General features: G+C 55.3%; 53 protein-coding genes and 1 tRNA gene (2 of these 54 only partly in view). 31 read left to right on the top strand and 23 right to left on the bottom strand.

The window, feature by feature from the left end; all coding sequences use genetic code 11:
* Both GZH47_RS15690 and GZH47_RS34385 read left to right on the top strand, forming a co-directional pair.
* A protein-coding gene (locus GZH47_RS15690; RefSeq protein ID WP_162640913.1) for a hypothetical protein crosses the window boundary here: on the top strand, positions 1-316 show its 3' portion. 707 nt of this gene lie to the left of the window's left edge; only the last 316 of its 1,023 coding nucleotides appear in the window; its start codon lies beyond the left edge, outside the window; it ends in the stop codon at positions 314-316.
* Positions 317-373: 57 nt separating this feature from the next.
* Positions 374-1,852, top strand: a complete 1,479-nt coding sequence (locus GZH47_RS34385; RefSeq protein WP_162640912.1) for a methyl-accepting chemotaxis protein — start codon at positions 374-376, stop codon at positions 1,850-1,852.
* Between the two features lie 363 nt (positions 1,853-2,215).
* Here the strand turns inward: GZH47_RS34385 and GZH47_RS15680 are convergent.
* Positions 2,216-2,292 (bottom strand) — tRNA-Arg (locus tag GZH47_RS15680).
* Positions 2,293-2,618: 326 nt separating this feature from the next.
* On the opposite strand from GZH47_RS15680, the gene GZH47_RS15675 reads away from it, so the two are divergent.
* Positions 2,619-2,834, top strand: a complete 216-nt coding sequence (locus GZH47_RS15675; RefSeq protein ID WP_162640911.1) for an aspartyl-phosphate phosphatase Spo0E family protein — start codon at positions 2,619-2,621, stop codon at positions 2,832-2,834.
* Here GZH47_RS15675 and tadA read toward each other — a convergent pair.
* Positions 2,797-3,276, bottom strand: a complete 480-nt coding sequence (gene tadA / locus GZH47_RS15670; RefSeq protein WP_404823797.1) for a tRNA adenosine(34) deaminase TadA — start codon at positions 3,274-3,276, stop codon at positions 2,797-2,799. The genes GZH47_RS15675 and tadA overlap by 38 nt on opposite strands.
* Before the next feature lie 363 nt (positions 3,277-3,639).
* Between tadA and GZH47_RS15665 the strand changes: the two genes are divergently transcribed.
* The 5 genes from GZH47_RS15665 (at position 3,640) to GZH47_RS15645 (ending at position 10,196) form a co-directional block, all read left to right on the top strand.
* Positions 3,640-5,889: a sensor histidine kinase gene (locus GZH47_RS15665; protein WP_225446503.1), complete on the top strand. Its 2,250-nt coding sequence runs from the start codon at positions 3,640-3,642 to the stop codon at positions 5,887-5,889.
* Positions 5,890-5,940: 51 nt separating this feature from the next.
* Positions 5,941-6,648, top strand: a complete 708-nt coding sequence (locus GZH47_RS15660; protein ID WP_162640910.1) for an NAD(P)H-binding protein — start codon at positions 5,941-5,943, stop codon at positions 6,646-6,648.
* A gap of 27 nt (positions 6,649-6,675) precedes the next feature.
* Complete coding sequence (gene rluF, locus GZH47_RS15655; RefSeq protein ID WP_162640909.1) at positions 6,676-7,401, top strand: 23S rRNA pseudouridine(2604) synthase RluF; 726 nt, start codon at positions 6,676-6,678, stop codon at positions 7,399-7,401.
* 443 nt (positions 7,402-7,844) lie between these two features.
* Positions 7,845-9,446 carry a Mur ligase family protein gene (locus tag GZH47_RS15650; RefSeq protein ID WP_225446502.1) on the top strand — a complete coding sequence of 534 codons (1,602 nt, stop codon included), beginning with the start codon at positions 7,845-7,847 and terminating at the stop codon, positions 9,444-9,446.
* A gap of 48 nt (positions 9,447-9,494) precedes the next feature.
* Entirely contained in the window at positions 9,495-10,196 is a 702-nt protein-coding gene (locus tag GZH47_RS15645; RefSeq protein ID WP_162640908.1) for a cysteate racemase, read from the top strand.
* Between the two features lie 122 nt (positions 10,197-10,318).
* Here the strand turns inward: GZH47_RS15645 and motB are convergent, their stop codons facing one another.
* Together motB and motA are read right to left on the bottom strand one after the other, a co-directional pair.
* Positions 10,319-11,164 (bottom strand): flagellar motor protein MotB, encoded by an 846-nt coding sequence (gene motB, locus GZH47_RS15640; protein WP_162640907.1) that lies wholly within the window; start codon positions 11,162-11,164, stop codon positions 10,319-10,321.
* On the bottom strand, positions 11,148-11,948 hold the full coding sequence (motA, locus tag GZH47_RS15635) for a flagellar motor stator protein MotA (RefSeq protein WP_162640906.1): 801 nt from the start codon (positions 11,946-11,948) through the stop codon (positions 11,148-11,150). The genes motB and motA overlap by 17 nt, the downstream gene beginning before the upstream one ends.
* Before the next feature lie 440 nt (positions 11,949-12,388).
* Here motA and GZH47_RS15630 point away from each other — a divergent pair, with 440 nt between their 5' ends.
* Together GZH47_RS15630 and GZH47_RS15625 are read left to right on the top strand one after the other, a co-directional pair.
* Complete coding sequence (locus GZH47_RS15630) at positions 12,389-12,682, top strand: hypothetical protein (RefSeq protein ID WP_162640905.1); 294 nt, start codon at positions 12,389-12,391, stop codon at positions 12,680-12,682.
* 20 nt (positions 12,683-12,702) lie between these two features.
* Positions 12,703-13,017 (top strand): 4a-hydroxytetrahydrobiopterin dehydratase, encoded by a 315-nt coding sequence (locus GZH47_RS15625; RefSeq protein ID WP_192043612.1) that lies wholly within the window; start codon positions 12,703-12,705, stop codon positions 13,015-13,017.
* Between the two features lie 208 nt (positions 13,018-13,225).
* Here GZH47_RS15625 and GZH47_RS15620 read toward each other — a convergent pair whose 3' ends face one another.
* Together GZH47_RS15620 and GZH47_RS15615 are read right to left on the bottom strand one after the other, a co-directional pair.
* Complete coding sequence (locus tag GZH47_RS15620; protein ID WP_162640904.1) at positions 13,226-13,429, bottom strand: DUF378 domain-containing protein; 204 nt, start codon at positions 13,427-13,429, stop codon at positions 13,226-13,228.
* Between the two features lie 110 nt (positions 13,430-13,539).
* The gene (locus GZH47_RS15615; RefSeq protein WP_162640903.1) at positions 13,540-14,049 is read right to left on the bottom strand and encodes a GNAT family N-acetyltransferase; all 510 of its coding nucleotides are present in this window, start codon (positions 14,047-14,049) and stop codon (positions 13,540-13,542) included.
* 229 nt (positions 14,050-14,278) lie between these two features.
* Between GZH47_RS15615 and GZH47_RS15610 the strand changes: the two genes are divergently transcribed.
* The 8 genes from GZH47_RS15610 (at position 14,279) to GZH47_RS15575 (ending at position 27,465) form a co-directional block, all read left to right on the top strand.
* Positions 14,279-15,580, top strand: coding sequence for an MFS transporter (locus GZH47_RS15610; RefSeq protein WP_162640902.1), 1,302 nt, complete (start codon positions 14,279-14,281; stop codon positions 15,578-15,580).
* Between the two features lie 172 nt (positions 15,581-15,752).
* Entirely contained in the window at positions 15,753-16,589 is an 837-nt protein-coding gene (locus GZH47_RS15605; protein ID WP_162640901.1) for a sulfurtransferase, read from the top strand.
* A gap of 345 nt (positions 16,590-16,934) precedes the next feature.
* Complete coding sequence (locus GZH47_RS15600; RefSeq protein WP_162640900.1) at positions 16,935-21,734, top strand: S-layer homology domain-containing protein; 4,800 nt, start codon at positions 16,935-16,937, stop codon at positions 21,732-21,734.
* Positions 21,735-21,995: 261 nt separating this feature from the next.
* A complete protein-coding gene (locus tag GZH47_RS15595) occupies positions 21,996-23,474 on the top strand; it encodes a DHA2 family efflux MFS transporter permease subunit (protein ID WP_225446501.1) in 1,479 nt (492 codons plus the stop codon).
* A 390-nt stretch (positions 23,475-23,864) separates the two neighbouring features.
* Positions 23,865-24,620, top strand: coding sequence for a YdcF family protein (locus GZH47_RS15590; protein WP_162640899.1), 756 nt, complete (start codon positions 23,865-23,867; stop codon positions 24,618-24,620).
* 83 nt (positions 24,621-24,703) lie between these two features.
* Positions 24,704-24,991 (top strand): hypothetical protein, encoded by a 288-nt coding sequence (locus tag GZH47_RS15585; protein WP_162640898.1) that lies wholly within the window; start codon positions 24,704-24,706, stop codon positions 24,989-24,991.
* Between the two features lie 292 nt (positions 24,992-25,283).
* Entirely contained in the window at positions 25,284-26,564 is a 1,281-nt protein-coding gene (locus GZH47_RS15580) for a TcaA NTF2-like domain-containing protein (protein ID WP_162640897.1), read from the top strand.
* A 94-nt stretch (positions 26,565-26,658) separates the two neighbouring features.
* Positions 26,659-27,465, top strand: a complete 807-nt coding sequence (locus tag GZH47_RS15575; protein WP_162640896.1) for a TIM barrel protein — start codon at positions 26,659-26,661, stop codon at positions 27,463-27,465.
* Positions 27,466-27,559: 94 nt separating this feature from the next.
* Here the strand turns inward: GZH47_RS15575 and GZH47_RS15570 are convergent, their stop codons facing one another.
* From GZH47_RS15570 to GZH47_RS15550, 5 genes are all read right to left on the bottom strand, one after another.
* The gene (locus GZH47_RS15570; protein ID WP_162640895.1) at positions 27,560-27,763 is read right to left on the bottom strand and encodes a hypothetical protein; all 204 of its coding nucleotides are present in this window, start codon (positions 27,761-27,763) and stop codon (positions 27,560-27,562) included.
* 80 nt (positions 27,764-27,843) lie between these two features.
* The gene (locus tag GZH47_RS15565; RefSeq protein WP_162640894.1) at positions 27,844-27,948 is read right to left on the bottom strand and encodes a hypothetical protein; all 105 of its coding nucleotides are present in this window, start codon (positions 27,946-27,948) and stop codon (positions 27,844-27,846) included.
* Positions 27,903-28,322: a stalk domain-containing protein gene (locus tag GZH47_RS15560; protein WP_162640893.1), complete on the bottom strand. Its 420-nt coding sequence runs from the start codon at positions 28,320-28,322 to the stop codon at positions 27,903-27,905. The genes GZH47_RS15565 and GZH47_RS15560 overlap by 46 nt, the downstream gene beginning before the upstream one ends.
* A gap of 219 nt (positions 28,323-28,541) precedes the next feature.
* Positions 28,542-29,891: an NADP-specific glutamate dehydrogenase gene (gene gdhA / locus GZH47_RS15555; RefSeq protein WP_192043641.1), complete on the bottom strand. Its 1,350-nt coding sequence runs from the start codon at positions 29,889-29,891 to the stop codon at positions 28,542-28,544.
* A 222-nt stretch (positions 29,892-30,113) separates the two neighbouring features.
* Positions 30,114-31,100 (bottom strand): diaminopimelate dehydrogenase, encoded by a 987-nt coding sequence (locus GZH47_RS15550; RefSeq protein ID WP_162640891.1) that lies wholly within the window; start codon positions 31,098-31,100, stop codon positions 30,114-30,116.
* Between the two features lie 214 nt (positions 31,101-31,314).
* Between GZH47_RS15550 and GZH47_RS15545 the strand changes: the two genes are divergently transcribed.
* On the top strand, positions 31,315-32,085 hold the full coding sequence (locus GZH47_RS15545; protein WP_162640890.1) for a YheC/YheD family protein: 771 nt from the start codon (positions 31,315-31,317) through the stop codon (positions 32,083-32,085).
* A 310-nt stretch (positions 32,086-32,395) separates the two neighbouring features.
* Here the strand turns inward: GZH47_RS15545 and GZH47_RS15540 are convergent, their stop codons facing one another.
* The 4 genes from GZH47_RS15540 to GZH47_RS15525 form a co-directional block, all read right to left on the bottom strand.
* Positions 32,396-33,634, bottom strand: coding sequence for an MFS transporter (locus tag GZH47_RS15540; RefSeq protein WP_162640889.1), 1,239 nt, complete (start codon positions 33,632-33,634; stop codon positions 32,396-32,398).
* The gene (locus GZH47_RS15535; protein WP_162640888.1) at positions 33,622-34,398 is read right to left on the bottom strand and encodes an alkaline phosphatase family protein; all 777 of its coding nucleotides are present in this window, start codon (positions 34,396-34,398) and stop codon (positions 33,622-33,624) included. Before GZH47_RS15535 ends, GZH47_RS15540 begins: the two co-directional genes overlap by 13 nt.
* 13 nt (positions 34,399-34,411) lie before the next feature.
* A complete protein-coding gene (locus tag GZH47_RS15530; RefSeq protein ID WP_162640887.1) occupies positions 34,412-35,176 on the bottom strand; it encodes a DeoR/GlpR family DNA-binding transcription regulator in 765 nt (254 codons plus the stop codon).
* A gap of 208 nt (positions 35,177-35,384) precedes the next feature.
* Entirely contained in the window at positions 35,385-36,566 is a 1,182-nt protein-coding gene (locus GZH47_RS15525) for a GGDEF domain-containing protein (RefSeq protein WP_162640886.1), read from the bottom strand.
* Between the two features lie 224 nt (positions 36,567-36,790).
* On the opposite strand from GZH47_RS15525, the gene GZH47_RS15520 reads away from it, so the two are divergent.
* Positions 36,791-37,060, top strand: a complete 270-nt coding sequence (locus tag GZH47_RS15520; protein ID WP_162640885.1) for a hypothetical protein — start codon at positions 36,791-36,793, stop codon at positions 37,058-37,060.
* Between the two features lie 103 nt (positions 37,061-37,163).
* Here the strand turns inward: GZH47_RS15520 and GZH47_RS15515 are convergent, their stop codons facing one another.
* The 3 genes from GZH47_RS15515 to GZH47_RS15505 all read right to left on the bottom strand — a co-directional run bounded on the left by GZH47_RS15515 (position 37,164) and on the right by GZH47_RS15505 (position 39,561).
* Entirely contained in the window at positions 37,164-37,457 is a 294-nt protein-coding gene (locus tag GZH47_RS15515; RefSeq protein ID WP_162640884.1) for a transporter, read from the bottom strand.
* Positions 37,458-37,496: 39 nt separating this feature from the next.
* Positions 37,497-37,916, bottom strand: coding sequence for a hypothetical protein (locus GZH47_RS15510; RefSeq protein ID WP_162640883.1), 420 nt, complete (start codon positions 37,914-37,916; stop codon positions 37,497-37,499).
* A 256-nt stretch (positions 37,917-38,172) separates the two neighbouring features.
* Positions 38,173-39,561, bottom strand: coding sequence for a glycosyl hydrolase (locus GZH47_RS15505; protein WP_162640882.1), 1,389 nt, complete (start codon positions 39,559-39,561; stop codon positions 38,173-38,175).
* A gap of 178 nt (positions 39,562-39,739) precedes the next feature.
* On the opposite strand from GZH47_RS15505, the gene GZH47_RS15500 reads away from it, so the two are divergent.
* A complete protein-coding gene (locus GZH47_RS15500; RefSeq protein ID WP_162640881.1) occupies positions 39,740-41,311 on the top strand; it encodes an ABC-F family ATP-binding cassette domain-containing protein in 1,572 nt (523 codons plus the stop codon).
* Positions 41,312-41,455: 144 nt separating this feature from the next.
* Here GZH47_RS15500 and GZH47_RS15495 read toward each other — a convergent pair whose 3' ends face one another.
* A complete protein-coding gene (locus tag GZH47_RS15495; RefSeq protein WP_162640880.1) occupies positions 41,456-43,003 on the bottom strand; it encodes a malate:quinone oxidoreductase in 1,548 nt (515 codons plus the stop codon).
* A gap of 403 nt (positions 43,004-43,406) precedes the next feature.
* On the opposite strand from GZH47_RS15495, the gene GZH47_RS15490 reads away from it, so the two are divergent.
* On the top strand, positions 43,407-44,369 hold the full coding sequence (locus GZH47_RS15490) for a D-2-hydroxyacid dehydrogenase (RefSeq protein WP_162640879.1): 963 nt from the start codon (positions 43,407-43,409) through the stop codon (positions 44,367-44,369).
* A gap of 233 nt (positions 44,370-44,602) precedes the next feature.
* Positions 44,603-45,604, top strand: coding sequence for an iron-hydroxamate ABC transporter substrate-binding protein (locus tag GZH47_RS15485; protein WP_162640878.1), 1,002 nt, complete (start codon positions 44,603-44,605; stop codon positions 45,602-45,604).
* A gap of 133 nt (positions 45,605-45,737) precedes the next feature.
* On the opposite strand, the gene GZH47_RS15480 is transcribed toward GZH47_RS15485, so the two are convergent.
* A complete protein-coding gene (locus GZH47_RS15480; protein ID WP_162640877.1) occupies positions 45,738-46,406 on the bottom strand; it encodes a phytanoyl-CoA dioxygenase family protein in 669 nt (222 codons plus the stop codon).
* A 176-nt stretch (positions 46,407-46,582) separates the two neighbouring features.
* On the opposite strand from GZH47_RS15480, the gene GZH47_RS15475 reads away from it, so the two are divergent.
* The 3 genes from GZH47_RS15475 to GZH47_RS15465 all read left to right on the top strand — a co-directional run bounded on the left by GZH47_RS15475 (position 46,583) and on the right by GZH47_RS15465 (position 49,885).
* Positions 46,583-47,485 (top strand): aldo/keto reductase, encoded by a 903-nt coding sequence (locus tag GZH47_RS15475; protein WP_162640876.1) that lies wholly within the window; start codon positions 46,583-46,585, stop codon positions 47,483-47,485.
* Positions 47,486-48,068: 583 nt separating this feature from the next.
* Positions 48,069-48,875, top strand: coding sequence for an alpha/beta fold hydrolase (locus GZH47_RS15470; protein ID WP_162640875.1), 807 nt, complete (start codon positions 48,069-48,071; stop codon positions 48,873-48,875).
* A gap of 23 nt (positions 48,876-48,898) precedes the next feature.
* Positions 48,899-49,885 (top strand): diguanylate cyclase, encoded by a 987-nt coding sequence (locus tag GZH47_RS15465; RefSeq protein WP_162640874.1) that lies wholly within the window; start codon positions 48,899-48,901, stop codon positions 49,883-49,885.
* Between the two features lie 49 nt (positions 49,886-49,934).
* Here GZH47_RS15465 and GZH47_RS15460 read toward each other — a convergent pair whose 3' ends face one another.
* A complete protein-coding gene (locus GZH47_RS15460) occupies positions 49,935-50,927 on the bottom strand; it encodes a DUF3895 domain-containing protein (protein ID WP_162640873.1) in 993 nt (330 codons plus the stop codon).
* A gap of 183 nt (positions 50,928-51,110) precedes the next feature.
* On the opposite strand from GZH47_RS15460, the gene GZH47_RS15455 reads away from it, so the two are divergent.
* On the top strand, positions 51,111-51,812 hold the full coding sequence (locus GZH47_RS15455; protein ID WP_162640872.1) for a tyrosine-protein phosphatase: 702 nt from the start codon (positions 51,111-51,113) through the stop codon (positions 51,810-51,812).
* Between the two features lie 106 nt (positions 51,813-51,918).
* On the opposite strand, the gene GZH47_RS15450 is transcribed toward GZH47_RS15455, so the two are convergent.
* Positions 51,919-53,262 (bottom strand): cytochrome P450, encoded by a 1,344-nt coding sequence (locus GZH47_RS15450; protein ID WP_162640871.1) that lies wholly within the window; start codon positions 53,260-53,262, stop codon positions 51,919-51,921.
* Positions 53,263-53,448: 186 nt separating this feature from the next.
* On the opposite strand from GZH47_RS15450, the gene GZH47_RS15445 reads away from it, so the two are divergent.
* Entirely contained in the window at positions 53,449-54,285 is an 837-nt protein-coding gene (locus GZH47_RS15445) for an RMD1 family protein (RefSeq protein ID WP_162640870.1), read from the top strand.
* 181 nt (positions 54,286-54,466) lie between these two features.
* On the opposite strand, the gene GZH47_RS15440 is transcribed toward GZH47_RS15445, so the two are convergent.
* Positions 54,467-54,790 (bottom strand): 2Fe-2S iron-sulfur cluster-binding protein, encoded by a 324-nt coding sequence (locus tag GZH47_RS15440; RefSeq protein WP_162640869.1) that lies wholly within the window; start codon positions 54,788-54,790, stop codon positions 54,467-54,469.
* Positions 54,791-55,012: 222 nt separating this feature from the next.
* Between GZH47_RS15440 and GZH47_RS15435 the strand changes: the two genes are divergently transcribed.
* The 3 genes in view from GZH47_RS15435 to GZH47_RS15425 are tightly spaced (at most 23 nt apart) and all read left to right on the top strand, a layout consistent with a single transcriptional unit that may run on beyond the window.
* Positions 55,013-55,372 carry a BlaI/MecI/CopY family transcriptional regulator gene (locus GZH47_RS15435; protein ID WP_162640868.1) on the top strand — a complete coding sequence of 120 codons (360 nt, stop codon included), beginning with the start codon at positions 55,013-55,015 and terminating at the stop codon, positions 55,370-55,372.
* Complete coding sequence (locus GZH47_RS15430) at positions 55,369-57,009, top strand: M56 family metallopeptidase (protein ID WP_162640867.1); 1,641 nt, start codon at positions 55,369-55,371, stop codon at positions 57,007-57,009. The genes GZH47_RS15435 and GZH47_RS15430 overlap by 4 nt, the downstream gene beginning before the upstream one ends.
* Positions 57,010-57,032: 23 nt before the next feature.
* On the top strand, positions 57,033-57,671 hold the 5' portion of the coding sequence (locus GZH47_RS15425) for a hypothetical protein (protein WP_162640866.1). 18 nt of this gene lie beyond the right edge of the window; the window shows 639 of its 657 coding nt (coding positions 1-639); its start codon is at positions 57,033-57,035; its stop codon lies off the right edge, out of view.

Raw genomic sequence — 57,671 nt, 5'->3', positions numbered from 1 at the left:
CTTGCTGCTGCAGAACGAGGCCGTCCTGAAATCGTTCGGACTGACGCAAGAACGGCTGGAGGACGCCAAGAAACAGTTGACGGCGGACAAGATGAAGGAGCAGTACACGATTCGGAAGGCTGAGATTACCGGCGGTATCACAGACGGCTATTTGACGTTCGAATCAGGAGATCTGCAGGTGGATGCGACAGAACCTTCAAAAGGAATGAAAATGAACATTCACTTCCAGCTTTCCCAAGACGATATTAATAAAGAGGTTAAATTTGAGGCTGAGCTGCCGAAGGATGCCGTGCCCGTTGATGAATTGGCGCCTTAAGTTAAAGCTCGTTAAGCGGATTTAATTCTACTTAATTGATGAGGTAGGGATCGGGGAATGACTCAGACGGAATTGCAGCAGGCGGATCTTAACCATCGCAATCGAATTGCTTTTATCGCACTTACGGCTTCATCCTTTATTTCGGTAGCAAGCGTAATCGTGCTGGATCTGGTCAAGGGCTCGGGGAAGTGGGTCATGCTTGCTTTCGCGGTAGTCTTGATCGCGACGCTGGCCTTTATGTATTTTCGAAAAGTCGGGGCGACGTGGTTTCCGTATGTCTCGATTTGCGGTAGTGCGGCAACGACGATTTATTTGATGCTTTCGCAGGAGACGATAACGAACTTCTTCTCGGTCTATTATTTGCTGGCGATTTCCGTCATTTATATGCGCTGGAAACCGGTTATTCTGGGGCTTGTCCTCGGTCTGTTCACGAACTTATACGTGTATATTGCGCAGGGCGACAAGATTAAGCTGGACGGCCTGTCGGCGGATGTCGGCATGGCGGTGTTCATTTATTTCGGCCTCGTGGCGGCTCTTATGATCGCGCTGGTCAGTGCGGGTAATTATTTCGCCAGGCAGACGGAGACGATGCGCGCGCAGTCCGAAGCCTTAACGAAACAGCAATCGGAGCAGAAGGAGCAGCTTCTCGCCCATGCCGAGCTGCTTGCGGTCAATTTGCGGCAGATTACGGACGCCAGCGAAGCCAATCAAGCTTCGTTCCGGGAAATGGCGGTCGCGTTCCAAGAAATCGCGGCGGGCGCGAATACGCAGGCAATATCGACTTCGGATATTTCGCGGCTTGTTCAAGAAACGCATGAGCGGCTTCAGCATATGAATGATTCGCTCGAATTGCTCGAGACGCAGTCCGAGAACGCGAACGGTTCAGCGAGCAGCGGCGGAGAGAAAATGGATGAGCTGTATACGACGATCAAGCATTTCCAAGAATCGATCGGTGAAATGTCCGGCCAGATGGCTTCACTCGACGGCGTCATTCGCGAAGTAACGGCATTTACGGAATCGATCACGCGGATCGCTAGCGAGACGAACCTGCTTGCGCTGAATGCCAGCATCGAAGCTGCAAGAGCGGGCGAGAGCGGGCGCGGCTTTGCGGTCGTAGCCGGCGAGGTACGGAAGCTTGCCGAGCTGTCGGCTGGAACGGCGGATGCGATTTCGGAGCAGTTGGAGGAGATGAAGGCGCAAGCGGACCGGTCGCGCAGCTTGATGCATGGCATCGGCGCTCAGATGGATTCCAGCAACCGTATCACGACGGATACGCGCCAATCGTTCGCCGCCGTCCGCGCGACGGTCGAGCAGCTTGCGGCCTCGCTGAGCCAATATCGTCAATCCGTAAGCGTCATTCGCGACGCCAGCCTTTCAATCGAGAGCGCAACGGAGAATGTCGCTTCCGTCAGCCAGGAATCCTCGGCTACGCTGGAGCAGCTGTCTGCCACGATCGCCTCGTTGTCCGAACAGAATGAAATAACGTTGAAGAAAATCAAGGAAACGAGCGGCTCGCTGCAGACGATCGTGGGATAAGTCATCCGCAGTAAGAAGAAGTAGGAACAACTGCGAGTGCAGCACGAAAACGGAAAGTCGATTGACGCGAAAAGCGCCCCTGTGCAGGCCTGTGCAGGGGCGCTTTTTTACGTGTGCGTGGATTGTGGATATATTGTGTAAAAGCATTTGAACCTTCTTGAAAGCCATCCACATGTGGATAACGAACGGTTCTCCTGACGTGCGCTCGATGTAGCCTTGCAGGCGGGACGTGCTGCCTCCGGCGGCGGCTTGGTTCTTAAGGAAGGTGAAATGAAAACGGCCGGACATTATAATAATGTCCGACCGTTATTGCTTGTAGACTATATCTGTTGCTTTCCGAGGAATTCGTTAGGTTAAAGAAAATGGCGCGCCCGATACGATTCGAACGTACGACCTGCAGTTTAGGAAACTGTCGCTCTATCCTGCTGAGCTACGGGCGCGCGGTAAGGATAATAATAGCATGAAGCGCGCGGACGGCGCAACATTCAAGCAGGGATATAATGGAGAGCGGGATAAGCACAAGCGCGAGCCTAGGTTTTCCTAGGACCTATCGGATATTACAAGCTATTCGACTTCAACTAGATCAAAAGTACGAGGGAAATAGTCTTCTATATCTAGAGGATGTTGAACGCTGTCGATATATTCCTCGATTTACTTACAAACCTGTCGACAAGATTTTACAAAAATAACAACCATATGCGTATATAATAAAGATGTTACTAATTGTAACTTATGATGATGCGATAGGAGCTGTCCCGAAGGCGTCATGAACGACAAAATCACGTTACTCCACGAATTACAGGTGCTTCGCAAGAAGTTGTTTGAAATGGCCGAGGCACGCGGAAGTTTAACTGACCCTGAGGTATTGGCCATCAGCGAAGAGGCCGATCAATTGATCGTGATGCTGCAGCATATTCAGAAAGAAGAACTACTTCGATACGATGCTAGCCGCGCCCTCGCAAACGACGGAAAAACTGGGTAAGCAAATCCGCACATTCCTGCATCATTAGGCCGCCGACAAGTTCGGTCTCATGGTTAAACCGCGGCTCTTGAAGCAAATTCATTAATGTACCGGCACAGCCTGCCTTAGGGTCCGTTGTGCCGTACACCACTTTTCGAATGCGGCTCTGAACGAGCGCCCCCGCGCACATTGGACAAGGTTCAAGCGTTACATATAAGGTACAGTCAAGCAGGCGCCATGCTTCAAGGTGCCTGCTTGCTTCGCGAATTGCGATCATTTCCGCGTGGGCGGTAGGGTCTAGGTTCGTTTCGCGCAAGTTATAGCCCCTTCCAATTATTTCTCCATTCTTAACAATAACGGCACCGATTGGAACCTCTCCGATGGCTTCGGCTTTCTTGGCTTCATCGATGGCAGCCTGCATCCAAATGTAATCTTCTTCCCGGAAATAATCCGTTTCAATCAAGTGTTATTCCTCCAGTCATGCACAGTTATAGAGCAGCAGCTATTCGACTCCTATCGGCTGTCGATAAAGCACGAATTGTGCCACGAACAAATATTCGTTGTTAACAGGTTGTGTACAGTTTTGTGGATAAGTTAACGTTATGCACAGGTTTACTAACAAATTATTAAATAATGCTGTGAACACCGTGAAAAACTGTGGATAACTGTATAAGTTAACTGTAACGAGGTTATAAACAGTAGGATAGCGTTAATAGTCCTTTAAAAATACCCCATAAAATGGAATGTTTATGGCTTCCAATTGGTTACTGTTATGATATGATCCAACTAGGATGTCCACAAGCCTGAATAAAGGGTGTGTCGCATATTGTCGGTCAAGATTAAACTGTCCCTTATGATATCGTTGATCGTATTCGTCCTGCTCGTGCTCAATGTCATTTTGAACCAATATTCTACAAGGGTCAATCTGCGGTCGGATGTCGAACGAGATATGGCGTCCATCACCCGTCAAATTGCCTCGGATGTCCTGCAAAATACGAGCGAGAACGACTTTGTGCAATCCGTCCTGCTCGATAAATTGAAAATGACTTCCTACTCTGCATCCGAGCAGCTTCCGCCGCATGTCAAGGATATCACAACCAGTCAGCTTGAGCTTGTCGCATCCCGAATCGGCGTATCCATGTTGTCGGTCATGCAGAAAACCGACGAGGGTTATCTCATCGTTAACTCTACTGATCCTAACGAAGTCGGCAATGTCAGTTCGACATGGCCGGAGCGGGCGTTACTTTCGAACGATAAGAACGATAAGAACGATCAGTTCTGGTCCGGCCCTAGCAGGCAATCGGTTACGGGATCTTCCGTTCGGCTGGGTCAGGAATCGTTCTATACGAACGAAGAGCTCGACTATGTCATCAGCTGCTACTTGGAGAGCGACCGTCTAAGCGATTACGAGAAAATGGCGCACACGACGGCTTTTCTGGACGATATGAAAGCCGGCAATCCGACGATCCTGGAAGTTACGGGCATCAATCCAACGTTGTTCAAGGGCAAGTTCAATGGCCCGATTCCGACTTACATAAGCAACAAAGAGCTCGCGGAAACGCCCGTTCCATTCGGCACGTATGATTACGCCAGTCCGAGGGACGTGAGAGACGTACAGGAAGCGATCAAAGGGAAGCGGGTTTTCCGATATACCACGATTCATGACCGGGCCGTTATCAAGAGTTTTATTCTCGTGCGCGATCCGAAGCCGTACGTAATCGGTCTCGTGCTCGACAAGAAACCGCTTATGCAGCTGATGGAAGAACAGCGCACCAATCAGCTTTACATCTCTGCCGTGTTATTATTCATCGTTATTATTTGCAGTTATTGGCTCTCGAACATCTTGCTGCGTCCCGTTCGTTCGATTCTATGGAAAGTCAACGAGGTGTCCGTCGGCCGGTTCGACAGCGCGATCGAAGTCAAACGCAAGGACGAACTCGGACAGCTGGCACAGCGCGTGAATGCGATGTCGAAGAACTTGAATATATACATGACGAAGCTGAAAATGGCGTTCGAAGAAAACCGCTCCATGAAAGAGTATTTGGAGTCATTCATCAATCATACGACGGATGCGATCCACGTGGTGGATCTGGACGGCCGCATCACGCAAGTGAATCGGGCGTTCGAGCAGTTGTTCGGCTACACGACGGAGGAAGCCGTCGGCCAGGTGCTGCCGCTTGCTCCGGACCATCTGAAGGATGAAGAGCAGCAGACGATGGAGCTGCCGAAATCCGGCAAACCGTTGTCCGCGAGGGAGACGACGCGCGTCACGAAGACCGGCGAGTGGATTTCGGTCAGCGTCACGACTTCGCCGATCCGCGACCGGCTGGGCAGCGTTCATGCAATAGCGAGCATTACGCGGGATATGACGAGCCGCAACAAAATGGAGGAGCTGCTGCGCCGCTCCGAGAAGCTGACGACCGTCGGGCAGTTGGCGGCGGGCGTCGCCCACGAAATTCGCAATCCGCTGACGACGCTTCGCGGCTTCCTGCAGCTTCAGCTGCAGACGGAGAAGCTGAATACGCGGCATGTCGATTTGATGCTTTCGGAACTCGACCGGATTAATCTGATCGTCGGCGAGTTTCTGATCCTGGCCAAGCCGCAGGCGACGCGGTTCGAGGTCAGGGACATCCGCTTTACGCTGGGCGACGTGATTTCGCTGCTCGACAGCCAGGCGCATCTATGCAACATCGTATTTGTAACCGAATTTGGCCAGGAGGACTGCCAGATTTCATGCGAGGAGAACCAGCTGAAGCAGGTGTTCATCAATGTGCTCAAGAATGCGATGGAGGCCATGCCGCAAGGCGGTCAGATAGCAATTACGGTTCACCGCCAAGAGCGGCAGCTGTGCGTTTCGATTACGGATGAGGGAATCGGCATTCCGGAGGAGAAAATCGCCAAGCTGGGCGACCCGTTCTATACGGACAAGGATGCCGGAACGGGCCTTGGCATTATGGTAAGCCAACGTATTATTCAAAGCCATCAGGGCATCTTTGAAATTAAGAGTAAAGTAGGCGTGGGGACGACGGTGCTTATTACGCTCCCGTTATACAAAGCGGATATTTCCAAGACGTAGCGAGCAGGGATTTGCAGTTTCATGTACAATACATACAGAAGAGGTGAGGGCATGCCGCGAACGGAAGGCTACAGCGCCCTTCTGGCAGGAGCTACAGGTCTCGTCGGTTTCCAGCTGCTGCGGCAGCTGCTGAAGGACGACCATTGCAGGTCGCTGACGGTTCTCGCTCGCAGACCGCTGCCACATCTGCCGGAGCTTGCCGCATTTCGTGATAAATTGCATGTCATCACGGCGGACTTTGACCGGATGGGGGAAGCGCTTGCCGATGTCCAGGCGGACGTCGTGTTCTGCGCGCTGGGTACCACGATCAAGAAGGCGAAGTCGCAGGACGCATTCCGCCAAGTGGATTTGGGATACCCGGTGGCGCTGGGGGAATGGGCGAAGGCGAATGAGGCTAAGAAACTTATTATCGTCTCCGCGATGGGCGCTAACGAGAAGTCCGTTGTTTTCTATAATCGGGTCAAAGGCGAAGCGGAAGCGCTGTTAAGCGCGATCGGAGTGCCTGAGCTGCATATCGTACGGCCGTCGCTGCTGCTTGGGAAGCGGGAGGAATTCCGTCCAGGTGAGCGAGTAGCCGTGCTGCTCAGTCCGGCGCTCAAATTGCTGATGCGCGGGCCGCTCCTGAGCTATCGACCGGTTCATGCCGAAGATGTGGCTGCCTTCATGCGCAGCTTGGCGTCTGCACCGGCGGAGCAGCTTGCGCCAATCGTAAACGTCTATGAAAATCATGCAATAACGGCCAATCAGCCGAAAGTATAGGCACCAAGTGCGGGGTGAATAAGTCAGTTGAGGATTAACAAGTTTATTAGCGAAACAGGCTACTGCTCCAGGCGGGAGGCCGATAAGCTCGTGGAAAGCGGCAAAGTGACCATTAATGGCGCCGTAGCCGAGCTTGGCAGCCAAGCGGAGCTCGGGGATGACGTACGCGTCGACGGCAGGGCGATCGGGGAGCAGAAGCACCATGTGTATATCGCGCTTAACAAACCCGTCGGCATCACGAGCACGACGGAAGCGCAGGTCGCAGGCAATATCGTCGATTTCATCGCGCACGAGGAACGGATCTTTCCGATCGGAAGACTGGATAAGGATTCGGAAGGCCTCATTTTGCTTACGAATGACGGAGATATCGTGAACAAAATCCTGCGTGCCGAAGGTAAGCATGAGAAGGAATATATCGTTACGGTCGATCGGCCTGTCACGCCGCGGTTTCTGAAGGCAATGAGCGAAGGCGTTCGCATTCTCGGCTCGATGACGCTACCCTGCAAGGTTCAGAAGGAATCCGACCGCGTCTTCCGGATTACGCTGACCGAAGGGAAGAACCGTCAAATCCGCCGCATGTGCCAGACATTCGGCTATAACGTCCGCAAGCTTCGTCGGGTGCGCATTATGAATATTCACCTGGGCCAGCTGGCAACCGGCAAATGGCGGGATCTGACGAAGGGCGAGCTGAGCGAATTGTTCGACCTTCTCGACTATCATCAGGCCGTGGGACATGAATCCCCCGGAAAATAACGACAAAACCAACATCGGTTCGACGTTTTACGTCGGCGATGTTGGTTTTTTTGGCCTTTGAGCGATGTGAAGCTGCAGTGCGTAACAAGCGATTTACTAGAGCCGGGCAAGCCCGCGGTTCAGGCCATGCCGGCCGTTCCATCTTGCCATCCTATAAAACATGAAGTAAAATTATAAAGGATTGTCCCCGCTTTGCATAGAGGTTTTTGAAAGAATTATCGCATTCCTGAAAGCGTATGCGGCGAAGCCGGCAGAGAAGCCGTTGCTGACCCGGTGTTAGGATTATATGTTGAAATTGTTGATGAATACTTGGACGAGCCGAGAGAGTTGCCTGATGTCGCGAGACGGAGAAGGGCGGTTATCCCAAGCTCATGAATAAAGAATACTAGCTTACAGCGGGACAAGTCGTTAAGTCCTATTTCAAGAAGAAAGCCTCCCGCGACTTGGAGCCGGAACGCGCAGGCAAGGCGGCGATGGGCAGATCCACGAGACGCAAGGAAGAAGGCGCACGACGCACGGCCTTCGAAGAAAGGACCATGGCCATGACAAGACTGCAGGATTTACTGCAAAACATAACCGTAACCGAAGCCTTCCAAGCAGCAGAGATGGAGATCAGCGGTATCTCCTATCATTCGCAGAAAGTGTCGCAGGGCGAGCTGTTCATCTGCATTACAGGCTACAGCACCGACGGCCATAAATATCTAGGCGATGCGGTCAGACGAGGTGCGGCAGCGGCAATCGTGGAACGCATCCAGCCTGAGATCGATGTGCCGCAATATGTGGTACCGAATAGCCGGATCGCGATGGCCCGGCTGGCGAGCGCCTTCTACGGCCACCCGTCGGACAAGATGACGATGATTGGCATCACGGCCACGAACGGCAAGACAAGCACGACGTACATGACGAACGCGATTCTGGAGCAGCATGGCTTCAAGACGGGCATGATGGGTACGGTTGTCATCAAAATCGACGACGAGCGCATTCCCTCCGAGCTGACGACGCCGGAATCGCTTGATCTGCAAGCGTATCTGAAGCAGATGGTCGATCGGGGCGTCTCCCATGTCAGCATGGAGGTCTCTTCGGCAGCGCAGGAAACGCATCGTGTCGAGACGGTGGATTATGACATCGTTTGTTTCAACAACCTTAGCCGCGAGCATATCGATTCGCATGGCACGTTCGAGAATTATTTTGCGGCCAAATCGAGATTGATCCGGGAAGCAGGCACGAACAGCTTCGCCGTACTGAATTTGGATGACGAGCATGCGGCTTCTCTCGTGACGCAGACGAGCGCGCAGGTCGTGACGTTCGGCATGAAGAGCCGCGAAGGAGTCTTGTCCTGCAAGGATCTCGACCTATCCACCGGCAGGGCGAAGTTTACGGTCGAAATCATGAAGCCGTTTCAAACGTTGGGCGGCGAGCGCCTCATGCCAGGCGAATTCCGCGTTGAGCTTCGTATTCCGGGTCTTCATTCCGTCTATAATTCCATGGCGGCGATCGCGATCGCGCTGTTGTGCGGGGTTTCCGTCGCGACGGTCCAAGAGACGCTGCGCACTTTCGGGGGCGTAGAGCGCCGGTTCGAATTTATCCACGAAAATGCGTTTACGATTATCGACGATCATTTTGCCAATCCGGGGAATATCGACGTGACGTTAGAAACGCTGCGCTACATGGATTACGAGAATTTCCATCTGGTATACGCGATCCGCGGCGCACGCGGTCCAATCATCAATCGCGAGAATGCCGAATCGATCGTGAAGTGGATGAACAGGCTCGAGAGGCATGAGCTGATCGCAACGCGGAGCCAGTCGCACGTGAATCGCCATAACACGGTTTCGGACGAGGAAGTCGATGTATTCTTAGCGGTCATGAACGAAGCCGGCATCGAAGTGAAGCTGTACGAAGAACTGCCGGACGCGATTGGCGAAGCACTGACGCAGGCGGGGCGCGGCGATCTCATTCTGCTCGCGGGCTGCCAAGGGATGGATCCCGGCGCGGAAATCGCGCTAGGGCTGCTGGAGCGTCTTGGTTCAAACGAAGGCCGATAGGGTAGATGTCACAGATGAACGATTATTTCATATAAAGTAGGTTGAATCATGGAACGTAAACGGTTAGGTGTTCTGGGCGGAATGGGACCGAAAGCCACGACTGTCTTCATCGATCAGATTATCGAAAATACGCCGGCCGACAGGGATCAGGACCATATCGATATGGTCATTCTGAACCATGCCTCTTTGCCGGATCGGACCCATGTCATTCTGGAGAACAGCGGCGAGCTGTTTTTGCAGGAAATCGAGAAGGATATCCGGCTGCTGGAATACGCGGAGGTCGCGAATATCGTTATGCCGTGCAACACGGGGCATTACTACATCAACGAGATGCAGGCGATGACGACGATTCCGATCATCGACATGGTCGAAGAGACGATGCGGGAGATTGCGGATAACTTCGGCGGCGGCGTCAAGGTCGGTATTCTGGCGACGAACGGCACGCTTCGCAGCGGCATCTACAGCGAGTCGGCCCGGAGGTACGGCATGATTCCGCAGGAGCCGGACATGGACGTGCAGCAGCAGGTCATGAGTATCATCTACGGAGATATTAAACGCGGCATTGCAAGCGACCCCGCGAAGCTGGAAGGCATCATTCAAGGAATGGTCGAGAAGGACGGCTGCAGCTGCGTTATCATTGCCTGCACGGAGCTGTCGATCATTAAGCTGAGCGAAGAGACGAAGAAGGTTAGCATCGATGCGATGGACGTGCTTGTCCAGAAGTCGATCGAGCTATCTTTGGTCCGCTGAGCCGCATGAGGAGCCGCGTTGGATGTTGAACATCCAACCAACGGCTAGGTTAACTAGGAACGAAACAAAGAAAACCCGTCAGGAGCATCCTGACGGGTTTTCTTTGTACTTGCGTTGCACTATCACTTCGGCGCGGTAGCCGTCGAAGTAGAAGCGGCCGAAGGCGTCGTGGACACTTCGATGACTTTGGAGGCATCGGTGAATTTCCGGATAATCGACACCTCGACGCGGCGGTTCTTTGAGCGTCCCGCTGGGGTATCGTTGCCGGCGATCGGCCGGTATTCGCCATAGCCGATGTTGCTGAAGTTCTTGGGATTCAGCTTCTTGTTCTCAAGCACGATGTTCATGAAGCGAATCGCCCGCATGGAGCTCAGCTCCCAGTTGGATTCGAATTCGTCATTATTGATCGGTACGTTATCCGTATGACCGGAAACGATAACCTCGTAATCGTTGTACTTCGTCAGCATGTTCGAGATTTCGATAGCCAGTTTGCGCGAGTCCGGTTTCACCTTGGCGCTTCCCGGCGCGAAAAGCGAACTGTCGCTGATCGTAATCGTCAGCTGCGACTGGTTGAGCTTGGTGTCCAGTTGCGTCGTCAAGCCGTTCGCTTGAATATACTTGTCGACCTGTTTCTTCAGCTGCTCGAGGTCTTCCTGTTCCTTCTTCATGAGCGCTGCCTTGTCTTCCTTGGACATGTCCTTGGTATCTTCATGGCGCCTGGTATTCTGGCTGTCTTCCATCATCATGCCGTCGGATATCACGGAGGACTTATCCAATGGGCCAATGCCGCTGTTGAACGCGACATTGAAGGCTTTGCTCATATCTTGAAACTTCTTCGAATCGGTGGAGCTCATGGCGTAGAGGACGATGAACAGAGCGAGAAGCAGCGTCAGCAAGTCGGCATAAGGAATGAGCCATGTTTCGTCAGCATGTTCCTCGTGATGCTCTTTTTTATGCTTTTTGCTCAACCGCTTCCGCTCCCCTCTGACTCAGTTGATAACGTTCGGTCGGCGTCAGGAATACGGACAGCTTCTGGTTGATGGCGATCGTCGATACGCCGGATTGAATGGACAAGAGGCCTTCCACCATCATCAGGCGGAGTTCGGTTTCGTTCTTGGACAAGCGCTTCAGCTTATTGGAGATCGGGTGCCACAATACGTACCCGGTGAATATACCTAGAAGAGTAGCAACGAAAGCCGCGGCGATGGCATGCGCGAGCTTGCCCATGTCGCTCATATCCGCCAGTGCCGCGATCAGACCGATAACGGCCCCGAGTACCCCGAGCGTCGGCGCGTACATGCCGGCCTGCGAGAAAATCAGCGCGCCGGCGCGGTGGCGTTCCTCCGTCGCGGCGATGTCTTCGAGAAGGACGTCGCGAACAAGATCTTGGTCATTGCCGTCAATGATCATGCGCATGCCGTTGCGAAGGAATGTATCTTCGATTTCATCGACTTTCGATTCCAAGGCAAGCAATCCCTCGCGGCGAGTAATCGTTGCCCACTCCATGAACAACGCGATGACTCTCTCGCGCGGGAGCAGTTTCTGTTGAACGAAAATCATTTTGATCAGCTTCGGAAATTTCTTGAGCTCGTCCAGCGGGAATCCGATGAATAACGAGGCCGCTGTTCCGACGATAATGATGGTAAATGCTGCCGGATTGAGCAAGTTCTCGATTGGCGCTCCCTTAAGCGTCATACCGAGCAGGACGGCAACGAGCCCGAGCGCAATACCAATAATTGTAGATTTTTCCATGACACACCTCGTCTAGTATAAGAGTAAAGACTATAATGAACCGGCAGTCGCCGTTCGAGCCCTGGGGCGATTGTGTACGCAAACCAATCACGAGCGATGAATGCTGCATACCCAATCTCACGATTGTGTACGCAAACCAATCACGAGCGATGAATGCTGCATGCCCAATCTCGCGATTGTGCACGCAAACCAATCATGAGCGATGAATGCTGCATGCCCAATCTCGCGATTGTGCACGCAAACCAATCACGAGCGATGAATGCTGCATGCCCAATCTCGCGATTGTGCACGCAAACCAATCATCGTGTATCTCTTTATTATTATCGTCAAAAACGATCCGTAGATTAGAGCAAAATGGATGTTTTAGGAGTTTTCATCCCAATTCGTGTAGAATAGGGAGTATGCGGCAGGTATAAGAAGCGGAAGGGCAGGCGTTGGCAATGGGCGTAAAGCATGCGAGAGAGTATGAGGAAATATTGGTGGAATTGAAGGACGCGATGTACGATATCGGTGACGGTTATTTGTTCTTCGAGATGGAAACATCGGAGTGGGAAGAGCTGGAGAGCGCGCAGCAGCTGGAACTGATGGAAGCACTCGCGGACGATGTGTTCTATGCGCTGGGCGAGGATCCGGTGCTGCATGTTGGCAAAGGCGTCGTTACTTACCGGCCGAAGCATCATATCATAGAAGTATCCGTGGATGAGAAGGAGAGCCGGATCATCCGACTAATTTAGAGCAGAGGCGGCGGGCGGCCATGGCAAAGCTGGAGAAGTTGGCGACCGAGGCGGCGGATGCCGCGATTGCGTCATTGGCGGGCTGGACGCGGCAGGATGAGAAATGGATCGCAGGCAGCTATAGGTTTGTCAGTTTTCCTGCTGCGATCGCCTTCGTGTCGCAAATTGCCGAGGTCGCGGAAGCTATGAATCATCACCCGTTTATCGGCATCGATTACAAGAAAGTGACGCTGCGGCTCACGACTTGGCATGCAGGAGGCTTGACGGAGCTGGATATCCGGTCGGCCGAGCGGTATAACGAAGTATATCAGGCGTCGATTGCCGGGCAACGGTAATCGGCGTTTTTTTGTTGTTTTCGGGGGAGGAATGCCGGGGGCGGAGGGGAAAAGGTATTCCGTTACTGGATGCGGCCGAGTCGAACAGCGAACGGCAGCGAAGCTTGGAATAAGAAAAGCCCGCGCGCTGCGACTGACGCAGGAGCGGGCTTAAACTATAGATGCCGCGGGGGGCGGACTGTTTCGCAGTCACTGGCGGCGTATGATTTTATTCGTCTGAGGCGACCTTCGAGAAGAAGGACAGGCTGTACAGCGCGGCCACACCGACAATGATATACACGATTTTGGCTCCTACGGAATCCGACCCATCAAAAATCTCCGAAACGACATCATACTCAAAAATCCCCACAATTAGCCAGTTAATCCCGCCGAGAATGAGCACTATTAAGCTGATGATGTTCAAAACTTTCATTGGATCCGCCTCCTTAATGTCTTGACGCGTGACACTATTACGGATATGCGTCGGCGTGGCGGTTTAGCACGGGTGGAATTGAAGAAATGGTAAACGGCTGCCTCCTGCCGCTATCCCGACTCGTCCGGAAGGTAGCACATGCAATAAACGTCGACTATGCCGGCTTGGGTCTGTTTCGCATACGTATCGGTAATGACGAAACCTGCCCGCTGGTAGGTACGGATCGCGCGTACGTTCCACGTGTGCACTTCCAGATCGATCTCGTCGTCGGGGGCTCTGCGCATCGCTTCCGCGAGGATGGCTTGAACGAAAGGGACGCCGAGCCCGTTATTGCATAGGTCCGGGCGAAGGCCAAGTCCGATCCGCGTGAGCCCAAGCAGCGGGAAGAATTGCGCGAAGCCGATGAAGAGGCCGTCCGCGTCCGTTACGGCGGCATACTGCCGATTGCGGATGTCGGGATCGCCGAACTCCATGCCAAGCTCCAGCATCACTTGCCACGTCGTCCAGTTATAGAAGTCGAAAGGCGGCTCGTACCGCCAAGTGGTCAGCTGTTCGGCAAGGGCCTCCGACAGGGGGATCACATTGAAGCGTTGCTCGGCAGCGGGGCGGAAATTGGACATGTTCGCGTTCTCCTTGGCGGGTGCTATCGCTGCATCCGGTATGCCGTTGTTGGTTCCGGATGGCTCTCGAACACATTGTCGGCGAAACGCAGGCAATAATCAAGCTGGAATTCGACGAGCGGCCGTTGTCGTTCGGCATGGACCGGTTAACAATCGCGGCCGGTCGTAAAAACGGCTGTTCAGAACGGAGAGGCGGGTGCTATAATGGGGCGCTGAGAGGTGAATAATCATGCGTAAACTACTAATACTCGGCTGTCTTTCCTATCTGGCCATCGGCTTCGGGCATGTTGCGGTGGGCGCCGTGATGGAGCAGCTTGTTTTGAAATACGGGGTGAATTACGAGGCTGGCGGGCAGCTGATCATGAATCAGTTTCTCGGCTTCCTGGCAGGGGTGCTGCTTGCGCCTTGGCTGATTCGGAGAGTCGGACGGCGTTTCTCGATCGTGCTGGCTTTTGTCGGATTCGCCGTCGCGGAAACAGGCTATGCGCTCGAACCGGACTGGGCAGTCATGCTGGGATTGGCGTTGATCGCGGGCTTCGGCTTCGGATTGGGCGAAACGTGTATCGGCGCCCTCGTGATTGAAATATTGGAGGAGCGAAAGGCCTCTGCGATGTCGCTGCTGGAGGTATTCTTCGGTATTGGAGCGCTCGTGCTCCCGGCGGCTGCGGCATGGCTGATCCTGCAAGGCTATTGGCTGTGGACCTTTGGTTCCGTGGCGGCGCTCGGTTCGGTCGTATTGGCGCTGTGGCTGCTCCTGCCGTTAGGCGAGGCGGAGGCGTACATGGGGAAAGGGCTTCGGCAAGGTGGCGCTATGGCTGCCGAAGTTGGAGCCGGAGCCGGTGTCGATAGTGGTACCCGTGCCGCAGCGGAAACGGCAGCAGGCTCAGTCGAAGCGCCGAAGACCGCCAAGGTTCAGGGGACCGGTTATTCCCGAGGGGGAATGACGCTGCTGCTGCTCGGCGCTGCGTTCTTCGCCGTCTATGTCGGACTCGAAATGAGCTTCACGAATTACTTGCCGGCGATCATGTCGCGAAAATCGGGTTTGAGCGAATCCGCGGCAACGATCAGCCTCAGCCTGTACTGGGCGGCCATATCCTTCGGGAGACTGTTCGTAGGGCGGATCACGGGGCGGATGGGTTATCGGAACTTCCTGCTTGTCTGCTGCTTGTGCGCGGCGGCCGTGTTCACAGGGCTGGCGCTCGTCGATCAAGCGGCAGCCGTCATCGGGTTGATCGTAGTGACTGGCTTGGCGATGGCGGGGATGTTCGCAATCGGTCTCGTCTACGTCAATGAAGCTTTTCCGGATAAAATAGACCGCACCACGAGCATCCTCATCTCCTGCGGCGGTCTAGGCGGCGCATTGCTGCCGAAAGTGACGGGCTGGCTGCTCGATTCCTTTGACGTTAATCGGGCGATGTGGCAATTCTTCGCTTGTTCGGTCATCATGCTGCTGCTTATGGGACTCGTATCGCGGGAGCAGGGGAGACTCAAACGGAGGAGGAAGGGTTTGGTCGAGCAAAGGAATGGATAGTTGTATGGAAGCGGGAGGGGCTGATCGCCGGCGGGGGCCTGCGGTTGGCCTCTTACTTGTTTCAAGGTGCAGTTGGCAGGTGTGACGGTCGGCGGCTGGCCGCCAGAAGGCGTTTCGCCGCGGAATGATGTATAATCACCTATAGAAGACGTATCGAAAGGCGGATGAACTCTTGAATCATATCATATCGTTGAAATGGCTGCTGGCCCGCATGTATGAGTCCGACATTGTTATCGTCGATTGTCGTTTCCAGCTCGGCAAACCGGATTTCGGGCGCGAGGCTTACGAGGCGTCCCATATTCCGGGCGCGGTGTACCTGGACCTGGAGAAGGATTTGTCTGCGCCGGTGGAAGAGCATGGCGGGCGCCATCCGTTGCCGGATATTACCGCGCTGACGATTGCATTGAGCCGGGTTGGCATTAGCAATGAGACCCGCGTTATTGCATATGATGACCAAGGCGGAGCCATGGCATCGCGTCTGTGGTGGCTGCTGAAGTATTTGGGCCATGAGCAGGCTTACGTGCTGGATGAAGGCTACACGGCTTGGCAGAATGCGGGCTATCCCGTGAACGCGGAGCAGAAGGTGCTTATTCCCGCCCGCTACCTGGCTACCGTACAACACAATTTGCTGATCGAGATGGACGAAGTCCGCGAGAAGCTTCATGATCCGAACGTGACGCTGATTGATTCCCGTGACGGAGCGCGGTACCGCGGCGAAATCGAGCCGCTCGACAAAGCAGCCGGCCATATTCCAGGCGCGATTAACCGCCTATGGTCCGAAGGCAAGGGAGAGGGCGGCCGGTGGAAGAGTGCGGAAGAGCAGGCAGCGCGGTTCGAGGGATTGGACAAGAATCGCGAGACGATCGTATACTGCGGTTCCGGCGTGACGGCTTGCCCGAACGTGCTGGCATTGCAGGAAGCGGGATTTAGCAATGTACGGTTGTATGCGGGGAGCTGGAGCGATTGGATTTCGTATGAGGGGAATCCGATAGCGACCGGCGAGGAATAAAACAAGGTTATACATTACATTGTAGGATAAGAAGATGAATACAGAGCACGGCGTTGAATGCCGTCGCTCTGTATTTTTTTATTTTCTTAGGATGACTCTGTATTATCTGTATTAACTATATTTAAATTATTCCAAAAATTATTGACACAAACGAACTGTAATGTTAGTTTTGTATTAATCTATTAATAGCGAACAAGCGAACCTGTATTAAAAAGTTATAATCTGTATTAATTCAATTCGGAAGGTGTTCGCTTTTTTTAAGATTACAATTGTAAGCGCTGTCGTTTGGATCGCGCGACGAAGGATAGGGCTGCAATAAACGCATGGAATGGGAGAGATATGTATATGTTGATAGTATCGAGGGCGAAGAAGCTTGCAGCCGTTGCTACCGCTACGGCTACCATCTTTGGCGTGGCGGCCATGCCGACTCTTCATGTGGCTCAGGCAGCGGATGCCGATACGGGCGTCGATTCCGAATGGCAAGCGCTCCAGCAGAAGCTTTCCGGGATTAAAGGCGAGTGGACCGATCAGTCCTATGCCGGAGTGTTCAATTCGACAATGCCTGATACTGCACTGCTTGGAAACGGCGATGTCGGCGTGACTTCGGGCGGCGGACAAGGCTATAAGACGTTTTATATTTCTAAGGGGGACTTCTGGAACGGAAATCCCAATCCTTCGCTTGTCGCTCTTGGGGGCGTTTCGATTAAGCCAACCAAGGTAGAGCAATCGGACAATCTCGCATTGGGTGCGGTTGCTACTGCCAGCTCGACGCATGAGAACCTTGGGCCGGACCGAACGGTCAATGGTCTATGGTCGACTGGCTACGAGGGTTGGGTGACGCCGGTCATCACGGGCGGGACGCCTCAATGGATTCAGCTCGATCTGGGCGAATCGAAGACAATCGCCAGATACGTCGTCAAGCATGACGCGGCGGCCCGGGCGGGACAGGAAGTGAACGATACCAAAAGTTTTATTTTCCAAACGAGCGATAACGGCACCGACTGGACCGACATGGATACGGTTACCGGCAACACCGACAATGTTACCGATCGTAATATTACGCCGGTCACGGCACGGTATGTGCGGCTGTACATCACGGAGCCTACGCAAGGCACGACGCCGGATTCCGTGCAAAATCCGCGAGTGCGGATCGGTCAGATCGAGTTGTACGGGCCGGCGAAAAACTTGGCGTTGGGCGCGGTCGCCAGTGCCAGCTCCACCTATCAGAATCTAAATCCGGACCGCACGGTCAACGGTCAATGGACGACCGGCTATGAAGGCTGGGTAACGCCGGTCATCACGGGCGGGGCTCCTCAATGGATCCAGCTTGATCTGGGCGAATCGAAGACGATCGCCAGATACATCGTCAAGCATGACGGAGCGGCTCGGGCGGGACAGGAAGCGAACGATACGAAGGGTTTTATATTCCAAACGAGCGACAACGGTACCGACTGGACGGACGCGGACACGGTAACCGACAACGCGGACAAGATTACGGATCGCAATATCACGCCAGTGACGGCACGATACGTGCGGCTGTATATTACGGCGCCGAACCAAGGCACGACGTCGGATTCCGTGCAAAATCCGCGGGCGCGGATCGGTCAGATCGAGTTGTATGCCAGCGCGGGCACCGGGGAAGTCGTTAGCGAGCCGCAGGCTCCTTTTCACGAAGAAGAGGACATTCTGAACGCGCAGATCGGCACGGATATGAGTATCGGCGGAGTTCCGGTGACCATGAACACCTGGGAGGCTGCCGATCGGAACGTCGTCGTGACGGATTTGACTTCCCTCGGGGACAAGCCGGTATCTCTGGAAGTGTCGACTTGGACGGGCGCCTTGTCGCCAAAGCCGACGCTCACGACGAATGCGGGCCTTGACGGCGATACGATGTGGGCCACCAGAGAAACCGCGCCCGGCGATAAGTACTGGGTATCGCGAGCGGCATTGGCAACGAGAATCATTGGTATAGAGGGCAATGCCGTACGTTCTGTTTCCGACTCTACGGCGAAGACGGTATTCGAGCTTCAGCCGGGACAACAGGTGCGTATCGTGACGGCGGTCGGAGGGGGCGGACAGAATCCGACCACTCATCTGGAGGATGCGAAGAATTTGGCGGCGGCTCAGGACAGCAGCGCGCTGGATGCTCTATATGCGAGCCATCTGGACTGGTGGAAGAACTACTGGCTGGAATCTCACGTTAATCTAAACGATGCGGTGCTGGAGAAATATTATTATGGCGCCCTGTACATCATGGGCTCAACGAGCCGGCCAGGGAAAGTAGCCTCCGGACTGTACGGCGTCTGGGCGACAACGGATTCGCCCAACTGGTCCAGCGATCTCCATCTGAACTATAATGCGATGGCTCCTTTCTACGGCGTCTATTCCAGCAATCGCTCGGAGTTGGCGGAACCTTACTTTGATGCCATTCTCGATTACGTGCCGGAAGCGGAGAGAAGGGCGAAAGAGGATTTGAGCAGGGTAAATCCGACTTATATCGCAAGCCGCTTCCCGACCGGCGGGATGGAAGGCGGCGTCTTATTCCCGGTAGGCATTGGACCATACGGTTCGACCACGGACGATAACTACCACGAGCAGGTCGCGAACTCCTTATTTGCGGTTACGCAATTCATTGCTTATTACGACTACACGCAGGATAAGACGTTTTTGGAAAATCGCGCTTACCCGTTCATGAAATTGGTTGGCGAGTTTTTCGAGAACTATCTCGAGTGGGACGCGGAAGCGAACCAATACGTTATCTACGCGGGTCATAACGAAGATTCTTGGTCGAAGAATTCGAGTCCTGACCTTGGACTGCTGAAATATCTACTGTCCGGTCTCATTAAGGCGAGCGAAACGCTTCAGACGGATGCCGATAAGCGGGCGGATTGGGAGCAAATCCTAACGCATCTGCCGGAGCAGCCGACGACTCAATACCACGGCAAGACGGTCTATGCGCTGGCCGAGCCGGGCACATCGACTTACGATGATTTCCGCCCGGGCGACAACACGGTCGTGCTGGAGTTCGTTCATCCCGGCGAAGTACTTGGCATTCGTTCGGATGCCGCCGAGCGTCAGATTGCGATCGACACCTTGGATGCGATGAATTCGTGGGGCAATGACAACAGCTTCCCGAAGGTGTTCACCCAGGCGGCCAGAGTCGGTTATCCGGCGCAGAGCCTTATTGACAAGATGAAGCAGCAAATCAACCAAAAGCTAGGCAAAAACTTGAGGATCATTGATCCGTTCCACGGCATCGAGAAGTCCGGCGCCATCGAGGCGATCAATAATATGATGATGCAGAGTCAGGATGGCATTATCGAGCTATTCCCGGTCTGGCCGGCAGGCAAGGATGCAAGCTTCACGCGATTGCGCGAGAAGGGAGCGTTCGTCGTCTCTGCCGCTAAGAATGGCGATGAAGTATCGAACGTCGAAATTACGAGCGAAGCCGGCAATCCGGTCAAATTGGACAATCCGTATGCGACCGACAGCGTGCAGGTGACGGAAGAAGGCGGAGCCCGCATTTCCGCTGCGGTAACGGACGGCATTATTTCCTTCGCTACCGAGAAAGGCAAAACGTATAGCGTATCTCCTGGCAATGAAGAGGGCCAACCGGAAGGCCCGGCAAACACGGCGCCGGTAATTGAGCAGGTCGCTCCAATTGCCAAAACCGCCGGTCAGCAGATTGATTTCACGGTTCAGGGTACGGACGCGGACGGGGATACGATTGCTTACAGCTCAGACTCCCTGCCCGATGGAGCGACGCTCGATGCGGCTTCCGGCCGGTTTCAGTGGAATTCGGCTGTTGCGGGTACTTATTCCGTAGTAATTACAGCTACGGATGCGAACGGTGCATCGAGCTCTATCACGGTGTCCATTAGCGTGACTAATCCAGTGAGTCAGCCGCCATCAACAGGGTCGCAGCCAACTGGATCGCAATCGACCGAGCCGCCTAACGGCTCTACCGTAACGCAAGGCACCATTCAGGCTGATGTCAAGCCGGACGCGCAAGGGAAAGCATCCGTCCAAGTGACGGCGTCGTCGCTGGAGCAGGCCGTTAAAGAAGCGCAGCAAGGGGCGATCACGGTGGATGTCCGGCCGGCCGGGAAGGCAGATGCGATTGAAGTGCATTTGCCGGCCGAACAATTAAAAGCGCTTCTGCAGCAAGGCGGCATTGAATCGTTAACGATCAAAGATGGGCTGACGTCGATCTCCTTGTCTAACGAACAATTGCAAGGAATGATCTCGTCGGGAGGGGACATCTTGACGATTACGATCGCTAAGGCAGCCGTGACCGATCAGGAGACGAGCGAACGGATCGGCGACAACCCGACGGTTAATATCAAGGCCGATATCGACGGCAAGGCAGCCGGTATCGAGGGAGACGGAGTCCGTACGTCCATCGGCTACACGCTTAAGGCGGGAGAAAGTCCCGAGACGATTGTGCTGTATGAAATTACTGAGGAAGGCAAGCTCCGGATCGTGAAAGACGCATGGTACGATCCGACGACGGGGACGATCGCGTTAAACGCGCAGCTATCCGGGAGCTATGCGGTCATGCCGAATAAGGTGACTTTCAACGATCTCGATCTCGTCGACTGGGCACGGGCCAGCATCAACGCTTTAGCGTCGCGGGAAATCGTTCGAGGCTACGGCAGCGGCACATTCGCGCCGAACGGAGAAGTCACGCGCGCCGAGTTTATCCAGATGCTCGTAAACGCACTCGGCTTATCGAGAGCCGGCAGCATCGAACCGCTTAAGGACGTGAACGCGGGCGACTGGTACTATGATGCGGTTACGACTGCCCGGCAGCTTGGCATTGTACAAGGGCGTAACGACGGTACCTTGGGCGCGGACGAACCGATCACCAGGCAAGATATGGCCGTTCTGATCTACCGAGCCGGACGGTTGAACGATTGGTTCCCTGCCGGCAGCGGCAGCATGACATTCAACGATGGCTCGGCGATATCCGAGTACGCGGTTCAAGCGTTGGAAGCCTTGAACGAAGCAGGACTCGTCCATGGTTACAGCGACGGCACCGTTGGTCCTCTGCGTTCCGCGACCCGGGCGGAAACCGCCGTACTCATTTATAGGATGCTGACATCAGCATCGGCATCGACTGCAGGAGCGGCAAGTCAATTATAAGCTCGTGGTTCAGGCGGCGTATTCGCTTGCCCTACGCGGCAGAATACTGATTTCTAGTACGGAGCATGGTCCTAACGCCATTGCTCCGTATCTGTAGATGACCGAACACAGTGTGCCGGACAAGCGACCCCGGTGCTCTGTGTTTTTTTTATGCGTAAATCCGGACATGTTTAACGCACTTTTAATGATTGGGCGGTTGAAATCTTCCCCTAATAATAGTACCGTTTACTGGAAGGAATCTAAGCGAAATGAGGGGAAAAGTTGTCTAACCATTCGAATGCAGTTGCTGCCGAAGAAGGCGCGCCGTTCTCGATGAAAGCGATTATGGGCCCGCTGATGGCGATCGTCGTCGGTATGATTATGGTTATTCTCGACAGCACGGTCATGAACATTGCATTGCCGACCTTGATGGAGGATTTTGGATCCTCCGTTAATACGATGCAATGGTCGATTACGGCTTACACGCTGGCGCTTTCCGCGGTCATTCCGTTGGCCGGGTGGCTGACGGACCGGTTCGGCGCGAAGCAGATTTTTCTGATTACGATCTTCTTGTTTGCGGCGGGCTCGCTGCTTTGTTCGTTTGCCGCGACGCCTGAACAACTGATTATCTACCGCATTATTCAAGGCGTCGGCGGAGGCATGGTGCAGCCGATCGGCATGGCCATCATCTTCAAGCTGGCGCCTCCGAACAAACAGGGCGCGGTCATGGGGATGCTCGGCATTCCAATGATGCTCGGCCCGGCGCTCGGTCCGGTGCTGGGCGGATATTTGCTGGAATACGCGACATGGCACTGGATTTTCTTGATTAACTTGCCCATCGGCGTTATCGCGATTCTGGTTGGTCTCCGTTACTTGCCGAAGGTGGAGCGCAGAAGCGTGCCGGCGCTGGACTTCTGGGGCATGCTGCTTGCGCCGATCGCGTTCTCCACGCTTTCTTATGCAGTCAGCGAGGGCGGCAAGGACTGGGGATCCGCGAATACGATCGTTAGCCTAATTGTGGGCGTCGTGGCTCTGGTTGCGTTCATCTTCGTCGAGTTTCGCCACAAGCAGCCGTTGTTGGAGCTGCGCGTGTTTAAATCCACGGACTTCACGATCGGCATTATCACGTCTTGGTTAATGTTCATGGCATTATTCGGGTCATTCTTGTTCGTGCCGATGTACATGCAGCAGGTGTTCCATTATGCGCCGTTGAAGACCGGCTTTATGATTCTGCCGCAGGTCGCGATGACGGGCCTATTCATGCCGATCGGCGGCAAGCTGTTCGACAAGTTCGGAGCCCGCGCCGTCTGCGTCGTCGGAATCGCCTTCGTGGCGGCAGGCATGTTCTACATGTCGCAAATCCAAGCCGATTCGGGCGCGGGATACGTCATCACGGCGACGATGATTATGGGCGTAGGCATGGGGTTGTCCATGATGCCGGTGAATACGCATATCTTAAAAGCCGCTCCAAGACGGCTCGTAGACCGGGTAACGCCGCTTACTTCGGCTGCCCAGCAAGTCGTCGTTTCGTTCGCCGTGGCAGGATTGGCAAGTTACCTGAGTACGCGGGTCGCCGATCACTTGGCCACTTCGAAGGGCGATAAGGGCGTTTCGCTCGTGGCCGCCTTCGGGGATACGTTCTTCATCGCGGGCTGCATCGCGGTTGCCGGCGCCTTATTGGCCATTGCATTGCGGAAGCCGAAAGCCTCGGAAGGCGACAGTGCGGAGGGCGTCCATACCCCCGTTATGATGGGGCACTGACGAATTAATCCTGTTCCAGTTTGCTAAACAGAGCACGGCGAGACAGATGCCGCTGCTCTGTTTTTTTTGCGGATCGACATGCAACAAAAAGAGCCCGGCCAACTTCCGGCAGTGCTCTATATCATCAAGCCCTTACTTGTTTAGCAATTTGGTCACGTCGTCCAACTGAGCATTAAACGACATGACGTCATAAGAGAATCAAAGGCCGGAATCGACCGCATAGACTTTCCCTGCCTTTACGGCGGGCAGATTACTCCAAAGCTTGCTCTGTGCCGTTATCTTCGGATCGAATGACTTGAAGCGGGTAAATAACTAACGGGCGAATGCCCCGCAAGAAAGGAATTTATCCAATCACGCGGGAATTAGTTAGGAACAAAGGAAGTGATAATTGTGATCTACGTTATTAAATTTATATACAGCTTTCTGCTGCCGCCGGGGATATTCATCGTCTTATTGGCGGGAGCGGGGGTATGGCTGTGGATCAAGCGCAGCCGACCGCCGGCGATCGGGGCGTTTGCCTTCGCATTGCTCCTCTATTTGTGCAGCATCAACGTCATAAGCGACGGCGTTATGCGCAGCCTGGAGAACGGCTATGCGCCTCCGAGCGGCTTGGCGGGCGATGTCATCGTCGTGCTGGGCGGCGGGGCGACCGTCGATACGCCGGATATCGACGGCGAGGGCAACTTGTCCGGATCGGCCGGGAATCGGCTGTTGGCAGCCGCAAGGCTGTACCAGAGGACGGGACTGCCCATACTTTTCTCGGGGGGCAAGGTGTTTGCCGATACCGGGAACGAAGCGGAAATCGCCAAACGGGAGCTTATCGGTTTAAGGGTACCCGCGGACCGAATTCTTGTCGAGAATCGTTCGTTGAACACCTCGCAGAATGCCGAATATACAGGGGAGCTGCTGGCGCTTCATCATTTGACGAAGCCGATTCTCGTTACGTCCGCCTTTCATATGAAGAGATCGGTGATGGACTTCCGGGAAGCGGGGATGTCGGTCGTGCCTTACCCGGTCGATTATAAGGCAAGCCGCCGCGCCAGCTACGCGTTGAACAAATGGAGTCCTTCTTCCACCGCAATGGATAACATTAGTGTTTGCCTGAAAGAATTATTAGGGATTATGGTTGTCAAACTGCATGCATAGAGGCATAATCCGGCATTCGAATCATACAATGGGGATGAAAACACTAGCTTTCATCCTGAGGAAACCGTCTGGAGGTGATACACATGCCGAAAGTGGTGGATATTAACTTGGATGCCGGGGAAATGGTGCTGACACTCGAAAAGGAAAAGATGCCGCGGACGATCGCCTACAGCAGGCTCGATCGCATGGTGAAGGAGAACGTTTCCGTGAAGAAGTTTCTTCGGACCGTCCAGGTGAGAAGCATTGAGATGCATTTCAAAGGAATGGATGACCCGATCGTCGTCGCCAGCAACAACGTCGGTGATTACGAGAACGTTGAGAACCGCTTGCTGAAGGTCGCGGAGGAGTATGGCATTTCGATTGAAGAATAGCCGAATAGCGGCCGATCGTTCGGGGAATCGGAGCGAGCGGATGCCGCGCGGCGGGAATTAGGTTGTGATGGGGGATAGTAGGAACCGCGGGGCCTTGCCGGACGCGGATTTGAGGGCAGCAGCAGGTTACGGGCAAGTAACCTGCTGCTGCCCTTCTTGTGCTGTTCGTGGAACAGCAGCCGTCCTATACATGATAGATTGCAATAACAAAGATTAATCATCGTATACAGGCATCCGGAATTATGCGAGAATCGGACTAGTGAATATCCTAATCTTGGAAGCGTGGGATAAAATGAAAGCTAAGGTTTGTTTAATTATCGCACTCGTACTCGCAGCCGGTACGTTAGGGTACAATCCGTTTCATTCCGATGCAGCGGCGGCGGCTAAACAGTCCGCAACCTGTTCGATTGAAACCGATAACGGGAGAACGCTTGTCATTGACGATCCTTATTTGGGCCATGCCGATTTATATGTCTTCTGCGGTACGCATGCGGCTGAAGGCGCGGTAGCGGACAAGGCTGTCTTCAAGCTGGATTCCGCTTATTTGAAAATCACGAAAGCATATCCGGGGCTGATAGAAGTCTCCGCCCAACAAGCGGGCCGTGTGACGGTCCAAGCCGCTCTTCCCGATAAAAGCGTGATTTCCTTGCCGATTACCGTCATGACGAAGCAGCAATACGATGCAAGCCGAGCCCCCCAAACGCTGACAATCGACGAGGCCTTGAGGCTCGTCCGGATGAAAATCCATGATGTGCATGGCGAATACGACTATGAATTCATGTATGCGGACGGCGGTTACGTGTTTACGTTAACGGGCCGGGAGGAGATCGGGGAGAGCGACGTCTTCCGGGTCGATCCCGTATCCGGCAACGTATACGGTTATCTGGATGACCGGTACATCGATAATATTATGGTGGATAAACACGATGCTCCGTATAGCGACTTGCAGTGCGTGCAATTATTCAAGCAGCGCTTCCTGAAGTCCCTGCCTGCTGATCGTACGGTCGAAGCGACAGGCAACTACTCCAAGGGCCGTATAGAAATCGGCGTATTCGCGCTTATCAAGTCCCCGAAGACCGGGAAAATGGCGGCCGACTATCATTCCCGCTATACCGCCTACCTCGTCGATCCGGCAACCGGAGACGTAGTGGACGCCATGCCCCCATATGCCTACAAAGGCTCCATCTCGGTCGCCAAGGTTACTCGGAGCAAGAATCGCACGATCTTCGTCAATGACATGCTGCAGGCATACTATCATGGCCTCACCGTGGCGGTGAACACCAATAACGGACATGCGTTGGACGATATTTTGAAACCGGGCAGTGTCATCGACAAGCAGCAGCGCCAGTTCTTCAAAACCGTCTATGCCGCGGGGACCAAAGAACATTTCGGAAAATCGTACGCGGTCGATCATACGGAGCAGGTTTCGCCGGGACTGGTTAAGATCTATGTGTCGGAACAAACCTCCGTCACGACGAAGAGCGGACAAGCACGCCTCGTTAAAGAAAAATGGATGTACCAAGCCGAGAAAGAAGCCTATGCATGGCGGTTTACGGCAATGAGCAGATGGTAATTCGGTCAGGCGGAAAAGAAATCATTGGAAGTGCCGTACGATAATCTTCTTCTGACACGTCTGCGGTAACATGAAAAGAGGAGGTGACGCCCTGATGAAGTACCTTCGCTTGAAGGGAAACCTGGAGCAGCGCAACGTGGACAACCGGCTCTCGTACAATCCGGATATTATTGAATTCTACCTGAGCGAGCAAGATCTCGAATCCCCCGATCTCATTCGGGACCGCATCCGTCAGCTTCATAAGCGCGGAGTCAAGCCTTATCTGCACCATCCGCCGAAGTTCCAAGGCGAGTATCTGGACATCCTAAGCAGTAATCCGGCTGTCCGCCGCTATTATCATGAATCTTCGGAACTGCTCGCGCGCATCTGCAAAGAGGAACGCGCCAAGTGCATCATTCATGCCCACTATACGCATACGGAAAGCTGCCATTACATCACCCGGGAGCGGACCGTTCGCTTGCGGGAAGAAATCCGCGAGATCCTGACCTACGCCAGGGATGTGTTCTTATGGGAAGATTCGACCGCGGGCCTGTTTGCCTACGGTACTAACCCTTACCTCGTGGATGAATTGATCGTGCCGTTAGAGTTGCCGTTGAATGTCGATGTGAGTCACGCGTTTATTTCATGCGGCGGGGATAACGAGAGGCTTCAGCATGTGCTTGAACGAACGAAACCGTACGCCGAATATTATCATTTGGTCGACAGCATGGGGATCGAGCATGATTCGCTATCGCTCGGCCAGGGCAGAATCGATTGGCGAATGGTGAAGCCGCTCGTGCTGGGAAAAGATTTTATCTTTGAGATCACGCTGGCGGGGGATCACTCCGATTGTACGCCGATGGTGGACAGCGCGCGTTATTTCGCGAATGTGGAGACGGCGGACGGAATCGGCGTGAAGTAAGAGGGACAGCTCAGTTTCGTTTCTACGGGATACAAAAATACAGAGCACGGTGAAAGGCTTGCCGTCGCTCTGTATTTTTTTGCGCATGAAGGCGCTACAGTCTGGCTACTCTCAGCAGATGCTGCCGGCTCTGGACGTAAGACTGCGTGGCGATATCGCGAAACCGATCGTAATCGCCGGCCGCAATCGCCTCGTAGATCGCTTGGTTCAATCGGTTGGCGGAATAGTGCGGCTCGTGGGGCGTTAGCTTGAAATTAATGATGCCGTAGAGGACCAGCTTGCGGAATCCGATATCCACTACATTAGCGATGACGCCGTTATATCTTAAGCAAGCATTCGGTGAACTTCACGGAGCTCTCGAGGTAGCGCGTGTACGCGTTATTCCGCTCGGCCTCGAGCTGGCGGTCCAGATGCACGAATCGGCGTACGGCTCATCTTCAGGATCTCGGACAACTCGTTCTCGGATAGAAGCGATCCAGGCATGAATTCGCCGGTTCGGATTTGAGTAGATCGGCGACTTGGAACTTCAGATCGGTTTGGCCGGAGACGACCAAGTGCAGCTTTTGGTATTTGCCATCGAATTGGAAGCTCATATAGTCGTTGGGCTTACTGCCTGACCATGCCGGCATGCTGTACGCGCCGTCGTATGACGTATCGCCGAACGTAAGCTGCGACCTCTCGACAACGTCCTCGAATTGCCATGGCTTATACTTAGGCTTGATTCCGCTGGAGTTGAATTTAACTGCGTCTCCGGCTCCGATGCTGATCGTCCGCGAGGCGTTGTCGTGATCGGCTTCGAAGGCATCGGATACGGCTCTCACCGGGAGATAGGTCGTGCCAAGGACTGGCCGAGACATTGGCTGGCTAGTCGGCAATACCTATTTTTTACAAAGCGCCTGAATTCTGTCGAAGCATGTTGTATGGCCGGGCGGACTTATTATGTGCTTGTCACCGAACAGGCTCCTGCTGACCGCGGTAATCGGCGCCCCGGCCTTCCTTCATTAATAGGCGCAGGAAACAAGAAACGGCCGCTCCCCGGGTGATACCGGGAAACGGCCGTTGTTCCGAAATTATTCTTATACAACCCCGTGAGCAATCATGGAGTCGGCTACTTTAATGAAGCCGGCGATATTCGCTCCGACGACCAAGTTGCCTGCATAGCCATACTCTTCTGCTGCTTTTACGCTTTGGTTGTAGATGTTCTTCATGATGTCATGCAGCTTGGCGTCTACTTCTTCGAAGGACCAGTGCAATCTCATGCTGTTTTGCGCCATTTCGAGCGCGGATACCGCTACGCCGCCGGCATTGGCAGCCTTCGCAGGTCCGAACAGAACGCCGTGGTTCAGGAATACTTCGATTGCTTCCAGCGTCGATGGCATGTTGGCGCCTTCGCCGACTGCTTTCACGCCGTTAGCGACCAATGTTTTCGCCGCTTCCACGTCGATTTCGTTTTGCGTTGCGCATGGAAGAGCGATGTCGCAAGCAATCGACCAGATACCTTCGCAGCCTGGCGTGTAGACAGCATGCGGATGTTCTTTGACGTACTCGCTGATCCGTTTGCGGTTCACTTCTTTCAGTTGCTTCACGGTGTCGAGGTTGATGCCCTCTGCATCGTAGATGTAACCGTTGGAGTCGCTGCATGCTACGACTTTAGCGCCGAGCTGCTGCGCTTTCTCGATCGCGTAGATGGACACGTTACCGGAACCGGATACGACTACGGTGCTGTCTTTGTAGGAAAGGCCTTTGCTTTCAAGCATCTCGTTCACGAAATACACGCATCCGTAACCGGTTGCTTCTGTCCGTGCGAGGCTTCCGCCGTACACGATGCCTTTGCCTGTCAGAACGCCTGCTTCGTTGCCGCCGCGAATGCGTTTGTATTGCCCGAACATGTAGCCGATTTCCCGTCCGCCTACGCCGATATCGCCTGCAGGAACGTCGACTTCAGGTCCGATGTATTTGTAAAGCTCCGTCATGAAGCTTTGCGTGAAACGCATGATTTCGTTGTCGGATTTGCCTTTCGGATCGAAGTCCGAGCCGCCTTTGCCGCCGCCGATCGGTTGGCCGGTCAAGCTGTTCTTGAAGATCTGTTCGAAGCCGAGGAATTTAATAATGCTTGCATTAACGGAAGGATGGAAGCGAAGTCCGCCTTTATAAGGACCGAGTGCGCTGTTGAATTGAACGCGGAAGCCGCGGTTCACTTGTACGCTGCCGCTGTCGTCTACCCAAGGAACACGGAAATACACGACGCGTTCCGGTTCGACGATCCGCTCAAGAATATTGTGTTTCATATATTCGGGACGTTTTGCAATTACTGGAATCAGGGATTCGAGGATTTCGAAGACGGCCTGATGGAACTCGGGTTCATGATGATTACGCTTTACGACCGTGTCATACACGGCATGAACATATTCGCTTGCAGCTGCCATTTGGGGATCAGAAATAACGGTTATCAACTTGAACAACGCTCCTTTGTTGGTGGCGATCGAGTGGGTTTGCATTATTTACACGATAGTTTGCATTTTTATACATTGTAATCAAGCAGGCCGCAGAATTCCAATCAAATAATTTTTAAGGGCAATAAAATACATTTATCCACCCTAAAAGAAAAACTTGCCATTTTGTAATGGCAAGTTCGTTTGTGAGGCTTATTACAGCAGTTCGCGGCGAAGCTGCTCGGCCGATTTCGGCGACAAGTAGCCGATAGGAAGGTCGAAGATCGTCTTCGCGCCTTTGCTGCCTTCTTGGCTTAAACGGTGACCGGCTCTTGCGCATGCTACCAGCACGCTTGCCGTGAACTCAGGGTTGCTTTCGAGCGTCAGACCGAACTCGATGATTTGTTTCGTTCCTTCGCCTGTAATACCGCTGCGGATAACGAAACCTCCGTGCGGCATGCCTTGGTGCTCGGCTTTCAGCTGCTCTTCGGTAATGAACGTAACCGTCGTATCGTAATCGGAGAAGTAGTTCGGCATGTTCACGATCGTTTGCGTGATTTCGACTTTGTTCGCGCCTTCTTCGGCTACGACGAAGCACTCTCTGAGATGCTTGTCGCGCGTCGCCAATTCAGGCGTTTCGCCCGAACGAATGCGGTTGATGACTTCTTGCACGGGTACGGTATATTGAACGCCAGCTTTAACGCCCGGCACGCGGCGAATCGCATCGGAATGGCCTTGGCTTACGCCTTTGCCCCAGAACGTGAAGTCTTTGCCTTCCGGAAGGATCGCTTCTGCGAGCAGACGGTTCAGCGAGAATAGACCCGGATCCCAGCCTGTCGAAATGATGCTAAGCGTGCCGGCTTCCAGAGCCGCTGCGTTAACGGCTTCGTAGAATTCAGGGATTTTCGCATGCGTGTCGAAGCTGTCGACGGTATTGAACATTTTAGCCATTGGAGGCGTTTGCTCAGGAAGGTCGGTTGCCGAGCCGCCGCATAGAATCATGACATCAATAATGCCTTTGTATTGCTCGGCTGCCGAAATATGTTCGAAGCGGGCGCCTTCTCCGCCTGTCAATTGTTCAGGCTGTCTGCGGGTGAAAATCGCCGTAAGTTCCATATCCGGGTTTTGAGCGATGGCCTTCTCGACGCCTCGGCCGAGGTTGCCGTATCCTACGATACCGATCTTGATTGTCTTCTGCTGCACCTGAAATTCCTCCTAATTTGGGTTGTCCAGTAATCGGGAAAAGCTGTTATTAAGTATACAGAAATATTACATCAGATGTAAACTAAACAATTGCTCCGAAACAAGTTCTTTTTAAATAAAATGACCCGTTCCCGGGCCGACCATGACAGCTGCCGTGCCTTTTCTTGCAGGGGATAAGTAATCTATCCCGAGAGGCGCGAAGGAGAGGAACTGGATGCGTAGAAGAGGCGTAGGCAGCCGCAGCATGTCGGTTAAGAGCAAATGGACGAAGACGAAATGGTTATGGTCGGACCGCGTATTGAGACGGTACGTGCCGGATACGATGCGATTCACCCGTTCGTCGCTGAAGGAGATGACCGGCCGCTATAAGACGGTGTATTTCAAACCGACGGGCGGAACGGGCGGCAACGGCATTGCGCGCGTTAAGCGGCTGACCTCCCGGAAGTTTCAGGTGAAGAAGGACGTAAGCTCATTCGAGGTATCTTCGAGCGCCCTGTTCGGCCGTTTGAAGCGGATCGCGCGCGGCCGGAGTTACTTGCTCCAGAAGGGAATCGCCCTGGAAACCTCGGGAGGCAGACCATTCGACCTGCGAATGATGATGCAGAAGACGAAGGCCGGGAAATGGGTGCCTTCCTTGCTGTTCGTCAAGCTGGGCAAACCGAACAAAGTCGTCACGAACTATCATCAAGGCGGCAAGCTTGCGTACGTGGAGCAGACGCTGCGCCGTACGGGCTGCAGCGCGCCGCAGATCGAACGATATAAAAAGCGGCTGAAGAAGCTTGGCATGCAGACGGCCCGCTGCTTCGACCGTCGCAGCAAGAAGTTTAAGGAACTTGGCCTCGACATCGCGCTTGACCGTAAGGGACGGCTGTGGATTCTGGAAGTGAACACGCGGCCGAGCTTCAGCGCGTTGAAGTCGCTTGCCGACAAAAATTATTACCGGACCATTGTCCGATATGGGAAACAGTACGGTCGAACGAGATAGGCGATCGCGCGCAGGACGTTCTATTCTTCACTTATAAGCTGTCCGTAATCTGCCGATTGCGTTGGGAATTAATTTGCAAGTTTCAGAGGGGCCTAATACGGATTTGATTATACGTATCCGAAGTCAGTCGGCATGTATAAGCGTTATTGAGGGTAACTGCGAGTGTTTGCGGCGGTAAGAGGGGGGGACTTGAATAAGAAAAAGGGATTCCGGCCGCGCTCGGTGCGGCGCGGCTAGACTCCCCATGAAGAAGGTCGGCTTTCGGTCGGCTCTTCTTGCCGATGCTGTTAGAGCAAGTAGTTCCGAATGCCTATGCTTCCTGTCCGGCTTTCGCAATGAACCGGTGCCAGCGCTTCGTGCAGAAGGCGCACAGGATGACGCCCGCCAATGCCATGGCGCACCAGACGACGATCGTTATTTCCCAGCCGAATCGCCCGCTCATTGCCGCGATGCCGTAGATGGATCCGGCGCTGCCGAGATAGGTGAACGCGTTAAGAATGCCCGATATCGTGGCTACCTTGCCGAATTTGGCGAAATGCACGGGCAGCAGGCTGATCAGCATCAAATTAATGCCATGCATACAGCCTGTCAGGCATGCCATCAGCGCGATGCCGATTATGGCGTTTGCGTTATACAAGGCGATCAATAAGCCGGCCGTGACCAATGCGGCGGCCCAGAAGAGCGTCGCGGTACGGACTTCGTTCTGCAGGATGCGCTGAACGAAGGAAGCGGCCGATACGCTGATAATCGTGAACGCGGGCAGGACGGCCGTGCTCAGGATGGAGAAGGAATTGCCCAGGCCGAAGTTATCGTCGATGAAGGTCGGCATCCATGTCGTTATGCCGTCCCGCAGCGCGCCCTGCAAGACAATGGCCGCTATAATCGGCAAGAGACCCGACGCGAAGATGAGCGGAACGGCCTTCCCCGATGCTTGCTCCGTGACGGGATTCATAGCGCCGCCCGATGACTGCGACGGGAATTTGCGCGCGCCTGCAAACCAGATGCCGGCGACCAGTAAGGACAGGCCGGCCGGAATCGCGAAGGACATCCGCCAGCCGGAGAGGACGATGCATAGCGGGACGAGCAAGTAGACGCCGATCGTGCCGGCGGATGCTGCCGCGACGACGCCGACGCTCGCATTGTTGTAGGCTTCGCGCGACAAGGTTTGCGTCATGATCCGCACGAGGGGAGGCCATAGCATCGCTTGAAACAAGCCGTTAAAACACCAAATAACGGTGATGAGATAGATGTTGCCCGTATTGGCAACGGCGAGGTTAAGCAATGCGGTCGCAACAAGCCCGGACGCGATCATGTGCCTGGGCGGCAAGCGGTCGCCGATTAACCCGAATATCGGCTGCCCGATGCCGTAGGCGATGAAGCTGCCGATCAAGGCCATGCCGGCAAGCGAATTGGATACGCGCAGCGAGTCCGCGATTTCGGAGATGGCCGCTCCGTAATTCAGCCGGGTCATGTAGCTCGTAAAATAAACAAGGCAGCAAAGCGAGCTGAAGATGAAGGATTGACGGGGCGACAACTTTACAGCAGGCATCGGCCTTCCCAATCTTTATTGCTCGGCACGCCGTTCAGCTTCGCAATGGTCGGCGCGAGATCAAGGATGCTTGCCTGTCGGATCGCGGTTCCGGGCAGCATCGATCGGCTCTTGATGAATATAGGAATCGTCATATCCTCCGGCATCGTCGTCCCATGCGTGCGGTCATGCCCGCCGTGGTCCGCGGTTACGATAACGGCGTATTCCGGCGGCAAGGCGCGAACGATTCGCTCGATGGATGCCCACGATGCATAGACCGACTTCAGGTAGGCGTCGGACATCCAGCCGTGCTTGTGGCCGATTTCGTCCACGAGGCCCAAATACAAGAAAGCGAAGTCGGGCAAATGCCCGCCTACGTATTGAATAGCTTGATCGGTCAACATGTCATTGGATGCTTCGTAGGTATGGGCATTGCCGGCGATGAAGCAGCTGTAGGCCAGTGATTCGGGACGGGTTAGATCGCGGAGCTGCTCCCAATTGTAGAACATGGCGCATGTCCGCTGATAAGCATGCAGCTGCTCGCAAAGTCCGGCAATAGGACGGACCTGGGGCGTGTACACGTTATCCAGAATGCCGTGGCGCTCAGACGGAACGCTGTGGAACAACGACATATGGCAAGGCAGGGTTACGCTGGGCATAATCGTCGTCGCTTGCAGCGTATGAGCCGCCGACGCCTTCAACTCCTCGATAAAGGGATGACCGCAAGCGGACAATGCATCGGGACGCATCCCGTCAACCAAGATCAGCAATACTTTTTCGTTCATCGCGCACACTCCTCTAGTGATTAATTATTTGCAAGGATTGTTTCTGGTACAGAGCGAGTACATGTCCGGGAAGCTGGCTGTCCGTGATGATCTTGAAGGACGGCGAAAGGTCGCACAGCTTGATCGTGGCAGCCGTTTCGAATTTCGTGCTGTCGGCCAGCATGAAGACTTCGCCGGCGTTGCGCATGTACGCCCGCTGAATTTCAAACAGCTCGTGCACGAATTCGCTTGCGCCGTTCTTGAGCGAGATGGCGGAGGGGAAGATGAAGGCTTTCGAATAGTGAAGCCGATGAATCGCGTCCAATGCCAGATGCCCGTAGAACGCCCTCTCGTCCTTGAGGTATCTCCCTCCGATCTGAATCAGCTCGAAGCCTTCCGCGTCGCTGAAGCAGCCGAACACTTCCGGAGAATTCGTGATAATCGTAAGCCGGCGGAACCTTTTCTTGATGACAGCCGCCAGTTCCATAGCCGTGCTGCCGGAATCGATGGCGATCGTGTCATGCTCGTTAATATACCGCGCGGCAATATCGGCGAGCTGGGTTTTCATCGCTTTATTCTCGGCTATGCGCGTTTCCAGCTTGGCGAACGGCTTGCGCTGTTTCTTGGAAACGGCCCCGCCATGCACGCGCGACAGCGCCTGCTGCTTCTCAAGATGCGCCAAATCGCGACGCACGGTTTCGATGGAGACGCCGAACAGCTCCATCAGCTCGGCAACCGTAATCGATGATTGCTTTTCCAGAAGCTCTGCGATTGCCGCATATCTCTCATTTGCGAACAAAATCCAACCAACTCCAATTAAATCAACATAAATGCACAAACAAAGCATAGAATCTATCCCTACCGGTTGTCAAGAAGATAATGGGTATCGCGAAAAAGGACAAAAAATAGAGCCGAGGCACCGCCCTGAACAGGGTGATGCTTCGGCTCTATTCGAACGGCAGACTGCTTGTCTATCCCGGGCGGGGTCTCTCCCCGGCTGCTTCCGGTCAGGACGAGATCGCGCCTTGCTCGGCAAACCGGCCGCGAAACACGCCGTTTCGTCCGTTGCGTTTCGCGGTGTAGAGGGCTTTATCGCAAAAGGCGTACAGGCTCTCCATCTGCGTTCCCGCATCGGGAACGATCGTAAGGACGCCGATGCTGATGGAATAGGTAACGGGGAGGCCATGAATCGTCGCTCCCGTAAGTACCTTCTTGATGCGCTCGGCCGCTTCATTGGACGCCGTCTCGTCCATGCCGGGCAGCAGCAGTCCGAATTCATCGCCTCCGTAGCGAACGAACAAATCGTCGCGCCCCAGATCGCGCTTAATGCGCGAAGCGAGATCCTGCAGCACATGATCGCCGGCGTCATGGCCGTACGTATCGTTAATGGCTTTAAACCAGTCAATGTCGAACAACAGATAAGAGAGCGGCATCCCCCTCTTGGCATGGTCGGCGAGACACTGGTCCGCTTGAAGGGCGAACGTTCTGCGGTTCAAGGCGCCCGTCAAATCGTCGCGGCTGGCCAATCGGATTAATTCTTGATTGGTTTGCTCCTTCAATAACAGGACGAATCCCATATTCAGCATGATGGAGACGAGGTAGAGGGCCAATAACGAGATTAACTGATACATCCCCGTCTTATAATAGCTGGTCGAAGCGTCGGTCAGAAGGGCGATCATGCCTCTGATCAGCGTCGATGCGAATAACAGGAGATAGAGACTGCCCATCATGCGCATGAGCAAGGAGCGGTTTCTCCCCAGCGCTATCCGGCATGTCGGCAGGATGAGCAGCGCGATGACGACGGAGCAGTAGGCAATTCGGAGCTTTTCTTGGTTGTCGAAGAGAATGATCAGCTGAAAACCGATAATGCCGAGAGCGGTATAGACTAGGTATCTCCGCTTGGTTTGGGGCTGCAGTTCGTGCAGGAGCGTTAGCAGGGCGATCACTTCCAGCGAAGCCCCGATCAGCATCGCCGAATTCCCGACCGAGACGGAGAGGAAACTCGGAATCCCCCCGCGTAAAATCATCAAGCACCAGGCCGCGGTTTGGATGCATTTGGATACGAAGAAGATTTTGACGGCTGAAGCTTGTATATGATCCTGCCAATAGGCGCTAATCATAATTAATGAGAATACGTATCCGATTCCAAGCGAAAGCAGAATCGCCTTTGAATCCATGAGTAAAGTCATGATGAGCCACCAGCTTTAGGTAAATTTTTCATTTACTCTAATTATAAAGCAGGCGGTCATGTCGTGCTTTGTTTTTTTGTGCAACTAAATATACGAAAGGATCAAGTGTGGCAGCAGCCGGTTGCGGCGCCGGTGCCGGCGCTCTAATTGTCACGGCTCGCGGTGCCGAACTGCGGCCGGATACGTTATACTAGGTTTAAAACGATATTCGGGGTGATCCGTCCATGTTCGGCAACAAAAATACGCAAGTATCCGAGCCGGCCGCGCCAGTAAGGGAAGTGCCGGTGTATACCGTTCACTCGCTGCCGCGTTCCTATGAAATCTTGTGCTCGGTCTATACCAGCAGAGTAGCCAACGGTACGCCCCTTCATGTGCTGCAGCAGCTTGGCCGCGCCGGCGGAACGATTCCGGAGTGCGATGCGGTCATCGGCATGCTGATCGTTCCTGCCGTGGGCTCCGTGAATGCCTACGGCACGGCGATCCGCTACGTGTAATTCAGCGTTGGAAGACGACAAAGACCGGAAGCCCTTGCCGGCCGCAGTTTGCGGCAGCAAGGGCTTCCGGTCTTTCATCGGTTAACAGGCAAATGATAACGAATCAGACGCAAGTAAACGCGTCAATCCGCTGCAGGTCGATGCCGGTGAACATCCAGAAGAAGCCGTTCCACCGGAAGCCCGCGACGGACGTCCGGCCGACGAAGGTCGGGAAGAACCAGAAGCCGGCTCCGCTGCGCGGCCAAATGTACGTCATGCGGAACATGCAGCGCGAAATGGCGCCCGGATCGACGGCAAGCGTCGACGCGCTAAGCGGCTTCGGGGGAACCGCTTGCGGCGGCGGCGAGGACGGAGGCGACTGCGCGCCTTGCGGTCCGGTTGGAGGCATGAAAGCCATGCTGATCACTCCTTTGTAAGTTGACTGCCCGCGGGTTTCTTAGAGCAGCGAGATGGCTAGCAGGTTAAACAGTACCAACGGCAATACATAGTTGTTGTTGAAACCGAAACCGGGAGCGGGCGGGCCCGGGAAGAATCCGCGGTGGCCGTACTCATTGTTGAGGCAGATGACGAGAATGCCTTTGTCGCAATGGACGATATGTCCTTCGAAGACGTCGCCGTCCATCATCTCCACCTTTACAAGCCGATGCATATGACCCGTGCACAGCCCGTGAAGATGATCGTGGACGTTACGCAGCGTTTGATGAATCTTGTCGTCGCATTGATAGATCGGTTTCATTTCGTGATGTCCGTGATGTCCGTGATGTCCGTGATGTCCGTGATGTCCATGATGAGCCGATTTCACTTCTTGATTAACCGGCTTCGTCTCTTGCGGGGCCGTGTTGTTCTTTGAATTCATGGTTGGAAAACCTCCATTGTAAACATGATTCATCCTATGCAGAAGCCCAGCTAGGCGTTACTGGCGTTCCGGGAGCCGAAGGAGAATGGAGGAACCGTGCTGCAGGAAAACATGCCCCTGGATGCCCCGTGTGCCAATACCAGCCGCCGCAACGAAGAAAGGAGCGCGATCGAGTGGATTCTCGTTCGCGCTCCTTTTGATAGGGGCTATCCTGTAGTTGCTATTAACCGCCGAGGCGTTACGGATAGAAAGAAGCTTATGCCTGTCCGAAATGTCTCCAATCCGGCAGACGGTCAAGCGTGATGCAGTAGGGATGGCTGTAAACCTTCTTCAGCTGCTCATCCGTCGTCGATTTACCCTCGGTCACGAAGCCTTCGCCCCACGTCATATACCACAGCCAAGCGGTGCGGCCCGCCTGGAGCAGATCCGGATCGGGAATCGAGCCGTTCTCGCCGAGAGCAACCAGCTTCTTGCCTCCGGCCAGCGCATCGACGTGCTCGTAGGGCTTGCGCAACGGACCGTAGTTGCCGGATGGCGCGTAAATGTCGCAGCTGTCGATATCGGTCTCGCCTTCGCCCGGGTACCACTCCGCGACCGAGGAGTTCCAGACCCAGATCAGGTTGTTCAGCTGATGCAAATTGGTGAAACGGTCGTACATGAGACGCCACAATTGCTTGCACGGCTCTGCGCCGAACGCGCCCCACCAGAACCACGCGCCGTCCGCTTCGTGCAGCGGCCGCCACAGCACGGGCACGTTCCGGTCGCGCAGCTTCTTCAACTGCTCCGCGACGTAATCCATGTCCGCGAGCAGCAGCTCGTGTTCCTTCGTCCCCGGCTTAAGCGCCAGCGGGAGAATGAAATCGGTGTTCTTCGTATAAAAGGTCTTGTCCTTGCCGCCCGTAGGCGCGTACCAGTGCCACGTCATGGTAACGATGCCATTATGGACCGTCGTCCACTCGATCGCCGTCTCGACGGAGCCTTTGTTTTCCTCGATTTCGAGCAGCTTGTGGTCTGTCGGATCGGCGGTTTCGGTCGCGTGCGAATAGCTGAGCAGATCAAAGCCGCGAATAGCCGGCTGCTTGCCTGTTACGTTGCGAATATATGTAAATTCCTTCGCGGGGGAGAACGACGAAGCCGTATGCTGGCCGGTAACGATGTGTTTCCCGAACAAGCTGTTCAAGTAGTTCCAGAGCGCGACCGTTTCCGCCGACGCGTTCGGGTTAATGAGCGGACGCGGTTCGCGGCCGAGCACGGGCGCCTCGGCATCGGTCAGCTGAAAGCTGTCCACATCGACGCCCTCTCCCCAAGACTTCAACAGCGCCAGCGTATGTGCGCCTGCTTGGAGGTAAACGGTGCATTGGCGTTCGGTTACGAAGCCTTCCGTGGCGTGGGAAATTACTTCGCCGTAGCTGTTTCCATCGATCAGAATGACGTTCCTGCGGTAGCCGTCGGTCACGGAGTAGCGAACGTTCAGATCATAGAAGCCATCCTCCGGAACCTGAATGTCCACTTCGACCCGGTCTCCGTCCTTGCTGGAACCTTGTACGTAACCGCTTCCGGAAAATCCCGGCGTTTCGGAAACGATTTCAAGTCCGGTTAATCGGCCTTCTTCGGCTTGCACGATGATTGCGCTGTTTGTCCTCAAGTACGGTTCCTCCCATAGTCGGATGAATTCGCATGGACTCTTCGATGCTGCAAAGTCCAGCTATTCCTAATATACATGGATTGCTGGAATTTTTGTACCGTTTCCCCGAACGGGGATGCGGGCGGATTCCGTTCTAATGGTATAATTGGGCGAGACATGGAACGAGAAGGGTGATTGCATGAGCGTAATTCGGCTAGAGAACGTCACGAAGAAATATGAGGACGCCCTGATCTTCCGCGAAATTTATTTTCGCGTAGCGCAAGGGGAACGAATCGGCCTGATCGGACGAAACGGCGCCGGCAAATCGACGGTGTTCAAGCTTATCATGGGCAAGGAAGAACCGACGTCGGGTAAAGTGGAGGTCGACCCGCAGGTGAAGATCGGCTACTTCTCCCAGTTCTCCGAGCTGAGCGGGAGCTTGTCGGTCCAGCAAGAGCTGGAGATGTGCTTCGAGCAGGTCGCGCTGATCGAACGGGAGCTGCAGCAGGTCGGAGAGCAGCTGGGCACTGTCGATAACGACGGCGAAATGGAGCGGCTGCTCGCGAGGCAGGCGGAGTTGTTCGAGCAGATGGAACACTTGGACGGCTGGAACGTCTCCGTCGAGATCAACACGGTGCTGACGAAGCTCGGCTTCAACGACCGGTCGCGCCATCAGCCGATCGACGAGCTGTCGGGAGGCTGGCGTAACCGCGCCGCGCTGGCGAAAATGCTGATCGAGCTGCCCGACGTGGTCCTGCTCGACGAGCCGACGAACTATTTGGATATCGAAGGCATCGCTTGGCTGGAGCAGTGGCTGTACCGATTCAAAGGCGCCATGATTCTGGTCTCGCATGACCGGCAGTTTATCGACAAAGTCGTGACCAAGACGATCGAGATCGAGAACTATCACTTCCAGGAGTACGAGGGGAATTACACCGATTACATCCGCAAGAAGAAAATGCGCAAGAAGGAGCTGGACCGCCAGTTCGAGTGGGAGGAAGAACTGCTTCTCATGGAGGCGGAGGCGATCGACACCCGCGCGAGCCGCAAGTCGTCCAAAGACCGGCTGTCCCGCAAGCTGGCCGACAACAAGAAGCGGATCGAGCCGCACCCGGTCAATGTGCTGATCACGGATATTTACGAACGGCTGCGGTTTCCGGACAAGCTGTGCGAAGTGAAAGGAATCGGGCAGACGTACGAGGGCCGGCAGATCTTCCGGAACGTCAGCTTCGACATCCAGAAGGAAGACCGTCTGGTCATCACGGGGCCGAACGGAAGCGGGAAGTCCACGCTCATCAAGGCGTTAACGGGTCAGGAGAAGCCCGAATCCGGCACGGTCATCTGGGAGAGAGGCGTCGAGTACGCGTACTTTAACCGGATGTGGGAAGAGCTCGATCCGAAGGATACCGTCAGCCATGCGGTCAATACGTACGGGCTCGGGCTGGATGCGCCGCGTAAGAAGGTGAACAAGTTCCTGTCCATGCTTCAATTCTCGGAGGCGGATTTAAGCAAATTCATCGGCAATCTGTCCGGCGGCCAGAAGGCGCGGGTAGCGCTGGCGAAATGCCTCCTCTCGGGAGCGGCCGTCATTATTCTGGACGAGCCGACGAACCATCTGGACCTGACGAGCATCCAGGTGATGGAACAGGCGCTCATTCATTTTCCCGGCGCGGTCGTGACGGTCAGCCATGACCGGTTCTTTATCGATAAGATCGGCACGAAGATGCTGACCTTCGACCCGGAGAACGGCGTTAGCGAGCAAAATCTATAGAACAGGGCCAAACGCCGCCCCGCGGCGAATGAGCCCAATTGAAACAGCGGCAGCCATGGAAGGGAATATCCCCGTCCTGGCTGCCGCTGTTTATGGTGTGCAAGATATGCAAGTCTATTAAACGCGCGATGGCGTACGTATTGCTTAGGATACGGTCCGGCGTGCGTTGTCCGCCGACGAATTATCGCCGTGGCCATCTCCGTTGGACTCGTCGTCGCCTAGACCAAGCGAACGCGTCGTTGCGATATGGTTTTCTTGGATAAGCTCCGGATTCTTCAACAGCGACATGCCGTAAGAAGGAATCATGTCGATGATCTTAGGCTCCCAGAATTTAATATGCTGCGGGAAGCATTTTCGGATGACTTCCAGCATGACGGAAACGGCGGTGGAAGCGCCCGGAGAAGCGCCGAGCAACGCGGCGATCGAGCCGTCCGCTGCGCTGATGACTTCCGTGCCGAATTGCAGCGTTCCTTTGCCTGCAGCCGTATCTTTGATAATTTGCACGCGCTGGCCGGCTACGAGAATATTCCAATCCTCGCTCTTGGCATTCGGAACAAAGTCCCGCAACGCTTCCATGCGCTTTTCTTTCGACAGCATGACCTGTTTGATCAGGTAGGTCGTCAGCGGCATGTTCTTCACGCCGGCGGCCATCATCGTGACGAGATTATGCGGTTTGACGGAAGTGATCAGATCGAACATGGAACCGTACTTCAGGAACTTCGGCGAGAAGCCGGCAAACGGCCCGAAGAGCAGCGATTCCTTGTTGTCGATTACCCGGGTGTCCAGATGCGGCACGGACATCGGAGGCGCGCCGACCGGTGCTTGACCGTATACTTTCGCGCGATGCTGCGCAACGATAGCCGGGTCCTGACACACCATGAACAGTCCGCTTACCGGGAAACCGCCGACGCCTTTCCCCTCGGAAATGCCGGATTTCTGCAGCAAATGCAGACTTCCGCCGCCGCCGCCGATGAATACGAACTTCGCCGTGCGACGTTCTACGGTACCGTTCGCGAGATTGCGGACTTTCAGTTCCCAGGAGCCGTCGCTGGTACGTTTAATATCATCTACGTTTTGATTGTATTTAATGTCGACGTTCTTCGTCTTCAAGTGGTCGAACATCATGCGCGTCAATGCGCCGAAGTTGACATCCGTTCCGGATTCGCTTCTCGTTGCCGCCATCGGGCCGTTGATCGCGCGGTCCTTCATCATCAGCGGAACCCATTCCTTCAGCTTCTCCGGATCTTCGGTATATTCCATCCCGTGGAACAACGGATTGCCCGACAACGCCTCGAACCGTTTCCGCAGGAACTTGACGTCCTTCTCCCCTTGCACGAAGCTCATATGAGGCACGGGCACGATGAAGTCGCGCGGATTGGAAATCAGATTGCTGTTGACCAGATAAGACCAGAACTGCCTCGATACTTGGAATTCTTCGTTGACTTTGATCGCTTTGCTGATATCTATGGATCCGTCCGGTTTCTCAACGGTGTAGTTAAGCTCGCATAATGCAGAGTGTCCCGTTCCCGCGTTGTTCCACTCGTTGGAACTCTCTTCGCCTGCCGTCGCGCGTCGCTCCAGCACGGTGATTTCCCAGCTCGGCGCTAGTTCCTTCAGTAATGATCCGAGCGTAGCGCTCATGATGCCGGCGCCGATTAAGATAACATCTGTCTTCGTCTCTAGATTGCTCATATATACCATCCTTATACCCTATGATTTGCAGAAAGGATGTAGGCGATCATGCTTAAGGCGCCATAGCAACTAGGGCGCGATCTGGTCAAACATCTTTTCTGGTTTTCTGGATCCATTCTTTCTCCTAGTGTATCACTATTAGATATAGATTAAAATAATCGCGGTTGTGCTTATCCCGTTTTTTTGTTTCCGAAACTTCCACTTCCTATCACCCTTGGCATAAATATTCCTGAAACGATAGCGGCCAGATCGGACGCGCCGCGCGGACGCATTGAACAATTCCCATGAACGACGTATACTGCGAATCAGAACGATATCTCGAAAATAACCAGCGGAGCAGAATGTGACGAAATTGCAACTTGGACGGGTGAATCCGCTTACACACGAGGAGGTCTATCATTCCATGAGAAAGATGCTATGTTTAGACATGTTCACGGCGGAACAGCAGGCTGCTATTCGGCAGGCCGTACCGCAGGATGTATCGGTCGTGTTCGGCCGGGCGTCGGAGCTGGAGGATCGACAATATCAGGAAGCGGAAATTATTTTCGGCTGGAACGCGAAGGTGAAAGAAACGGCGATGCGGGAGGACGCCAAGCTGCGCTGGGTGCAAAGCTGGTCGTCCGGGATCGATAATTTGCCGCTGGACATGCTGGAGTCACGCGGAATCCTGCTGACCGATGCCAGCGGGGTACATGCCCGTTCGGTATCCGAGACGGCCGTCGCCATGATGCTCGGGCTGTCGCGCGGCATTGCCTCCGCGGTTCGCAATCAGCGGACAGGCCTATGGGAGAGCCCGAAGACGCTGGCCGAGATGAATGGCGGCACGGTCGCGATCGTCGGCGCCGGGGAGATCGGCCGCGAGGTGGCGAGGCTCGCGCGCGCGTTCGAGATGCGCGTCGTCGCCGTCCGCCGTTCGGGCGGCTCCATGCCCGAAGCGGACGCCGTCTACGACATGTCCCGGCTTGACGATGCGCTCCGAGAGGCCGACTATGTCGTGAACATTCTGCCGCTCACGAAGGAGACGAGGCATGTGTTCCATGCCGAGCGGTTCGCCGCCATGAAGAGCAGCGCGTATTTCATTAACGTCGGGCGCGGCGCCACCGTGCGGACGGAAGATTTGGTCGAAGCGCTGGATAAGGGCGTGATCGCAGGCGCCGGACTCGACGTGTTCGAGCAGGAGCCGCTTCCCGCCGACCACCCGCTGTGGGCGATGCCGAACGTGATTATGACGCCGCATAACGCCGGCGGGTTGACCGTTCGCAATACGGAGCGGCTCGTGAAGCTGTTCGTCTCGAATGTGGGGATTTACTTGTCCGGGGACGCATCCAATCTGCGGAATTTGGTGGACTATCGGAAGAAGTATTAAGGGTTTAAGCGTTCAGGCAGCGTAAGAAAGAAGATAATTTATCGAACAAGCATCCCGGGCAGCGTTCCGGGATGCTTGTTTGCTGTCGTCTAGTCGCGTTGTTCCCGTGCTATTCCAAGATGCCGCGTGAAAATCGTCATTGACAGCCAGGAGGTAACTATTTATATTTATGTTGATATTGATAATCATTATCATTAAATTCGGCGGTAGTCCGTACATAAGGGGAGTTAAGCATGAAGAGAACGTTATTGATTCCGGTTATTTTGGCGATGGCGGTTGTATTGGGCGCTTGCGTCAACAAGGCGACGAACAACGCCGCGAACAACACGGCAGCGAACACCGCGACTAACGGCGCAGCGAACGGTGCGACGAGCAACGGCGCGGCAGCGCAGAACGACAATGCCGCTTCCGAAGAAGCATCCGGCACGATTACGTACGCCTCCGAGACCGGAGACGTTCAAGTTCCGGCAAACCCGCAGCGTATCGTCGCGCTGACGAATGCGCCGAATGTCATCTCGCTGGGCGGCAAGCTGGTCGGGGTGGACGAATGGACGAATAAGAACCCGCTGTTTACGGATAAACTCGCCGGCGTCCAAGTCGTATCGGACAGCGATCTGGAGAAGATCGTCGAGCTGGACCCGGACTTGATCATCGGCAGCCCGGATTCGAAGAATCTCGCTAAGCTCAAAGAGATCGCTCCTACTGTCGTTTATACATGGGGCAAGCTGGACTACTTGAATCAGCAGCTGGAAATCGGCAAATTGCTGAACAAAGAGAAGGAAGCGCAGGCGTGGATGGATGATTTCAAACAGCGCGCGAATGCGATTGGCAAGGAAGTGAAAGCGAAGATCGGCGAGAACGCAACCGTGTCGGTGTTCGAGACCGATTCCAGGAGCTTCTACGTCTTCGGCGACGCCTGGGCGCGCGGTACGGAAGTGCTGTATCAGACGATGGGTCTGAAAATGCCGGAGAAGGTCAAAGCGGATACGCTGAGCGAGGGCTATCATACGCTTTCGTCCGAAGTGCTCTCCCAATATGCCGGCGATTGGATCGTGCTCAGCAGAAGCACGGCAGCCGACAATTCGTTCATGAATACGGACTCGTGGAAGAACATTCCGGCCGTTAAGAACAACCATGTGATCGTGATCGATACCGAGGCATCGACCTATAGCGATCCAACTACGCTCGAATACCTGTTGAATATTTTCAAGGAAGCTTTCCTTGGCAGCAAATAAGCGTCTCGCTCTCGCTTAAGCCCGATCGGCATGCGACAACGACAAAGAATAAGACCGAATCCCCGGCTGGGGTTCGGTCTTTCGCAGTTATTGTGCCGCTAATGATAGGGAGCAACGACGCTAGGCTCGCTGTCTATTCCAATTCGAAAGCAGCCTCGGCCCATCCGTACTCGGGATCCGGCTGGGTGCCGTCCTTGTACGTGGAAATCAGCGCCCAGCGGTCGGTGCCGGAACGGTTCGGATAGGAGGCATGAAGCAGCAAGTCGTGGAAGACGATAGCGTCACCCTTGGCAGCCGGGAAATCGACGATGCGCGACGCATCGATATCCGTTTCATCTAGACGGTAGATGAAGCCGTTGTCGTCCGCGACTTCCCCGTCGTGGCTGGCGGCCGACACATGGGAGCCGGGAAGAACGCGCAGGCAGCCATTGGCTGCGTCGGCATCGTCCAGCGCGATCCATACCGACAGCTTATGACTTCCATGCCAATACGAATAATCTTGATGCCAGGGCGATCCGAAATCCGTGCTCGCGTTCTTGAAGACGAGCTTGTCGTTCATGAACATGACGGACGACCCGATGATGGCTTTCAATACCCGTGCCAGCTCCGGTGCCCGCGCCGCTTCCTTGAACAACGGACTTTCCGCGGTCAATCCGAGAAACACGCCGCTCTTGTCGACGGCATGCCTTGCCATGATTGCAGCCGCCTCGGCTTTCAGCGCGTCTGCTTCCTCCGGTGTGTAAAGCTGCTTCAGAATGACGTACCCTTGCTGCTCGAACGTTTCTTTCGTGGATGGCTCCAAGTTCGTCTCCTCCTTATCGTCTCCCAAAAGGTGGTCCCCTGTATATTTTAAAGCGTTTTCGTGCGGAAAAACATGGCTGCCGCGAAAATTCTCCATCGGCCGGACTGCCCGCTCTTGGGACAATCGGCTACAATAAAGCTATGAACGATAGACGGTAAGGAAGGGAGCGATTCTGTATGAAAAAGAATGCACTCGGTCAATCCGGGCTGCTTGTCGGCGAGATCGGGCTTGGCTGCATGTCGCTGGGAACGGAGGAGCGGGAGGCGGTCGCGATCATTCACGAGGCGCTCGAGCGGGGCGTCAATTTGCTCGATACCGCCGATCTCTATGACAGCGGGCGCAACGAGGAACTCGTCGGCATCGCAATCCGGGGGCGGCGCGAGGGGGTCGTGCTGGCCACGAAAGTCGGCAATCGGCGAGTTCCCGGGCAAACGGGCTGGACGTGGGATGCGTCCAAGGCGTACATCCTATCGGCCGTGAAAGAAAGTTTGCGCCGGCTTGGCACGGACTACATCGACCTGTATCAGCTGCATGGCGGTACGCTGGACGATCCGATCGACGAGACGATCGAGGCGTTCGAGCAATTGAAACAGGAGGGGTTCATTCGCGCGTACGGCATCTCTTCGATTCGTCCGAACGTGATTCGGGAGTATGTCGAGCGGTCCGGCATTGCAAGCGTCATGAGTCCGTACAGCATCGTGGACCGGCGCGGGGAAGAAGCGGTGTACCCGCTGCTTCGGGAGCAAGGAATCGGCGTCATCGCAAGAGGACCCTTGGCAAGCGGAGCGTTGGCGGCCAATAGGGAACCGTCCAAAGCGGTAGCGGACTACGAGCTGGAGGAGCTTGCGGCGCTTCGCGGACAGCTGCAGCAGCTGACAAGCGCCGAGCGTAACTTAACGCAGCTTGCGATCCGCTACTCGCTCGGCCATCCGGCCGTTGCGACCGTCATTCCCGGGGCGCGCACGCGCGAGCAGCTGCTGCAGAACATCGCGGCCGCGGACGCGCCGGCGTTGTCGGAAGAGGAGGCGGCACTCGTCCGCCGCGTGAGCAAAGCGAACAGGTACGCGCTGCACCGCTAGCGTGATTTCGAGCGAAGAAGTGTACCCCGTACAGTACATGTCGGGGAAACGGCCGATTTCGAGCTAAAAAAGTGCCCATGCGGCGCAAATTAACTTTCGTCGAGAATTCCCGGGACTCCCGGGAATATCGCGACCCGCTAAGAGGAGCTGTTTAGGCAGCTCCTCTTAGCGTTGTTCGTGGGACTAGCCGGGTACACCGGCCGACGGTGGATACAATAGCCTCGGAATTTAGAGGCGTGGTCCCCGAAGAGGTGAACGCGGTCCATGGGTTATTTTCGGCTGCAAGGAAGTATTGGTGGCTGGGGACCAGTTCTTCGTTCAGGAAATGTGCGTCAGAACACGCAGCAGGCGGGCATTGGTGCAGGTTTGATGGTGCAGAGGGGATCCACGATATCCCTCGATTAACGGATCGCGGAAGGCCGGCCGAATCGTTCTATACGAAGCATTTGGAATGATCGGACTGCTTCCCGGAGCGCGATGGACCTGACGGCTATCGTCGACAGAATAGGAGAATGTTCAGCAAAAATCGCAGCCCGTCCGTTATAATAGAGAGAACAATCGACAACAAATGGAGGGATTGCGTATGACGCTCGATGTGCGGGAACGCAATAATATCAAGGTGTTCGGCTCGGGCAGCCAAACGATCGTATTCGCGCATGGCTTCGGCTGCGATCAGGAGATGTGGCGGCTGGTGGCGCCTAGCTTCGAAGAACACTACCGGGTCGTACTGTTCGATTACGTCGGCTCCGGCAAATCCCGGCTCGGTGATTACGATTCCGACAAATATAACGATTTGCAAGGTTACGCGCAGGACGTGCTGGATGTCATGGAGACGCTGGAGCTGCGAAACGCCGTCTTCGTCGGGCATTCCGTGAGCGGGATGATCGGCATGCTGGCTTCTATTCGAGAGCCGCATTATTTCGAACGTCTCGTCATGCTGGGGCCATCCCCGCGTTATATGAATGACCTGCCGGACTATTACGGCGGCTTCGACAAGCGCGATATCGAGGAATTGCTCACGATGATGCAAATGAATTTCGTCGGCTGGGCCAGCTATCTGGCGCCGATCGTCATGCAGAACGCGGAACGGAAGGAGCTGGCGGAAGAGCTGGAACAAACCTTTTGCTCCCGGGATCCGCATATCGCGCGGCAGTTCGCGGAAGTGACCTTCATGTCGGATAGCCGCGACAGTCTTTCGCAGGCCGAGGTGCCGACCCTTATTCTGCAATGCGCGGACGACAGCATCTCTCCGGCGGAGGTCGGCGAATACTTGCACGCCCGCTTGAAGAACAGCAGGCTGGAGCAGATGACGGCCCGGGGCCATTATCCGCAGCTGAGCCATCCGGAAGAAACCTCCCGTTTAATCAAAGCATATTTGACCGGCGCTTGATGCTGGGGAAGGCGGTCGCAAACATGGATATTCAATTAGACACCGCGCCATGCGGCTACGTTACGATTTCGGACACCGGCATTATTCGATCGGTCAACCAAGCTTTCCTGCAAATGCTTCAATGCGGACGGGACGAGCTGATCGGCCGTCATATCGAGTCTGCCATGTCCGTAACGAACAAACTGTTCTTCCATACGTATTTCTATCCGTACATCCGGCTGTACGGGCATGTAAGCGAGATGTGTTTCTCGCTGCGGACGAACGCCAACGAGGAAGTGCCCGTGCTGCTGAACGGCGTTCGCCAGGAGCGCGAGGGGGAAACGGTGATCGACTGCGTCGTGCTGCTGATGCGCAAGCGGATGGAATACGAGAAGGACATGCTCCAGACCAAGACCCGGCTGGAGGAACTGTATCAGGCGACGAACGAAGCGAACAAGCGGCTGGAGCGGCTGCATGAAGAGTATGAACAGAAACAGCAGGAGCTCATGCGCGTGAACCACCAGTTGGAGACACTGGCATCGACCGACCCGCTTACGGGACTGCGCAACCGCCGTTTCTTTCAGGAGCGTTTGCTGGCGAGTCTTGCTTCCTACCGGGAGTCGGGCGAACCGTTCTCGCTGCTGATCTTCGATATCGATCATTTCAAGCGCATTAACGATACCTACGGGCATCCCGTAGGCGATTTGATTCTCACCGACTTAGCGCGGCTGCTGCAATCCCTGTCACGGGAGACCGACATCGTCGCCCGATTCGGCGGCGAGGAATTCGTGGCCATTCTGCCGCAAGCCGATCTGGAAGAGGCTGTCCGCATGGCCGAGCGGTACTGTTCGGCCGCCGCGGCCGCGGCTTGGGGCGAGTACCGGATCACGATCAGCATTGGCGCGGCGACCGTAACGGCCGAAGATACGGGCGAGACAATCGTTCATCGCGCCGATCTGGCGCTCTATGCGTCCAAGAACGGCGGGCGCAACCGGGTCACGCATGCCAGCCATATGCCGCTAAGCAAGTAACCCGGACGGCTTATTGCCGGGCGCGGCTGCGCTCGAGCAGCGGCCGGGCTTACAGCCCGATATAGATCCGGTCCTCCCATGAACGTTCCGAGAGCCGGGCTTTGCCTGCTTCGACCTGAAGATCGAGATATGCGGATACGGCAATATGAATATGGGGCTTGCCGCTTATGAAGCGCGCATCGTCCGCCAAACGCCGTTCGATCAGACTTTCGCAAATCGCCGCGGCGCTGATACGCATGCGCTGGCTTAATGCGCGGTCAACGACTTCTCTTGCTGCCGGCGGCAGAAACATCGGATTATTCGAACGAACCGTCTCGAGTTCCGCTTGCCCTGGGGACGGCAGCTCATCGAACAGCAGCGCGTATTGATCGTCTTCCGTGCTGATCCCCGTCGGAGCCTCGTACAGCTTGTTGAGGGAGGAACGGGCAGCGTCCGGCCTGGATGGCTGTTGGACGGACTGTTGTTCGTTCGCGTAGTGGCGGATTTTGTTGCGCAGCCGAAGCACTTGTCTGGCCAACAATGGAAGCCCGATATTCAGATGCTCCCGTATATCGTCCGGAATATCCATTCCGTCCGGCAGCGGCAAGTACACCGCGTCGGCCAGCTGCCAGCCCTCCCTGAACTTGACGATAATCTCGTTCATCTCCTCGTCGAGCACGTCGAACCCGGACTGGATGGCGGTAATCGTCTTCGCGTCGATGCCGGTGTGCAGCTGCAGATGCGTAATTCCGAAGTGCCGGGTCGTGTTCGTCGGCCGATGGAACACGTGGTGCTGGTAGCGCAGCGGATGCCCGCACTCGCATTTGGCCGAAGCCGATACTTCGCCGTTGTCGGTGAAGCCCAGATAGTCCCACTCGTCCAGAAACATTTCCACTTCCTCGTAGGTCGCGTCGTCCGGTATGAATTGGCTTTTTCGCTTGGCCAATAGGCGCGCGAACACCGTTTTGCGTCCTCGTTCAAGCGTGTGGTGGATAAAATGGCGCTGTTCGTCGTTCATGGTCGCCAAGATCCGGTCCCGTTCCTCGATTGTCATGGCTTTCATTCGTTATCACCCGCTGCCGTTATATTGGCTATCGATTTGATATCATCTTACCAAACATCTGTTCTGCCGGATAGGGATCGTAAATGGGTTCGAACTGGTATATGATGAGAAAACGATGATTCATTGTCAACAAAAGGAAGATGGCGAGAGGCGGAAACAACTACAAACGGATGAGGTGCTGCTATGATCGATATTCATTGCCACATTTTGCACGGCGTTGACGACGGCGCGAAGGATTTGGAAGAGTCTGTAGCCATGGCTCGCATTGCTTACGAGGACGGCATTCGGGATATTATCGCGACCCCTCACTTCAACGGGCTGTTTCTCACGACGGCCGATGTCGTTCGGCGCAAGCTGGAAGAACTGCAAGCGGAGCTGGAGCGTCAACGGATTGCCGTTCGGCTGCACCCGGGCAACGAGGTTCGGCTGGAGAATAAGGCTTTCATCGACGCGCATAGGAGCAGCCGTTCCTTCTCTTACCTTGGCAGGAAGGAGACCCATCTGCTCGTGGAACAGCGCTGGAAAGACTACGATACGGACACGCCGGAAATCGTAGAGCGGCTGTTGGACGCGGGCGTCAGGCCGGTGCTGGCGCATCCGGAAAGGCATTTCTTCTTCCGCGAGCAAGCGGAGCTGCTGCCGCAGCTGATCGAACTCGGCGTCTGGACGCAAGTATCGGCGGACAGCCTGATCGGCAACTTCGGACCGGAAGCGCAGCAGTACGGGCGCTGGCTGATCGAAGCCGGCTGGGCGCATACGTTGGCGACGGATGCCCATAACGTGAATCGCAGGCCGAACTTGAGCGCAGGGATGGCGGTGTTCGAAGAGATCGCCGGCGCCGAAGCGCGGGCCGAGCTGGAGAATCGGATGAACAGCATCGTATAAAGCTCAAGAAGCGTACCCCATCCGGAACCAACGTCACGAGGCAAGGGCAGAGAGGCCAGGAATCGCCGCCGCATTCATGCGACCCGGCGGCGATTCCTGGCTTTTGTCATACGCGGCGGGGAATCATCATGCGGCCGCCCTTGATGCGGAGCGAAACGAGCGGCTCGGGCACGGCGTCGCCTTGGCCCGGCACGGAGACGAAGTCGAACCGCTCCGCGAGCGTGCCGAGGATCAGCACCGCTTCCATCAGCGCGAATTGCGAGCCGATGCAGCCCCGGGAGCCTCCGCCGAAGGGAAAATAAGCGAAGCGCGCCCAACCGGAGACGCCATCCTCGAACCGATCGGGGCGGAAGGCCTCGGCATCCCCGAACACGTCGCTATTGCGATGAATCGCGTAGGGGCTGATCAGGAAGCTGCTCCGGGGAGGGAACCGGTCGCCCAGCATCTCGAGACCGGGTTCGGATTCCCGCAATATCGCCCATGCCGGCGGATACAGCCGCAGCGTCTCCTGAATGACCTGCTTCGCATAGGTCAGCTCCCGATAGAAGCCGGAAGCGGAAGGCCGCTCTCCATCCGCCTGCCCCCGCAGCCGGATCGCGTCCAGCTCGAGCCGGAGCTTGGCGGCGGCGCCGGGCGAGCGCTCCAAGCCGTGCCAGGCCCACACGAGCGCGTTCGCCGTCGTCTCGTGACCGGCAAGCAGCATCGTCATCATCTGATCGCGGATTTCGACATCGGCAATAGGTAAACCGTCCTCGTCCTTCGTGTCCAGCAGCAGGCCGAGCAGACTGTCCGCATAAGCTTCGGGATTGCCGCGCGCAGCGGCAATCGCGCCGTATACCATCCGCTCCAGCGCCCGGATGGCCCGCCGATGCGCCAAGTTGCCGGGCGTCGGCCAGTTGAAGGGAAGGATGAGCGGCGAGAAAATCGTGCTGGCCGTATGGCGGATCGTGATGTCCACGGCTTCCGCGAGCGCCGCCTTGTCGCGCGCTACCTCCGTATTGAACATCGTTCGCGCGATAATGCCGAGCGTCAGCTGCATCATGACGTCATGCATCGGAACGGGGACGCCGTCCGTCAAGGAATCGGCAAGCCGCTGCGTCTCCTCAATGACGACTTCGGCATAGCGATTGATCCGTTCTTTATAAAATACCGGCGTCAAATACCGTTTCTGCTGCCGGTGAGCATTGCGATCGGCGGTGAGCAAGCCGTCTCCGATCGTACGGCGCAGCACGCCGGCGCTTCGGCCTTTGCGCAGCTTGTCCTCCTGATGGACGAGGAGCTCCTGCACGAAGTCGGGCGCGTTGATGATGTACGTCGGCTGAAACGAGCTCGTTCGGAGCGATACGACGTCCCCGAGCGGGCGGGCATCGACCAGGAACCCGAGCGGATCGCGCTGGAAACGGAAGAAGTTGGACACCCGGGAAGAGGGAATATCGACGATGCGCGTCATGACGGAAGGCCTCCTTCTGAAACGGCCGCTGGACTCGCGGTTTCTTTTTCCTAGAGTCTAGCATGTTTGCCGCGGCGCGTTCAAACGGAGCAAAACATTCGGTTTCGGGGAAGACAAGCGTATTATTGGAAAACAGATCGGCATAGACTACAAGTAAACGAACGTCCGGAAAGAGTGAGACTAGCCATGACGCCTATTGCATTTAAAGCCTTTGCGGTCGCAAACGAGATCGACTTGAATAAAATCGCCATCCACTGCGGCATCCCGAAGAAATACACCTGGGAACAGCCGTTGATTCTGAAAGGACCTTTGCTTGCGCCGATCCTTCGCAGGGAGGTCGACGAGTCGCAGCAGGTGCTCGTATTCTCGTTCGGCAGCGTCGTCTTCGTCGACCATAAACATCCGGATGAAATTACGCGCTTCCTGGAGTACCTCATCGCCTTCGAGCCTGATATCGACCTTCAGCAGCGAGATCGTTATTCGGACGATTACAGTCTGCACGTCGGAGAATCCGAGCACTTCGAATTGACGGACGAATATGTCATCGTGTCGGAATACGAGCCTTTCCACCCGGAATTGGTTGCCACCGTCATCGCCAAATCGGTCGCGCTCGAGAAGATCGAGGAACAGCTTGGGAAGATCCATGACAAGCTCGAGCATATGATCGACCGGCTGGAGAAGGGCAGACTGCGCATCGGCAACAAGGAGCTTGCCAGAACGACTGCCAACATCGTGCGCCATGAGTACAATACGCTGTCGTATATCATGATTCTGGATAAGCCCGATATTACGTGGACGATCAGCAGCGCCGGCGACTTCTACGACCGGATGCTGGAGTTCTTCGAGCTGAACGACCGGTATAAGATCATGAAGAGCAAGACGGAAGTGCTGTATCACCTCATGGAGGGATTCTCTACGATCAGCCATTCGATCCGGGGGCTCTTCGTGGAATGGATCGTCGTCATCCTGATCGTCATCGAGGTCGTCCTGTCGCTCTTGCAAATCTTCGGATGGCTGCCTTAAGGCGGGGACATGCGGATGCGGCAATCCATCTCCAGATGCAGGCATAGGAGAACAGCGCATGAAAAACATAGAAGGCCTGACCACCCCGCGGCGGGAGTGTTCAGGCCTTCATATGCGTATACGGACTGACATGGGCTGGCACAATCGAAACGACGATTCCGCCATGCAAGCGAGCCGCGTCTTAGTCTTGCGGACGAGGTCCTGCGTCCAAGCCCGTCGATTCCGTCGTCTTCATGAGTTTGATCGACAGGTCGTCATGCACATGCACCTGACAAGACAGGCGGATGGAGTCGTCCTCGATGCCTTTGTTCCGGCGAACGGTCGCTTCCGCCTCGCCGATTTCGCCAGCGTTTCCGGATACGATTTCCACGGCACAAGTCGTGCACTTGGCGTTTCCGCCGCAGCGGTGAAGGATATCGATTCCGCTGTCCTCCAGCGCCAGAACAAGCTTCTGCCCTTCCAGAGCCTGAACGGCTTCTCTGCCATCAATTTGTACGGTTGGCATAGTGATCTCCTCCTCATAGGATTCTTCTTCATACTTACCTGATTGCTTGTATATTAAACCACTCCGGGAGGGGAGATGAAAAGGATTAGTTTCGTAAAGGGCAGGCGGGATGCCGCAGGGGGGCGCGAGGATAAAGGAAATAAAAGGGTTGCGTCCGAAGGTTTACTGCGATAGACTCTATGCAACAATAGGTTTATTGAAGTAAACCTCAGGAGGCCGGCCATGGAAACCGTGAAATTATTCGATGCCGAATATAAATTCGTCAGCTTGATCTGGGAGAGCGAGCCCATCAACTCCACGGAGCTCGTCCGTCTGTGCCAGGAACGGCTCGGCTGGAAGAAGTCAACGACCTATACCGTTCTCCGGAAGCTGTGCGCACGCGGCATCCTGCTCAACGAGGACGCGAAGGTCGTCTCGCTGGTTAAGCTTGAAGACGTCCGGAAATACGAGAGCGAAGCGCTGATCGAACGCAGCTTCGGCGGATCGCTGCCGCAATTTCTGACCGCCTTCCTGAATCAGAGGAAGCTGTCCTCGCAAGAGATCGAGAAGCTGAAGCGCATTATCGAGGAGGCGGCGGAATGATGTCCGCGTTATTCATTGCCGTCCTGAACATGAGCATCACCGCATCTTATGCCGCCATCGGCGTCCTGCTCGTACGTCCGGCGCTCAAGAAAGCGCCCAAAATCTACGCTTATGCCTTATGGTCGGCCGTCCTCGTGCGGATGGTCGCGCCCGTTACGCTCTCTTCCGCGTTCAGTTTGTTCGGTTTCTTGCAGACGGGCGACAGAACGGAGGCAGGGCGCATGGTATTCGTGCCGCCAGCGGTCGGCTACATGCAGCAGCCGGAGATCGCGACCGGAATCGCGACGCTCGACCGCGCGGTCAACGTCGCGTTGCCGGAGGCGATCGTAGGAAGCAGCGTCAATCCCATGCAGCTGATCCTGTGGGGCGCAAGCCTTGTCTGGGCGGCGGGCGCGGTCATTCTGTTGGCGTACAGTATGGCGGTTTATTGGCGAACCGCGAGGAGCGTACGGACGGCAACCCGCATCATGGGAAACGTGTACGAGAGCGACCGTATCGGATCGCCTTTCGTATTCGGCTGGATACGTCCGAACATCTATGTACCCGTGGGGCTTGGAGAGCGCGAGCTGCGGTTCATCGTGGCCCATGAGCAGACCCATATCCGCAGAAGGGATTATCTCGTCAAACCGATCGCTTATTTGGCCTTGATCGTACATTGGTTCAACCCGCTGATGTGGTTGTCCTTCGCGGCGATGAGCAAGGACATGGAGATGGCATGCGACGAGGGCGCGCTGCAGTCGCTTGGCGGCGACAACCGGCATGGTTACTCGCAGGCGCTGCTGCTGCTGTCGACGGGCAAGCGAAACTGGCTGCAAGGCGGGCCGCTGACGTTCGGCGAGAACCATGTGACGGCAAGGATCAAGCGCATCGTCCGGTACAGAAGGCCAGGTAAGCGCGCAATGGCGTTCGCCTTCATCGCTGTCGCAGCGCTAATCGCCGGGTTTGTGGTCAATCCGGCAGCATCCGCCACCATTAATGCGGATTCGGGTGCGGATGGGAATGCGACTAAAAATGCGAATGCGAACATTGGCGCCGGCGATGAGCAGCCGGAGCCGGAGCGGGAGCCGCAGCCGCAGCCGGACAGCGCGTACGTGCTGTCGACGAATCGGGTCGAGCCGGCGGGCGGGGGCCTCTACGATATCAACGTGGAAATGGTGAACGGCAACCATTTGTCCGAGGAAGAAGCCGGCGGCCCCGGGGGCGGCGTGTATCCCGATAATTACAGGGGGATATACCGGCTTCGCGTGGTGAATCCGCTCTTGTCCACGCAAGGAAGCACGGCTTCCGTCTATCAAGGGCTGTCGGAGGACTTCGGAGAGCAGGCGCTCAACTTCGCCGGCCGTTTCGACCTGGCATTGGCGGACTATAACGGCGATGGCCAGCTTGATTTTACATTGGGTCAATGGGGCGGCAGCAACGGCGATTTCTATTGCCTGTATACGCTGAACGCTCGGGGCAAAATCGAAAAGCTGAATACTGGCGGAGAGCTGTACATCACGGATCACGAACCGTCGGCGCCGCTCGATCAGGTGGACGGAACGAGCTTTGCGGTCAAGTACTACGACCAGTTGAGCGGGGCATATAAGCAGCATGTTTACCGGTGGGAGACGGACAAATTCGTAAGATTGAAGGAATGACGCGCGTACAGGAGGGATTGGATATGCAGCTGTTTCGGATCAAGGCTGGACCTGCGGAGGCGGGCAGCCTAGCGGATTATTTGGAAAATCACTATGTAAGCTGCGGGGCGCCGGGCATCGGCGATATGAGCCTGTTAGGCAAGGCGGAGATCATGGGGAAATTGACCGAGGGGCTTTGTTTGGACGGGCTGGATCTGGAGCCGCGGCCGGCACCGAAGCCAGTGCCGGTGGCGGAGCTCGTCCGAAGAGCGGAAGAACTCTTCATCTTCGCTCAAACGATGCAGGACGGGGACTACGTCATCGTTGACGACGGCGAGCGAATGGTGCTTGGGGATCTGGGCGACTACTATTATCTCCCCGAATTCGACAATGCCGAGGATCGCAGCGGGCATAGGCGCGGGGTGACGTGGATTCAGCATCTGCATAGCGAGGACTTGCATCCGGAGCTGCTGGCTTTTCTGGCGGAAGCTGGGGAAGTCGGCGTATTCGGGCGCGCCGTCGCCAAGGAGCAGCTGGAGCGCATGGTGGCGAAACCGGCGTCGCCCGGAAGCTCGGAATTGATCGGCGAAGCGACGATTCGGGAGGCGCTCGACATTCTGAAGGCGGCAATGAGGAGCGAGGATCCGGAACGGCGGGAGCGGGCGGCGGCCGCTATTTTGCAG

The organism is Paenibacillus rhizovicinus (genome assembly GCF_010365285.1).
In the GTDB taxonomy this organism is placed as follows: Bacteria; Bacillota; Bacilli; order Paenibacillales; family Paenibacillaceae; genus Paenibacillus_Z; species Paenibacillus_Z rhizovicinus.
Note: the sequence above shows the minus strand (reverse complement) of the source record. Positions and strands in the feature narration are given on the sequence as shown.

Excerpts from the sequence above, each read along its gene's own strand:
- GZH47_RS34385 (WP_162640912.1), top strand. The coding sequence starts at position 374 with ATGACTCAGACGGAATTGCAGCAGGCGGATCTTAACCATCGCAATCGA.
- GZH47_RS15675 (WP_162640911.1), top strand. The coding sequence starts at position 2,619 with ATGAACGACAAAATCACGTTACTCCACGAATTACAGGTGCTTCGCAAG.
- GZH47_RS15660 (WP_162640910.1), top strand. The coding sequence starts at position 5,941 with ATGCCGCGAACGGAAGGCTACAGCGCCCTTCTGGCAGGAGCTACAGGT.
- GZH47_RS15645 (WP_162640908.1), top strand. The coding sequence starts at position 9,495 with ATGGAACGTAAACGGTTAGGTGTTCTGGGCGGAATGGGACCGAAAGCC.
- motA (WP_162640906.1), bottom strand. The coding sequence starts at position 11,948 with ATGGAAAAATCTACAATTATTGGTATTGCGCTCGGGCTCGTTGCCGTC.
- GZH47_RS15630 (WP_162640905.1), top strand. The coding sequence starts at position 12,389 with ATGGGCGTAAAGCATGCGAGAGAGTATGAGGAAATATTGGTGGAATTG.
- GZH47_RS15625 (WP_192043612.1), top strand. The coding sequence starts at position 12,703 with ATGGCAAAGCTGGAGAAGTTGGCGACCGAGGCGGCGGATGCCGCGATT.
- GZH47_RS15620 (WP_162640904.1), bottom strand. The coding sequence starts at position 13,429 with ATGAAAGTTTTGAACATCATCAGCTTAATAGTGCTCATTCTCGGCGGG.
- GZH47_RS15615 (WP_162640903.1), bottom strand. The coding sequence starts at position 14,049 with ATGTCCAATTTCCGCCCCGCTGCCGAGCAACGCTTCAATGTGATCCCC.
- GZH47_RS15610 (WP_162640902.1), top strand. The coding sequence starts at position 14,279 with ATGCGTAAACTACTAATACTCGGCTGTCTTTCCTATCTGGCCATCGGC.
- GZH47_RS15600 (WP_162640900.1), top strand. The coding sequence starts at position 16,935 with ATGTTGATAGTATCGAGGGCGAAGAAGCTTGCAGCCGTTGCTACCGCT.
- GZH47_RS15585 (WP_162640898.1), top strand. The coding sequence starts at position 24,704 with ATGCCGAAAGTGGTGGATATTAACTTGGATGCCGGGGAAATGGTGCTG.
- GZH47_RS15580 (WP_162640897.1), top strand. The coding sequence starts at position 25,284 with ATGAAAGCTAAGGTTTGTTTAATTATCGCACTCGTACTCGCAGCCGGT.
- GZH47_RS15575 (WP_162640896.1), top strand. The coding sequence starts at position 26,659 with ATGAAGTACCTTCGCTTGAAGGGAAACCTGGAGCAGCGCAACGTGGAC.
- GZH47_RS15565 (WP_162640894.1), bottom strand. The coding sequence starts at position 27,948 with ATGCCTGGATCGCTTCTATCCGAGAACGAGTTGTCCGAGATCCTGAAG.
- GZH47_RS15560 (WP_162640893.1), bottom strand. The coding sequence starts at position 28,322 with ATGTCTCGGCCAGTCCTTGGCACGACCTATCTCCCGGTGAGAGCCGTA.
- gdhA (WP_192043641.1), bottom strand. The coding sequence starts at position 29,891 with ATGGCAGCTGCAAGCGAATATGTTCATGCCGTGTATGACACGGTCGTA.
- GZH47_RS15545 (WP_162640890.1), top strand. The coding sequence starts at position 31,315 with ATGCGTAGAAGAGGCGTAGGCAGCCGCAGCATGTCGGTTAAGAGCAAA.
- GZH47_RS15540 (WP_162640889.1), bottom strand. The coding sequence starts at position 33,634 with ATGCCTGCTGTAAAGTTGTCGCCCCGTCAATCCTTCATCTTCAGCTCG.
- GZH47_RS15535 (WP_162640888.1), bottom strand. The coding sequence starts at position 34,398 with ATGAACGAAAAAGTATTGCTGATCTTGGTTGACGGGATGCGTCCCGAT.
- GZH47_RS15525 (WP_162640886.1), bottom strand. The coding sequence starts at position 36,566 with ATGACTTTACTCATGGATTCAAAGGCGATTCTGCTTTCGCTTGGAATC.
- GZH47_RS15520 (WP_162640885.1), top strand. The coding sequence starts at position 36,791 with ATGTTCGGCAACAAAAATACGCAAGTATCCGAGCCGGCCGCGCCAGTA.
- GZH47_RS15515 (WP_162640884.1), bottom strand. The coding sequence starts at position 37,457 with ATGGCTTTCATGCCTCCAACCGGACCGCAAGGCGCGCAGTCGCCTCCG.
- GZH47_RS15510 (WP_162640883.1), bottom strand. The coding sequence starts at position 37,916 with ATGAATTCAAAGAACAACACGGCCCCGCAAGAGACGAAGCCGGTTAAT.
- GZH47_RS15500 (WP_162640881.1), top strand. The coding sequence starts at position 39,740 with ATGAGCGTAATTCGGCTAGAGAACGTCACGAAGAAATATGAGGACGCC.
- GZH47_RS15495 (WP_162640880.1), bottom strand. The coding sequence starts at position 43,003 with ATGAGCAATCTAGAGACGAAGACAGATGTTATCTTAATCGGCGCCGGC.
- GZH47_RS15490 (WP_162640879.1), top strand. The coding sequence starts at position 43,407 with ATGAGAAAGATGCTATGTTTAGACATGTTCACGGCGGAACAGCAGGCT.
- GZH47_RS15485 (WP_162640878.1), top strand. The coding sequence starts at position 44,603 with ATGAAGAGAACGTTATTGATTCCGGTTATTTTGGCGATGGCGGTTGTA.
- GZH47_RS15475 (WP_162640876.1), top strand. The coding sequence starts at position 46,583 with ATGAAAAAGAATGCACTCGGTCAATCCGGGCTGCTTGTCGGCGAGATC.
- GZH47_RS15470 (WP_162640875.1), top strand. The coding sequence starts at position 48,069 with ATGACGCTCGATGTGCGGGAACGCAATAATATCAAGGTGTTCGGCTCG.
- GZH47_RS15465 (WP_162640874.1), top strand. The coding sequence starts at position 48,899 with ATGGATATTCAATTAGACACCGCGCCATGCGGCTACGTTACGATTTCG.
- GZH47_RS15460 (WP_162640873.1), bottom strand. The coding sequence starts at position 50,927 with ATGAAAGCCATGACAATCGAGGAACGGGACCGGATCTTGGCGACCATG.
- GZH47_RS15455 (WP_162640872.1), top strand. The coding sequence starts at position 51,111 with ATGATCGATATTCATTGCCACATTTTGCACGGCGTTGACGACGGCGCG.
- GZH47_RS15450 (WP_162640871.1), bottom strand. The coding sequence starts at position 53,262 with ATGACGCGCATCGTCGATATTCCCTCTTCCCGGGTGTCCAACTTCTTC.
- GZH47_RS15445 (WP_162640870.1), top strand. The coding sequence starts at position 53,449 with ATGACGCCTATTGCATTTAAAGCCTTTGCGGTCGCAAACGAGATCGAC.
- GZH47_RS15440 (WP_162640869.1), bottom strand. The coding sequence starts at position 54,790 with ATGCCAACCGTACAAATTGATGGCAGAGAAGCCGTTCAGGCTCTGGAA.
- GZH47_RS15435 (WP_162640868.1), top strand. The coding sequence starts at position 55,013 with ATGGAAACCGTGAAATTATTCGATGCCGAATATAAATTCGTCAGCTTG.
- GZH47_RS15430 (WP_162640867.1), top strand. The coding sequence starts at position 55,369 with ATGATGTCCGCGTTATTCATTGCCGTCCTGAACATGAGCATCACCGCA.